At 71.3% G+C, this 57,671-nt stretch carries 49 protein-coding genes, 1 tRNA gene and 1 pseudogene (1 of these 51 running past the window's edge); 15 read left to right on the plus strand and 36 right to left on the minus strand.

Annotated elements, in window-relative coordinates; all coding sequences use genetic code 11:
• The 10 genes from BUE44_RS32015 to BUE44_RS32060 all read right to left on the minus strand — a co-directional run.
• On the minus strand, window positions 1-287 hold a 287-nt coding region (locus BUE44_RS32015), incomplete at its 3' end, for a transposase (protein ID WP_200804594.1).
• A gap of 329 nt (window positions 288-616) precedes the next feature.
• Complete coding sequence (locus BUE44_RS32020; RefSeq protein WP_073502529.1) at window positions 617-1,075, minus strand: hypothetical protein; 459 nt, start codon at window positions 1,073-1,075, stop codon at window positions 617-619.
• Window positions 1,076-1,078: 3 nt separating this feature from the next.
• Window positions 1,079-1,963, minus strand: coding sequence for an ABC transporter permease (locus BUE44_RS32025; RefSeq protein ID WP_073502530.1), 885 nt, complete (start codon window positions 1,961-1,963; stop codon window positions 1,079-1,081).
• Entirely contained in the window at window positions 1,960-2,922 is a 963-nt protein-coding gene (locus tag BUE44_RS32030; protein ID WP_073502531.1) for an ABC transporter ATP-binding protein, read from the minus strand. The genes BUE44_RS32025 and BUE44_RS32030 overlap by 4 nt, the downstream gene beginning before the upstream one ends.
• Before the next feature lie 123 nt (window positions 2,923-3,045).
• The gene (locus tag BUE44_RS32035; protein WP_159450323.1) at window positions 3,046-4,566 is read right to left on the minus strand and encodes a sensor histidine kinase; all 1,521 of its coding nucleotides are present in this window, start codon (window positions 4,564-4,566) and stop codon (window positions 3,046-3,048) included.
• Between the two features lies 1 nt (window position 4,567).
• Window positions 4,568-5,245 carry a response regulator transcription factor gene (locus tag BUE44_RS32040; protein ID WP_073502532.1) on the minus strand — a complete coding sequence of 226 codons (678 nt, stop codon included), beginning with the start codon at window positions 5,243-5,245 and terminating at the stop codon, window positions 4,568-4,570.
• Between the two features lie 151 nt (window positions 5,246-5,396).
• Window positions 5,397-6,617, minus strand: a complete 1,221-nt coding sequence (locus BUE44_RS32045; protein ID WP_073502533.1) for a permease — start codon at window positions 6,615-6,617, stop codon at window positions 5,397-5,399.
• Between the two features lie 121 nt (window positions 6,618-6,738).
• Window positions 6,739-7,539: a FixH family protein gene (locus tag BUE44_RS32050; protein WP_235002677.1), complete on the minus strand. Its 801-nt coding sequence runs from the start codon at window positions 7,537-7,539 to the stop codon at window positions 6,739-6,741.
• A gap of 251 nt (window positions 7,540-7,790) precedes the next feature.
• Entirely contained in the window at window positions 7,791-8,255 is a 465-nt protein-coding gene (locus tag BUE44_RS39015; protein WP_073502535.1) for a hypothetical protein, read from the minus strand.
• 330 nt (window positions 8,256-8,585) lie between these two features.
• Window positions 8,586-9,974 (minus strand): tyrosine-type recombinase/integrase, encoded by a 1,389-nt coding sequence (locus BUE44_RS32060; RefSeq protein WP_235002679.1) that lies wholly within the window; start codon window positions 9,972-9,974, stop codon window positions 8,586-8,588.
• Window positions 9,975-11,027: 1,053 nt separating this feature from the next.
• On the opposite strand from BUE44_RS32060, the gene BUE44_RS32065 reads away from it, so the two are divergent.
• The 4 genes and pseudogenes from BUE44_RS32065 to BUE44_RS32080 all read left to right on the plus strand — a co-directional run bounded on the left by BUE44_RS32065 (window position 11,028) and on the right by BUE44_RS32080 (window position 16,628).
• The gene (locus tag BUE44_RS32065) at window positions 11,028-12,821 is read left to right on the plus strand and encodes a pentapeptide repeat-containing protein (protein ID WP_079190277.1); all 1,794 of its coding nucleotides are present in this window, start codon (window positions 11,028-11,030) and stop codon (window positions 12,819-12,821) included.
• A gap of 233 nt (window positions 12,822-13,054) precedes the next feature.
• The gene (locus BUE44_RS32070; protein ID WP_143172636.1) at window positions 13,055-14,860 is read left to right on the plus strand and encodes a WD40 repeat domain-containing protein; all 1,806 of its coding nucleotides are present in this window, start codon (window positions 13,055-13,057) and stop codon (window positions 14,858-14,860) included.
• 138 nt (window positions 14,861-14,998) lie between these two features.
• Window positions 14,999-15,367, plus strand: a pseudogene (locus BUE44_RS32075) (transposase family protein); the annotation flags it as partial.
• Between the two features lie 34 nt (window positions 15,368-15,401).
• Complete coding sequence (locus tag BUE44_RS32080) at window positions 15,402-16,628, plus strand: tyrosine-type recombinase/integrase (RefSeq protein ID WP_073502538.1); 1,227 nt, start codon at window positions 15,402-15,404, stop codon at window positions 16,626-16,628.
• Between the two features lie 194 nt (window positions 16,629-16,822).
• On the opposite strand, the gene BUE44_RS32085 is transcribed toward BUE44_RS32080, so the two are convergent.
• Both BUE44_RS32085 and BUE44_RS32090 read right to left on the minus strand, forming a co-directional pair.
• A tRNA-Pro gene (locus tag BUE44_RS32085) sits at window positions 16,823-16,896 on the minus strand.
• Window positions 16,897-16,993: 97 nt separating this feature from the next.
• Window positions 16,994-17,572, minus strand: a complete 579-nt coding sequence (locus tag BUE44_RS32090) for a hypothetical protein (protein WP_143172637.1) — start codon at window positions 17,570-17,572, stop codon at window positions 16,994-16,996.
• A 235-nt stretch (window positions 17,573-17,807) separates the two neighbouring features.
• On the opposite strand from BUE44_RS32090, the gene BUE44_RS32095 reads away from it, so the two are divergent.
• Window positions 17,808-20,822 carry a glycoside hydrolase family 2 TIM barrel-domain containing protein gene (locus BUE44_RS32095; protein WP_079190278.1) on the plus strand — a complete coding sequence of 1,005 codons (3,015 nt, stop codon included), beginning with the start codon at window positions 17,808-17,810 and terminating at the stop codon, window positions 20,820-20,822.
• Complete coding sequence (locus BUE44_RS32100) at window positions 20,819-21,436, plus strand: GNAT family N-acetyltransferase (protein WP_073502540.1); 618 nt, start codon at window positions 20,819-20,821, stop codon at window positions 21,434-21,436. The genes BUE44_RS32095 and BUE44_RS32100 overlap by 4 nt, the downstream gene beginning before the upstream one ends.
• Window positions 21,437-21,517: 81 nt before the next feature.
• Here the strand turns inward: BUE44_RS32100 and BUE44_RS32105 are convergent, their stop codons facing one another.
• A complete protein-coding gene (locus BUE44_RS32105) occupies window positions 21,518-22,738 on the minus strand; it encodes an MBL fold metallo-hydrolase (protein ID WP_073502541.1) in 1,221 nt (406 codons plus the stop codon).
• A gap of 408 nt (window positions 22,739-23,146) precedes the next feature.
• On the opposite strand from BUE44_RS32105, the gene BUE44_RS32110 reads away from it, so the two are divergent.
• Genes BUE44_RS32110 through BUE44_RS32135 form a run of 6 tightly spaced genes read left to right on the plus strand, consistent with a single transcriptional unit; the run spans window position 23,147 to window position 30,087 of the window.
• Window positions 23,147-23,908 (plus strand): GntR family transcriptional regulator, encoded by a 762-nt coding sequence (locus BUE44_RS32110; RefSeq protein WP_073502542.1) that lies wholly within the window; start codon window positions 23,147-23,149, stop codon window positions 23,906-23,908.
• Between the two features lie 42 nt (window positions 23,909-23,950).
• Entirely contained in the window at window positions 23,951-24,178 is a 228-nt protein-coding gene (locus BUE44_RS32115; RefSeq protein ID WP_073502543.1) for a 4Fe-4S dicluster domain-containing protein, read from the plus strand.
• An 11-nt stretch (window positions 24,179-24,189) separates the two neighbouring features.
• Window positions 24,190-25,614 (plus strand): ABC transporter substrate-binding protein, encoded by a 1,425-nt coding sequence (locus tag BUE44_RS32120; RefSeq protein ID WP_073502544.1) that lies wholly within the window; start codon window positions 24,190-24,192, stop codon window positions 25,612-25,614.
• Window positions 25,611-26,543, plus strand: coding sequence for an ABC transporter permease (locus tag BUE44_RS32125; protein ID WP_073502545.1), 933 nt, complete (start codon window positions 25,611-25,613; stop codon window positions 26,541-26,543). Before BUE44_RS32120 ends, BUE44_RS32125 begins: the two co-directional genes overlap by 4 nt.
• A gap of 5 nt (window positions 26,544-26,548) precedes the next feature.
• Window positions 26,549-27,340: an ABC transporter ATP-binding protein gene (locus tag BUE44_RS32130; RefSeq protein ID WP_073502546.1), complete on the plus strand. Its 792-nt coding sequence runs from the start codon at window positions 26,549-26,551 to the stop codon at window positions 27,338-27,340.
• A gap of 26 nt (window positions 27,341-27,366) precedes the next feature.
• A complete protein-coding gene (locus BUE44_RS32135; RefSeq protein ID WP_073502547.1) occupies window positions 27,367-30,087 on the plus strand; it encodes a fumarate reductase/succinate dehydrogenase flavoprotein subunit in 2,721 nt (906 codons plus the stop codon).
• 420 nt (window positions 30,088-30,507) lie between these two features.
• On the opposite strand, the gene BUE44_RS32140 is transcribed toward BUE44_RS32135, so the two are convergent.
• A complete protein-coding gene (locus BUE44_RS32140; RefSeq protein WP_073502548.1) occupies window positions 30,508-30,762 on the minus strand; it encodes a DUF5302 domain-containing protein in 255 nt (84 codons plus the stop codon).
• Between the two features lie 102 nt (window positions 30,763-30,864).
• Between BUE44_RS32140 and BUE44_RS32145 the strand changes: the two genes are divergently transcribed.
• Window positions 30,865-31,899, plus strand: a complete 1,035-nt coding sequence (locus BUE44_RS32145; RefSeq protein WP_073502549.1) for a saccharopine dehydrogenase family protein — start codon at window positions 30,865-30,867, stop codon at window positions 31,897-31,899.
• 87 nt (window positions 31,900-31,986) lie between these two features.
• On the opposite strand, the gene BUE44_RS32150 is transcribed toward BUE44_RS32145, so the two are convergent.
• The 5 genes from BUE44_RS32150 to BUE44_RS32170 form a co-directional block, all read right to left on the minus strand.
• On the minus strand, window positions 31,987-32,802 hold the full coding sequence (locus BUE44_RS32150; RefSeq protein WP_073502550.1) for an SAM-dependent methyltransferase: 816 nt from the start codon (window positions 32,800-32,802) through the stop codon (window positions 31,987-31,989).
• Between the two features lie 98 nt (window positions 32,803-32,900).
• A complete protein-coding gene (locus BUE44_RS32155) occupies window positions 32,901-33,719 on the minus strand; it encodes an SAM-dependent methyltransferase (RefSeq protein WP_073502551.1) in 819 nt (272 codons plus the stop codon).
• Window positions 33,716-34,546, minus strand: coding sequence for an SAM-dependent methyltransferase (locus tag BUE44_RS32160; RefSeq protein WP_073502552.1), 831 nt, complete (start codon window positions 34,544-34,546; stop codon window positions 33,716-33,718). Before BUE44_RS32160 ends, BUE44_RS32155 begins: the two co-directional genes overlap by 4 nt.
• 104 nt (window positions 34,547-34,650) lie before the next feature.
• Window positions 34,651-34,932, minus strand: coding sequence for a DUF397 domain-containing protein (locus BUE44_RS32165; RefSeq protein WP_073502553.1), 282 nt, complete (start codon window positions 34,930-34,932; stop codon window positions 34,651-34,653).
• Window positions 34,933-34,935: 3 nt separating this feature from the next.
• Window positions 34,936-35,760 carry a helix-turn-helix domain-containing protein gene (locus tag BUE44_RS32170; protein ID WP_200804596.1) on the minus strand — a complete coding sequence of 275 codons (825 nt, stop codon included), beginning with the start codon at window positions 35,758-35,760 and terminating at the stop codon, window positions 34,936-34,938.
• A 178-nt stretch (window positions 35,761-35,938) separates the two neighbouring features.
• On the opposite strand from BUE44_RS32170, the gene BUE44_RS32175 reads away from it, so the two are divergent.
• Complete coding sequence (locus BUE44_RS32175) at window positions 35,939-36,397, plus strand: ATP-binding protein (RefSeq protein WP_235002682.1); 459 nt, start codon at window positions 35,939-35,941, stop codon at window positions 36,395-36,397.
• A gap of 98 nt (window positions 36,398-36,495) precedes the next feature.
• Here BUE44_RS32175 and BUE44_RS32180 read toward each other — a convergent pair whose 3' ends face one another.
• Entirely contained in the window at window positions 36,496-37,317 is an 822-nt protein-coding gene (locus BUE44_RS32180; RefSeq protein ID WP_073502554.1) for an SGNH/GDSL hydrolase family protein, read from the minus strand.
• A gap of 79 nt (window positions 37,318-37,396) precedes the next feature.
• Window positions 37,397-39,511, minus strand: coding sequence for an alpha-galactosidase (locus BUE44_RS32185; protein WP_073502555.1), 2,115 nt, complete (start codon window positions 39,509-39,511; stop codon window positions 37,397-37,399).
• 196 nt (window positions 39,512-39,707) lie between these two features.
• Between BUE44_RS32185 and BUE44_RS32190 the strand changes: the two genes are divergently transcribed.
• On the plus strand, window positions 39,708-40,544 hold the full coding sequence (locus tag BUE44_RS32190) for a tyrosine-protein phosphatase (RefSeq protein WP_073502556.1): 837 nt from the start codon (window positions 39,708-39,710) through the stop codon (window positions 40,542-40,544).
• A gap of 46 nt (window positions 40,545-40,590) precedes the next feature.
• On the opposite strand, the gene BUE44_RS32195 is transcribed toward BUE44_RS32190, so the two are convergent.
• The 15 genes from BUE44_RS32195 to BUE44_RS32265 all read right to left on the minus strand — a co-directional run.
• Window positions 40,591-42,078, minus strand: a complete 1,488-nt coding sequence (locus tag BUE44_RS32195) for an aspartate aminotransferase family protein (RefSeq protein WP_079190279.1) — start codon at window positions 42,076-42,078, stop codon at window positions 40,591-40,593.
• A complete protein-coding gene (gene dxs / locus BUE44_RS32200) occupies window positions 42,075-44,060 on the minus strand; it encodes a 1-deoxy-D-xylulose-5-phosphate synthase (RefSeq protein ID WP_073502557.1) in 1,986 nt (661 codons plus the stop codon). The genes BUE44_RS32195 and dxs overlap by 4 nt, the downstream gene beginning before the upstream one ends.
• Before the next feature lie 126 nt (window positions 44,061-44,186).
• Window positions 44,187-45,215 carry an adenosyl-hopene transferase HpnH gene (hpnH, locus tag BUE44_RS32205; RefSeq protein WP_073502558.1) on the minus strand — a complete coding sequence of 343 codons (1,029 nt, stop codon included), beginning with the start codon at window positions 45,213-45,215 and terminating at the stop codon, window positions 44,187-44,189.
• Window positions 45,216-45,824 carry a phosphorylase family protein gene (locus BUE44_RS32210; RefSeq protein ID WP_073502559.1) on the minus strand — a complete coding sequence of 203 codons (609 nt, stop codon included), beginning with the start codon at window positions 45,822-45,824 and terminating at the stop codon, window positions 45,216-45,218.
• A gap of 3 nt (window positions 45,825-45,827) precedes the next feature.
• Window positions 45,828-47,846: a squalene--hopene cyclase gene (gene shc, locus BUE44_RS32215; protein WP_073502560.1), complete on the minus strand. Its 2,019-nt coding sequence runs from the start codon at window positions 47,844-47,846 to the stop codon at window positions 45,828-45,830.
• 99 nt (window positions 47,847-47,945) lie between these two features.
• The gene (locus BUE44_RS32220) at window positions 47,946-49,016 is read right to left on the minus strand and encodes a polyprenyl synthetase family protein (protein WP_073502561.1); all 1,071 of its coding nucleotides are present in this window, start codon (window positions 49,014-49,016) and stop codon (window positions 47,946-47,948) included.
• On the minus strand, window positions 49,013-50,422 hold the full coding sequence (hpnE, locus tag BUE44_RS32225) for a hydroxysqualene dehydroxylase HpnE (RefSeq protein ID WP_073502562.1): 1,410 nt from the start codon (window positions 50,420-50,422) through the stop codon (window positions 49,013-49,015). Before hpnE ends, BUE44_RS32220 begins: the two co-directional genes overlap by 4 nt.
• A gap of 160 nt (window positions 50,423-50,582) precedes the next feature.
• On the minus strand, window positions 50,583-51,527 hold the full coding sequence (hpnD, locus tag BUE44_RS32230; protein WP_073502563.1) for a presqualene diphosphate synthase HpnD: 945 nt from the start codon (window positions 51,525-51,527) through the stop codon (window positions 50,583-50,585).
• A complete protein-coding gene (hpnC, locus tag BUE44_RS32235) occupies window positions 51,524-52,411 on the minus strand; it encodes a squalene synthase HpnC (protein WP_073502564.1) in 888 nt (295 codons plus the stop codon). Before hpnC ends, hpnD begins: the two co-directional genes overlap by 4 nt.
• A 299-nt stretch (window positions 52,412-52,710) precedes the next feature.
• Window positions 52,711-53,517: an ABC transporter ATP-binding protein gene (locus tag BUE44_RS32240; RefSeq protein WP_073502565.1), complete on the minus strand. Its 807-nt coding sequence runs from the start codon at window positions 53,515-53,517 to the stop codon at window positions 52,711-52,713.
• Window positions 53,504-54,433, minus strand: a complete 930-nt coding sequence (locus BUE44_RS32245) for an ABC transporter permease (protein WP_073502566.1) — start codon at window positions 54,431-54,433, stop codon at window positions 53,504-53,506. The genes BUE44_RS32240 and BUE44_RS32245 overlap by 14 nt, the downstream gene beginning before the upstream one ends.
• 82 nt (window positions 54,434-54,515) lie before the next feature.
• Entirely contained in the window at window positions 54,516-55,388 is an 873-nt protein-coding gene (locus BUE44_RS32250; protein WP_073502582.1) for a glycosyltransferase family 2 protein, read from the minus strand.
• Between the two features lie 19 nt (window positions 55,389-55,407).
• Window positions 55,408-56,187, minus strand: a complete 780-nt coding sequence (locus BUE44_RS32255) for a CDP-alcohol phosphatidyltransferase family protein (protein ID WP_073502567.1) — start codon at window positions 56,185-56,187, stop codon at window positions 55,408-55,410.
• Window positions 56,165-57,226, minus strand: a complete 1,062-nt coding sequence (locus tag BUE44_RS32260) for an iron-containing alcohol dehydrogenase family protein (protein WP_073502568.1) — start codon at window positions 57,224-57,226, stop codon at window positions 56,165-56,167. Before BUE44_RS32260 ends, BUE44_RS32255 begins: the two co-directional genes overlap by 23 nt.
• Window positions 57,214-57,671, minus strand: partial view of a phosphocholine cytidylyltransferase family protein gene (locus BUE44_RS32265; RefSeq protein ID WP_073502569.1) — the 3' portion only. 295 nt of this gene lie beyond the right edge of the window; 458 of the gene's 753 nt are visible here — the last part of the coding sequence; its start codon lies beyond the right edge, outside the window — the gene reads right to left on this strand; the stop codon is at window positions 57,214-57,216. The genes BUE44_RS32260 and BUE44_RS32265 overlap by 13 nt, the downstream gene beginning before the upstream one ends.

A 57,671-nucleotide genomic window follows, 5' to 3' on the forward strand; every position in this document is an offset into this window, starting at 1 on the left:
GTCAGCACCGTCTTGGCCCGCACACCATTGCGGGAGTTGCCGCTGCCCGCACCGGCCGGGTCGTGTTTTTCGTAGCCGAGGTGGTCGGTGATCTCGCCCTCCAGGGCGGACTCCAGCACCCGCTTGGTCAGCTGCTGCAACAGCCCGCCCTCACCGGTCAACTGCAGCCCACCTGCACGGGCCCGGTCCACCAACTGGCCGATCAACTGCTCGTCCAGCACATCCGCCGGCAACTCGACCGGGCGTACATCCTCAGCCGCCTCGACAGAGGCGATCACGTCGCTCATCAGGTGCTTCCTTGATCAGGAGATACACCGGTCACCGTACAGACCCGGTCGAGGCCCTCAAATTCGCCGACCACCAGCTCGGCCATCTGCCGCCCCACGACTGGTCGGCCTGAGACGGTTCATGATCTCCACTCAGCCCGACAGGCAGACCAGCGGCCCGACCCGACACCCGCGTCCCGGCCGGTCACGGGCCTCTGACCGGTGGGTGCGGTCGAGCGAGGCGCGCAACGCCTGTACGCCCGCCCCAAGGACCGCAGCACACCGCCGCGGTCCTTGAATGCGTCAGCCCTATGAATTCGGTGGTGGGCCGCTGATCCGGACGGCTCTGTCTAGCTATTGGGGTTGAGGGCGCCGTCGAACTCGAAGACGGGGTTGGGGACGTCCTTGCCCGTCTTGTCGGTGATGGTGGCCTGGCCGATGAGCTTGGAGGGGCCGCCGGCGACGTAGCTGGAATCCGCCTTAATCTGGAGCTCGAACTTGCCGGTCTGGACCTTGTTGTGGTCGTCGTGGAAGGTGATCTTGCAGATCCAGTCGGCGCCGGAGCCCACGTCGGCGACCTTCGGACCGCCGCGGTCGCACTTGGCGGAGGGGGCGATGCCCGTCACGGTGATGCCGGGGATGCCGAGAATGTGGGCCCGTTGGACATACAGGTTGGCGAACGTGGGGGCCAGGGCTCGTTCGACACGGACCTTGGTCACGTCAGGGCTTCCTGCGGCGGTGGTGGCGGTGATCGCCGCGGCTGCGGCGGCCAGGCTCAGGCCGACCTTGAGGATGCGGGTGCGGTTCATGGGTCAGCCTCCGGTGATGTCGCGGCGACGCAGGGAGAAGAAGGCGAAGCCCAGGCACACGACTGTCCACGCGGCGCTGACGCCCAGTCCGAAGGTGAGCGGGCCGTAGAAGGGGGGCTCGGTGAGCAGGCCGTGCCAGGAGTCCAGCGGGGTGGTCAGCAGGAACCGGCGGGTGAGGTCGAATCCGCCGATGGTGCCGAGCAGGCCCATGACCAGGCCGAGAACCACGGGCGCCGCGACGCCGGCGGAGGGGTTGCGGGTGACGACGGACAGCAGGATGGCCAGTGTGGTGAAGCCGATCAGCGGCGGCAGGGCGGTGGCCCAACTGGCGATGACGAGTTGCAGCGCGTGCGCGGACGCGAGGGGCTGGCCGCTGAGACCACTCAGGGGCTGGGTCCCGATGAGGAGCATGCTGGCGACGATCGTGGTGGCGGCGAGGACGACGATCTCGGCAATGGTGAACATTATCGCGGTGACGGTCTTGGCCCAGAAGATCTGGCTGCGGCTGACCGAGCGGGTCAGGATCGTCTTCCAGGTGCCGTGCTGGTCCTCGTTGGCGAAGATGTCGCCGGCGACCAGGGACGCCAGCACGGGAAAGATCCACTGCGAGGCGAAGGCGAGCAGGAACAGTGGCATCGCGTAGCCGCTGGTGTGGATCTGCCGGCCGTAGATCGTGTCGCTGGGCGTGGTCTGCTGCCCGTTGAAGATCAGCACGATGGCAATGGGGCCGAGCACGCAGCCCAGCAGGGTGTAGCGGCTGCGGGCCTGCGCGGCGAGCTTGGTGATCTCCCAACGCAGGACGGTGGCCGTGCCCGGTCGGCGGGCCGGCCTCAGTGCTTCGGGGGCCGTCTGCGGGGCGTCGGGCGCGGTGAGGGTGGATGCGTTCACTGGTGTGCTCCGCTGGTGGCCGGGGTGGCGCCGTCGAGTGCGGCCGTGTGGGTCGCGGGTTCGGTGAGCATGAAGAACAGGGCTTCCAGCGGGGTCTCGTCCAAGCTCAGCCCGCGCATGGCTATCCCCGCACCGACGATGTCCGCGACGAGGCTGTCGATGCGGTCCTGCGTGCCGCGCACCGCGAGGCCCTCCTCGGTACGGGTGACGTCCAGGTCCCGGGCGCGGGCGAGTTTCTCCGCGGCGTCGTCATCGGTGGTCGCGATGCGGTGCGCCTGTGCGGGCGCCTGCTCACGCAGCGCGGCGATCGAGCCGTGGTAGACGACCGATCCGGTGCGCATGATGGTGACGTCGTCGCAGATGTGCTCGACCTCGCCCATGTCGTGGCTGCTGAGCAGCACTGTCAGACCACTGGCGGCCAGGCGCTTGACCAGCGCGCGCATATCGCGGATACCCGCGGGGTCGAGGCCGTTGGCAGGTTCGTCCAGTACGAGCAGCCTGGGGTCGCGCAGCAGGGAGGCGGCGACACCGAGTCGCTGGCGCATCCCGAAGGAGTAGCCGCCGACCTTCCGGCGCTGCCGCTCGGTGAGGTCGACGGTGTCGAGGACCTCGTCGATACGGGTGGGCGTGGTTCCGCCGTCCAGACCGGCCAGGAGTTCCAGGTTCTTGCGGCCGGTCAGTCCGGGATAGAACTTCGGGCTCTCGATGAACCCTGCGACGCCCTCCAAGACACCGATGCCATGGGACTCCCAGGAGCGGCCGAACACCTGCAAGGTTCCGCTGTCGGGGCGGATCAGTCCGAACAGCATCCGCAGGAAGGTCGTTTTGCCCGCGCCGTTGGGGCCCAGGATCCCGTAGACCTCGCCCTCGGCGACCTGGACGCTGATCCCGCCCAACGCGGTCACGTTACCGTAGATTTTGGTGAGGTCGGCGGCATCAACCGCCAGCACTTCGCTCATGCGCCCGGACGCTAGAGATCGGACATGAAAGTGCGATGAAGCCCAGCGGCGCGCCAGACGGCCGGGACCGACCCCGTAGCGTCCGACAGAACCGGCGCGACGTGATTGCGGGCAATTCGGGGATCAGGCCGTGGCCATCGGCAGGACGACGGTGACCGTGGTCCCCGTGCCCGGATGGCGACAGGTCGGGTGGGCGGGGTGTCCTGCCCCGTGGTGGTGTGCGGTACCGGAACACATGCGCAGCTCGCCGTGGTGGGCCCGCACGATGGATTCGACCAGGGACAGCCCCAGTCCGCTGCCTGGCGAGGTGCGGGAGGCGTCCGCACGGCTGAAGCGTTCGGTGGCGTGCGGAAGGAATTGCGGCTCCATGCCGGAGCCGTTGTCGTGCACCGTGATCACGGCCAAGTTTTCCTCCTCGCGGGTGATGACGCTGACGGTTCCCGTGCCGTGGCGCATGGCGTTGTCCAGGAGATTGGTGACCACCTGTCCCAGCCGGGCGGTGTCGCCGTGCACGATCAGTCCGCGCGCCGTGTCGGCGAGCACCAGCCTGTCCCGGTGGGAGGCGGAGGCACGGTGGCGGTCGACGAACCCCTCCATGAGCCGGCCGAGATCGATCGCGGGCGCCGTGCGGCTGTCGAAGCTCTCGACGCCGACGCTGAGCAGCATCTCCGCCAGCGTGATGAGGTCGGCGGTGTCCGCGGCCGCGGCCCGCAGTGTGTGCTCCATCTCCTCCGCGGTGCGCGGCCGGCGCAGCGCGAGCTCCAGCTCGGTCGACAGCAAAGTAAGCGGGGTGCGCAGTTCGTGGCTGGCGTCGTTGACGAACCGCCGCTCGCGCTCCACGGCGTCTTCCAGCGCAGAAAGCATGTCGTTGAGGGTTCGCCCGAGGCGTGCGACCTCGTCCTGGGCGGTGTCGGGCACGGCCAGCCGCACCCCGGTGGCGCCGCCGGCGATCCGGGCGGCCTCCACCCGGTAGCGCTCCACCGGCAGTAGGGCGGCACGGGCAAGCCGGTACCCAACCAGCGACGCTATGACGAGCGTGGCGACATCGGCCAAGGCCAGCTGACCGATCAGCTCGCGCAGCGCCTCGTCGCGCTGATCCCGGCGGACCGCGACCACCACGACGGCAGGCCGTCCCGCAGGCGGCCTGGCTCCTGCTCCCAGTGGCACGGCGTACAGGCGCTGTGGTCTGGCGCTGATCGGGAGCAGCGCCCCGCGGTCCCGCCGCTGAGGCCGCCCCAGCGCCGAAGCCAGCTCCCGCGGGCGCAGGAGGGAGGTGTTGACGACGCCGGGGCCGTGGGCCATGACCCGGTTGCTGGAGTCAAGGACCTGGAAGTAGGAGCGGATGGCCGTCGCGTCGGTGACGGTTCCCCGTACCGGTGAGACGTGTGCTGCCACCAGCTGCGCTTCGTCGCTCAGGTCTTCGTTCAGCCGCAGGTCCAGCGCGTACTGCACGCGCAGGTAGACGAACGCGCCGGCGCCGCTGAGGACCAGCAGGATGGCCACGCAGAAGCCGGCCACCAACCGGACCCTCAGCGGGAGACGCCCCCAGGACGGCAGCAACCGTGCCCGGCGGGGCATCCACCGGCGGCGGCGCAGCGCCGCCTCTGGGGTGGTGGGCAGGGCGGTGTCCGGGACCGCGGCCACGTCAGCCACCGTCGGGCTGGAGGCGGTATCCGGCGCCGCGCAGCGTTTCGATGGCGTGCCGTCCGAAGGGCCTGTCGACCTTGGCCCGCAGACTGGCGATGTATACGTCGATGACATTGGATTTGAGATCGGTCTCGCCGTCCCACACCTCGCTGAGGATCTCGTACCGGGTGACGCAGCGGCCGGCCCGGCTGAGCAGCAGGACCAGCACGTCGAATTCTCGTGCCGAGAGGACCACTTCTGTCTCGCCGCGGAAGACCCGACGGCGGCCGGGGTCGAGGACGAGGTCACCGGCGTGCAGGTCGGCGGCGGTCGCGTCGACGGCGCGCCGGTGGAGCGCCCGCAGCCGGGCGAGCAGTTCGTCGAAGGAGAACGGCTTCGGCAGGTAGTCGTCGGCACCGGCATCCAGGCCGGCGACCCGGTCGGGTATGCCGCCACGGGCGGTGAGCATGAGCACCGGCACGCCGCGGCCGCGGTTCCGTATCTCCTGGCAGACGGCGATGCCATCCAGCCCTGGCAGCATCACGTCCAGCACCACGCTGTCATGGTCGCCGCTCAGCGCGGCCTGCAGCCCCTCGGGACCGGTGTGCCGTACGTCCACGATGTGCCCGGCCTCACGCAGACCACGAGCGAGCAGGTCCGCCAGACGCGGCTCGTCTTCCACTACAAGAACGCGCACCGCACCGCCCCCCGTGCGTCCCGATTCTCCTCGGCGAGTTCCAATATCCGTTCCGAATCCTGCAGAGCACGGCCAGGGTCTGCAGGAGCGGCGCGCAGGCACTCCCCGGTGATGTTCATGGACGGCAGCATATGGAGCGTCGGGTCCCGGGTCAGTGGTGGCCGTGACGATTTCCGACATGCCCGCCTGCCGAAGAACGCTGCCCATTCTCATGGGTGTGGCCCGCCTGGTGGTGGCCGGCATCGGGTGAGCCGCCCATCATGCGCAGCATCGCCGTGCCGCCGGTGCGGAAGAACCGCCACAGCAGGACCGCGGCCAGGGCGAGGAAGGCGATGTTCAGCACGGAGGTGTAGTTCCAGGTGACGCCCTGCATGGGGACTTTGGCGGCGGCCAGGTCGGGGATGAGGCCGAGGCCGCCGAAGACCAGCTCGACCACGTAGCCGGCCACGACCATGGCGGCGTAGAACGTGCCGAGCAGGAACAGCGCCATGCGGGCGCCGTAGTACTTCCGGTAGATGTTCAGGATCGGCAGGATCAGCAGGTCGGCGAAGATGAACGCGACCACGCCGCCGAAGCTGATGCCGCCCTTCCACAGCACCACGGCCAGCGGCACGTTCCCGATCGAGCACACGAACGAGGCGATCGCGACCAGCGGGCCCACGAGCGGCCCCCACACCTTGGACGCCAGCGGGTGACCTGAAAAGAAGAAGTGCCGCCAGAACGCGTCCGGGACCCAGGCTGCGATCGCCCCGGCGATGAGCAGGCCGATCACCAGGTCCCGCAGGATCGCGGCCCACTCCATGACGAAGACGTGGGCGGTGGAGGTGAAGCCCTCGCGCGACAGCAGCCTGCGGGCGAAGGAGCCCTGCCGCTGGACGGACATGTCCATCGCGGCGTGGCCCTCCATCGACCCGGCGACGCCGCGTTCAGCCTGCTCGCGGGCCTGGTGCAGCAGGCGCTCGCGCAGCAGCAGCCGGAACAGCACGGCCAGCACGACGATCATGACGGGGCCGCCGACGAACTCCGCGAGCGTGAACTGCCAGCCCATCAGCAGCGCCAGAATCACCCCGAGCTCGACGACCAGGTTGGTCGAGGCGATCTCGAAGGCCATCGCCGCGGTGAAGTTCGCGCCCTTGCGGAACAGCGAACGCGCCAGCGCAACCGCGGCGTAGGAGCACGAGGACGACGCCATGCCCAGGCCGGCCGAGACCGCCAGCGTCTTCGGACGGTCGTCGCCGAGTAGGGAGACGATCGTGGACCTGCGGACCACCGCCTGCACGACGGCGGACAGGGCGAAGCCCAAGATCAGCGCCCAAGTGATCTCCCAAGTCATCGAACCGGTGATCGACAGCGCGTGCAAGATCGCGTGCATGTGTCAAAGCCTCCCCAGCATGACGGGCGGGACACCGCCCCGGCACTCCCAGTACAGGGTGGCGTGGGGGCGCGTCGGGGCGGGGGCGCCGTCCCAGACGGGCGGCGCCCCCGCCTGTGGTTCAGCCGACGTTCATGGTGAGCGCGGCGGTGTGCAGGGTGCCGGCGGTCTGAAACTGCAGGAACAGCCGCCAGTTGCCGGCCTTGGGCAGTTGCGCGTGGAAGGACAGGTCCGGGCCGCCGTGGTCGCCGTCGACCATCGTCGTCGGGTGAAGGTGCGCGAACGCGGCGTCGCCGGCGTGGAAGGCCGTCAGGTGGGCGTAGGTGTCCAGGTACGGTTGCAGGTCGGTGACGGGCTTGCCGCCCTTGGTGATCGTCACGGTCAGCGGGTGCTCCATCCCGGCCCTCAGCTCACCATTGACGGTCACGGTGTACCCGTCGACCGTCGTGGAGCCCGCGGCCGCCGGCAGCGGGGTCTGCGAGGCGCTGCCGGGGACGGTGACGGTGCGCGAGAGGACGAACGCGGTGCCCTTGCCGGGGCCGCTGTCGGGGGTGAAGGAGGCGAACACCCGCCACGCCCCGGGCGTGAGCGCATCCAGGGACGCGGTCCAGGTGCCGTCCTTGGCCATGGTCGGGTGGAAGTGCTGGAAGCCGGTCAGGTCCGAGCGGATGGCGTAGAAGTGCAGCCGCTTGGTCTGGTCGACCGCGTACGCGGTCACCGGAGAGCCGTCCGGACCGGTCACCGAGAACCGGTACGACGCCTTCGTCCCCACGGGAAGCGTGGCGGTACTGCTGGTGAGGCGGTAGCCGTTCTGGGAGTCGGACAGGCCGTTGCCGCCGGCCATCTTGTCCATGCCCGGCATGGACGGGTCTTCGTGCGAGGATCCTGCAGGCGAGGGCATGGCGCCGGTGGTCGAAGGCATCACGCCGTGGTCCATTCCTGGCATGGACGAGGAGTCGTGGGACGAGGAGCCGCAGGCCACCAGGATGAGCGAGAGCGCGGCGGTCAGGCCGGTCGCCGCGAGGATCCGGAGACGCTGGGCTGGACGAGAAGATCGTGCAGAAGCAGACATGGCAGTGAGGTCTTTCCGGGTGGGCGCGCCTTCCCGGCGCGCGAAACTGATCAGGGGAGCCGTGGCCGCCCGACCTCTTGGCCGGTACGACAGAGCCCTGATCAGGTCCGCGCGACGCTCACCTGGAGCAGGAGGCCGCGCCCGCCTGGTGGCGGTGGCCCGCGACGGGTCGCTCTGCCACGTACCAGCACACGGCCGGCAAGCCCCGCCAGCGCCTGGGCCGCGACGATCACCGTCAGCGCCCTGAACGGCAGCACGGGACGCCCATGGGCGGGAGTGGACAGACACGTCACGCCGTGCGCCATCGGCGGCGCCCCAGCTCGTACGGCCTGTCCGCTGCCGGGATGCGTCATCGCTTCATGGCTGCCGAACGCCGCGGAAGGCGGTGCGGTGCCAGGGTCACTTCCCGCGGACATGGGAACGGACATGGATGCGGAGAGGTCGCCGTGGCAGCCGTTGGCGGCGGAGGCCGGGGAACCGTGCATCAGGAACAGGCCTGCCAGGACGACACAGATCGCGAGCACCCGGGCAGTGCCCCGCCTGCCGACCTGCCTGCTGCCCTTCATGGCCCGCGCCTCTTTACTCGTCTCGACCCGGCCCGCGCCCGAGGGCGACGGCGGATGCGACCATACCCCGCCCCGGTAACAGGCGCCCGGGCACATTGCGCAGCCCGGCCTCGCGGAAGCCGCCTTCGCTCAGCCGTTCAGCAGGCGATGTGGTGGGCGAGCCGAGCGTGCGGGTCGTCTACGGCGTTGGGGTGTGGAGATCTAATGCCTCGACTTCTCCCGATATAGCTCGTGTCGCCACGCCATCGCGACGGCAGGCGGACCGTGGCGCCGGCGATCCTTTTCGAGAACTAAGTAATTTCCGTTTTCCCCCTGCCTGCCACCATTCAGCTACTGATCCGCGCCCGAGGGTGCGTCGTAGGCGCTGAGTAGGTTTTCGATGCGTTGGTTGTTGATGGATTGGCGGTCGTAGAGGCATTTGGCGTAGCGGGTGAGGAGGACTTCGACGCTGTTGCCGGCGCGTTGGGCGACTTCGGCGGGGTCGGCGCCGGCTGCGAGCCAGGTCGACAGGGCGGAATGGCGCAGGTCGTAGGGGCGTTTGCCGAGCGGTGTCGCGGCGAGTTCGGGAGGCAGGGCGAGAGCGCGGGCGTCTTTCCAGGCGCGGTGCAAGGTGGTGTAGCCCAGGATGGCGCCGCGTTCGGTGAAGAACAGCCGCCCGTCCGGTGCGGTGCCGAACATCCGGACGCTGCCGCGCCAAATAGCCACCAGATAGGGTGGGAGGGGGACGATGCGGACCTCTCCGGGCGGGCGGCTCTTCAAGCCGCGGTCGTCGTGCATCTCACCCGAGTCGGTCCACCTCTTGCCCGCCTGCGGACGGGTACGGTGCAGAACCAGCCGGCCCCAGCCGCTGACGGGCAAGGTGCAGTCCGCCAGGGTCACCGCGACGGCTTCCTCGGGTCGCAGCCCGGCGTAGTACATGCCCGCGAACAGTCCGACCAGCCGGCGCCCCCTGGCCCGCTTGAACCCGCCGACGTAGGACAGCGCGGCCAGCAGATCCCCGGCCTGCTGGGGATTGACCACCACCCGCGGGTCGACCGCACTGGCCTGCTTCGGTACCCGCCACCGGATCCGGTCCAGCGGGTTGCTGCCCAGCTCCCCCTGCTCGATCGCGTGATACAGGGCGTTCACCAGGATCCGGCGCTTGCGGCTCACCGTGTCCGGCGCCGCGGGACCTCCGTCGCGCTTCAGCGACAGCGCCTCGAGCACACCGCGGGCGACGGCCGGGTCATACAGGTCGATCAGCGGCCGGGACGCCTTCGCTACCCACGCCAGCACCAGCCGGTCCTGCGCCGGTATCTCCCGCGCCTCCGCACCCGGCACCACGAACGCCCACGAGCGCAGCGCACGGTGGAGCACTGTCTCGCCCGGCCGACCGGGAATGTCCCACAGCATGGACCGGGTCACCAGCGTCAACGCCTCGCTCGTGCTGTTCCGCGTGGTCGCCGCCCGCCCTACCCACCGGTCCCAGGCGTAGGCGGTGGCGAACGCGTACCACGTCAGGTCCGACGGACCCCGCAGCCCGTACACACCCTGCCCGGCCGGCAACAGGCTCGCCCGCAGCGCACGCGCCAGCTCCGCACCGAACTCCCCCGCCACCGCGGCAACACCCCGGCCCCGCTCCACCGGAACGTCATGCCGGAACTCCCGCCCCCGCCGGCGACCGATCACCAGACCGCCACCCGGCACCGCCATCCCACCCTGCACCAACTGCTGCACCATGCCAGTCCCCTCACGTCGAGAAGGAAGGACTGCCCACCCACACCCCCGCTCGCCCGGGCGCGCAGAAGCACACACCGGCGCGAAAGCACCAACCACACTCCCCTCACCAGGGCCGCAGACATGCGTCAGCCCAGGTAGACGCTCCACGGGAGGCCAGGGACATCACACCGTGTGATCACCCTTGCATGGGGGCCGCTCCGCCCTGCCTCACATCGACTGCAAAGGCGGGACTTCCAGGACGCCGGCCGGGTATACATGACCCGAGACCACCAGAAGAGAACCAGCTGACGGAAAATCAGATACGACGTCGGAGCGCGTGGCGTATTTGTGGCGCGAAATGCATGACGAAGCATCAGAGAAAGCTGTGGCCTGCGGAAACTCCGGAAAGAGCGCCGGCTCCGAGTCGTTGCTCCTGAAAAACGGGCTCTGTGTGACGCGAAGTTTGTAGGGTTACAACAGGCCTTCGCCGCTTCGCGTCTTAGCACGTAGGACACCGCAATGAGGAGTAGACAGGGGCCTATTTACACTGTTGGCCGAGCGCTCAGCGGCGACGCGCTGCGCTGTGTGGGTGAGGAAGACGAGGGATGCCCCCTTGCCACTTCACCGAGCTGGCGGTATCGCAGGGTGCGGAGAGTCGGCAGTGCGGTGCACTCGCTGTCGGTAGCGGCAGGTCGTCCAGACCCTGGTCCGGCGCCAGCGGCACGCTCCCGCTCCTCACCCGCCTCCACAGTCCAGCGACACCGCACCGTAGGGCTCTACCCAACCAACGCCCCGTTTGCTGGACATCGATGGAATAACGGTTGAGAGGACGTCCCTGCCAGGCCGGTGGCACTGGGCTAGTACCGGAACATGACTTCCACTGCGTCTGCTTCGTGGACTTCTTGCGGCGATGGTGCGGGAACGGCGGATCCCTACGCGGGATGCAGCGGGGTCACGGTCGCCCTTTCTCCTCGGTGCCTGGCCCATGCCGCCGCCACGGAGCAGTCGGCATACCTGGCGTCTCTGTCCCCGGGCGCCAACCTGGACCTTCGGGGGACCACCATCACCGGGGACATGCTGAGGCGGATCCTGAAGCATCTGACCGAGCCCATAACCGGAAACGCGACCATAGGAACGGCCCGGTTCGACATGGCCGCCTTCAGCGAGGCAGCCGCGTTCGACTCGGTCACCTTCACCGGTGACGCCTCGTTCCGATCGGCCACCTTCAGCAGCACCACGCGGTTCCGGTCGACCACCTTCGGCGGGAACGCCGTGTTCGACGCAGCCACCTTCAGCAGCGGCGCCTGGTTCGGGTCGGCCGCCTTCGGCGGGAACGCCGAGTTCCGGTCGGCCACCTTCAGTACGGAGGCCAGGTTCAGCCTGGCCACCTTCAGCGCGGACGCGGTCTTCGAAGCCGCCACTTTCGGCGGGGACGCCGTCTTTGAGGGCACCACCTTCTACGGAGACGCCGTGTTCAAGGCCGCGGCCTTCAGCACGGACGCCTGGTTCGACTTCGCCGTCTTCAACGCGAAGGTGGGGCTCGGCTTGGCCACCTTCACGGGGAATGCCATGTACAGGTCGGCCACCTTCAGCGCGGACGCGGTCTTCGAGACTGCCGCTTTCGACGGGGACGCCCTCTTCGAGGCCGCCACCTTCTACGGAGACGCCGTGTTCACATCGGCCACCTTCGGTGCAGGCACCAGGTTCGAAAGGGCCGCCTTCCGCCGGAACGCCATATTCGGATCGGCGGTCTTCGAGAGCGCTGACGAGCTGGGACCACTGATGTGCGCGGAGACGCTGGACTTCTCCGTAGCGTCGTTCTCCGCTCCGGTCACGGTGCGGGCCGCGGCGAAAAGAGTGGTGTGCCGACGGACGCGATGGAGGGAAAAGGCCACAGTGTGGCTGCGTTATGCCGAGCTAGACCTGAGCGATGCTGTCTTCGATCGCCCTCTGACCGTCGCCGGGCGACCGCGCCCTTTCCCCACCGCCATGGGAATACCGATGGACGACAGTGCATTGGCCGCCGTGCAGGAACGGGCGCGGGTCGCTTCGGTACGCGGCGTCGATGCCGCCCAGTTGGTCTTGGCCGATGTTGACCTGACCGGCTGCTTGTTGGCCGGCACGGTCCATCTCGACCAGCTCCGCCTGGGCGGCGACTGCCTGTTCGCGAGCACGCCGGCCGGTATCCACTGGCGCGGCTGGTGGCCGGTGCGGCAAACCCGCCGCAGCACCGTGGCAGACGAGCAGCACTGGCGCCACACGCAGCCCCGCACTGTGCCCGGATGGATGCCCGCACCCCCCGGAGGCGCGATCGACATCGTCCAGCCCGCGGCACTGGCAACCATGTACCGGGACCTGCGCAAGTCGTACGAGGACAACAGCAACGAGCCGGGGGCAGCGGACTTCTACTACGGCGAAATGGAGATGCGTCGCGCCGATGCCCGTACCGCTCCAGCCGAACACGCCCTGCTGACCGCCTACTGGGCATTGTCCGGCTACGGTCTTCGCGCCACCCGCGCCCTGGGCTGGCTGCTGGTGGCCGTCACCCTCACCATGCTGCTGATGACGACCTGGGGACTACCCCGCAACGACACTCCCACGACAAGCACCGGCACCCTCACGGGCCAACGCATCGCCTTGACCACGGTCAACCCCGACCCGGCCAATCCCAGCGGGCCGGTCACGCACCGCCTGACCAGGCAACGGCTTGAAAAGAGCCTGCGCGTCGTCATCAACTCCGTCATCTTCCGCTCCTCCGGACAAGACCTCACCACCGCCGGCACCTACACCGAAATGCCCGCTCGCCTCACTGAACCCGTCCTCCTCGGACTTGCTGCTCTCGCCGTCCGCAGCCGCATCAAACGCTGACCCCCCGACCCGCGGGACGCGGGACCGGCACCCCCCGCGTCGACCGGAGCGGTAGTGCTGCGAGACCGCCGCATCAGACCGTTGCGGATCGCTCGCGCGAGTGTGGTCAATTCACCGATCGGGGCAGCGCGGGTCAGCGGGCGTCAGCGACGATGTGTCCGGGCGGTCCGGGCAGCGGCGGTGGGGCCGGGCCGATAACGTGTCGGATCAGGACAGGGGTGGAAGGGCGCGTGATGGTGGGGGACGACCGGTTAGGTGTGGTGCTGGTCCACGGCTTCAACTCCGGGCCGCAGACCTGGGGACTGCTGCGGGAGCAGATCGAGCAGGACCGCACGCTGGGCTTCGCGCGGGTGCTGCCCTTCGCGTTCGCCACGGGAGCCGCCCGGTGGAACCCGCTGCGGCCGCTGCAGGTGCTTCCGGAGATCAGCACCGTGGCCGACAGCCTCAAGGAGTACCTGCAGACCGAAGGCGGCCAGTTCACCGATCTGGTCGTGATCACGCACAGCAGGGGCAGGCTGGTCGTCCAGCGGTACCTGGCGCGGATGCTCACTGACGGCCACGGCCGCGAGCTGGCCCGGATCCGCAGGGTGGTGATGCTGGCCTGCCCCAACGACGGATCCCAACTGCTGCTGTCACTGCGCCGTGTCGTCTTCGGCCGCTCCGGCAGGCACCCGCAGGAAAGAGATCTTCGGCCGCTAAGCGACCAGGTCATCGACACCCGCCGGATCATCGTCAACAGCGTGCTGCACGCAGCCGACGTCACCGACCGGACGTGCCCCATCCCGTTCTACGTCTACGCCGGAGAGAGCGACCGCGTCGTGCCGGTGGCCTCGGCCCGGTCCGTCTTCCCCGACGCCGCCGTCCTGCCCGGGGACCACTTCAGCATCCTCGCAACCAGCACCACCGAGCACCGCACCTTCACCACGGTTCGCCGTCATCTGCACGAGACCGCAGTCCTCACCGGCAAGCCCATCGGCGCCGCCGCCCCTCCCGCGCCTCCCTCGGCAGCCGACCGGGGAACTCGACCCGGCCCGCTGGTGCCAGCCCCCGAGCCTGCGGTTCCCAGCGTCCTGAAGGCAGTACAGCGCCTCCTGCGCCCACCGGCCGCCCCTATCTCCGCCAGCAGCAGCGCACCGGCGCACCAGCATCACCGGCCCTACACACTGCTTGCCGAACTGACGGGCCACACACACGCCGTCTCCGGTCTCGCGTTCTCCCCCGACGGCAGCGTGCTGGCCTCCGCCGGCTACGACGCGAGAGTGCGGCTGTGGAACCTGGTCACCCTCCGCCCCGTGGACCCTCTCCTGGACCACTCCGGCTTGGTGGGCGCGGTGGCGATCTCACCCGACGGAAGGCTGCTGGCCACCCGCTGCGGGGGCACAGTGCAGCTGTGGGACCCCTCGACGCATCAGCGGCTTGGCAACCCCTTGCGCGGTCGGATCGCCTGGCATGTCACCGCGCTGGCGTTCTCCCCCGAAGGAGGCCTGGCCATCGCGAGCAGCAAAAAAGTGCGCCTGTGGGACACCGCCGCACGCAAGCCCGTCACCGAGCCCCTCGCCGGCCACACAGGTTCTATCAGCTCGTTGGCGTTCTCCCCCGACGGCCGCCTCCTGGCCACCGCAAGCCGTGATCGCACCGTGCGGCTGTGGGACACCGCCACCGGCCAGCCGGCCGGAGACCCTCTTACCGGCCACACCCGTGCAGTCAATGCGGTGGCGTTCTCCCCCGACGACAGCCTCCTGGCCACCGCAAGCGACGACGAGAAGGTGCGACTGTGGGATCCCGTCACCCGCCAACCCGTGGCGGCCCCCCTCGCCCACACCCGTTCGGTCAACGCGGTGGCGTTCTCCCCCGACGGTAGCCTCCTGGCCACCGCAAGCAATGACAGCACAGTGCGGCTGTGGGACCCGGGCACCTGTCAGCCCGCCGGGGAGCCCCTCACCCACACCGATTGGGTCAAGGCGGTGGCGTTCTCCCCCGACGGCAGCCTCCTGGCCACCGCCTGCGACGACAGCACGGTGCGGCTGTGGCAGACATAGACAGCCGAATGCCCCCTGCCGTCGGACCGTGATCACCAGCGCACCACCCCGGAAGCAGGTGGCCACCGGGGTCGGTTGTCTCCAAGCAGCACTCCACCCGGCGCAACCCCGAGGGTCGTTTGCTCCTAAGCAACGGGGGTGTACCTGCGCGAACACACCACTCTGGCAAAGATCGCTGCCGGGTTCGGGATCGGCGAGTCCACCGCCCACACCCACATCAGCGGGGTCGTTGGCCTGCTCGCCGAACGTGAACCGGGCCTACTGAAGACGCTGCGCGAGCATGAGCCTGACTTCGTCCTTCTCGACGGGACTCTCGCCGAGTGCGACCGGGTCGGCGACGGCCGGGCCGACTACTCCCACAAGCACCGGCGCCACGGCGTGAACGTGCAGGTCCTCACCGATCCCGGCGGCCGGCTGCTGTGGCTCTCGCTCGCCCTGCCGGGCCTCCTCGCCTATTTGATCAAGACTCGGACAGGCCCCTTCATGAAAATCCGAGGCCAGACCGGCCCGACGGTCACCCCTCGGCCGAAGGGCGGCCTGATTGCCCTACCGCCACCAACTCCCCATCGCAGTGGACCTGTCATCTGATATCGAGCACCGCCCCGGCCGGGCGCTCCCCTACAGGGCCCGCGTGCGATGGATAGACCCCCACACCAAACGGCGCACGTCGCTCTCCCAATCCCACTCGACCGAGGACGACGCGAAGGAGTGGCTCGACGCACTCCTGAGCTCAGCTGCCCGCGGAATCGACCCCACAGCCGCCACCCAGACCCTCGCCGAGTACGGCAACACCCACATGACACTGGCCCTACCGGGCCTCGAACCGAAGACCACCGACCCCTACCTGGGCGGATGGCGCCTGCGCGTCGTGCCGGCACTGGGGCACCTTCCGGTGACCATGGTGACCAACGGAGCCGTCGACCGCACCACCTACGCCTGGATAGCCGACGGCGAAGGCCGCTCCACCGTCAAGAACACCCTCGCCGTCCTGGTCCGCGTCATGGAGCAGGCCGTCCGAGATGGGCTGATCACCACCAACCCCGCCCGCATCAAGGGCTGGCAGCGCCAGTACCAGCTGGCCGAGGACGAACTCGACGACCCCCGCTCGCTCGCCCTGCGCGACTGGGCCGCCCTGCAAGAACTCGCCACCGCCCTGGTCGCCCGCTCCCATGAGCAGTACCCCGGCTGGGGCGACGTGGTCACCTTCGCCGCCTGCACCGCCGCCCGCATCGGGGAAGTCTCCGGAGTGAGGGTCAAGGACATCGACACCAGGAACTGGATCTGGACGCTGCGCCGTCAGAACACCCCCTCCCCCGGCGGCCTCGCCGACAAGAACACCAAAGGCAAGACCGCCCGCCGCGTCCCCCTCATCGAGGAGATACGCCCCTTGGTCGCCCAACGCATGCTCGTACTGCGGGACAAGCCCGACGCCCGCCTGTTCACCGGACCACGCGGCGGACGCATCACCACCGCCGTCCTGCGCGACGCCACCCACTGGGACGAAGTCGTCCACTCACTCGGCTACGACCACCTGCGCCGCCACGACCTCCGCCACACCGGCCTGACATGGATGGCCGACGCCGGAGTGCCCCTGCACGTCCTGCGATTGATCGCCGGACACGGCTCCCTGCACACCACCCAGCGCTACCTCCACCCCGACCTGCACACCGTCATGCACGCCGGCCGCACCATCAGTACCCACCTGACCAAGTCGCCCGCACTGCCGCCGCCCTCCCCCGGGCTGTCGGCAACCCTCCGCCGCTTGTAGGAACCGCACAATCCGCTCCCCCACGGCGTGATCATGGTCCCCAGCGAAACAGGCTCTGATCTGCGGCTTTTCCTGAGCCGAGGTCCCCCAGTGGTCCCCCGCTACTGACCCGTCATCAGACGAACATCGTTGCCATAAAAAGCAAGAGGCCCACTGACCTGGCAAAATGCCAGTCAGTGGGCCTCTGTGCACCGTCGGGACGACAGGATTTGAACCTGCGACCCCCTGACCCCCAGTCAGGTGCGCTACCAAGCTGCGCCACGTCCCGGTGCTTGGCCGGTCCCGGGTTGTTGTTCCGGGGAGGCCGTGCACGAGAACAATACCTCACGTCGGGAGGTGTTCGCTCGCACGCCGGGGGTGGGGGGTCACGCCTCGTGGTCGGGGGGTGACGCGGGGGGGATCGAGGCGGGTGCGGGTGGGGTCTGGGTGGGCTTCGGCGGGGTGGGGGTGGGCTTCGGGAGGCGTGGGACGGACTCGCGGCGGGCGTCTTCCGCGCTGTTCTGGGCGCCCAGGGAGCCGAAGTAGAAGCCGGCGACCGTGGCCAGGACGGTCATCAGGGAGGTCACGATGGTCTTGCGGAGGTCGCCGGAGTCGGGGCCCGAGGAGAGCATCGCGACTGCCAGGGCGAAGCCGACCAGGGCGAGGATGAGGACGGCGATGATGCTGCGGGTCAGGCCGCGGACGCCGCGGGGTTCGCGCAGGTCGCGGAGGAAGTCGCGGATCTCGTGGTCGGTGGCCGCGCGGTCGATCAGCTGGTCGGTGAGCTGGCGGCGCCAGGCGGTGGCCCGGCGGACGTCCATGATCAGCGGTACGACGGCCACCGCGGCGGCGACCACGACCACGATCGCGATCAGGATGAAGGCCGAGCCGCCCGTGAGGCCGCTGATCGGCTCGGCGGCGGCGGCCGTCGATGTGACCGCCGTCACGGCGGGTGAGTGAGTCATCGAGCTGTCCCCCCAGTCATTTCGGGCGGGCAGGATCCCAGTGGCCCGACAGGGCGGTCAAGTCCGTTGCCCGGCAGTGGTGTTCGGATTCCGGGGGGCGGTCGGCGGAAATCGATGATCGTTACATCTAGCGGCGGGCCCGCCACCTCAGCAGAATCGGTACCGGGGATCGACCGGGCCGGACCGGAGCGGCGCGTTCGACACCAGCGGATCCGGGAACTGAGGAGCAGCGACGATGCACGAGGCGGAGCCGTCCGCGGCCGTTCCGTACTACGAGGACATGGCCCCCGGCTCGGGAGCGCTCCCGCCGCGGGCGTGGTGGGCGGTGTCCGACGCGCGGCGGGTGGGCCTCGGCGGTGCGTGGCGGTTCCGGCTGTCGGCCACCGCGGAGGCGGAGGACGACTCCTTCGCCCGGCCGGGTTACGACGCCGCCCACTGGGACGTGCTGCCAGTGCCGTCGCACTGGCCGCTGCAGGGGCACGGGCAGCCCGCGTACACCAACGTCCGCTACCCCTTCCCGGTCGACCCGCCGTACGTGCCGACCGAGAACCCGACCGGGGACCACCTGCGCGTCTTCGACCTGCCGGACGACTGGCCGGGCGGGGCGGCGGTGCTGCGCTTCGACGGGGTGGACTCCTGCGCCCGGGTGTGGCTGAACGGGACGGAGCTGGGCACCTTCAAGGGCAGCAGGCTGCCGGTGGAGTTCGAGGTCGGCGAGCTGCTGGAGACGCGCGGGAACGTGCTGGCGGTACGGGTGCACCAGTGGTCGTCGGGCAGCTACCTGGAAGACCAGGACATGTGGTGGCTGCCGGGGATCTTCCGTGAGGTCACGCTGATCGAGCGGCCGGAGGGCGCGGTCACCGACTTCTTCGTGCACTGCGGCTATGACCACACCACCGGCACCGGCACCCTGCGGGTGGACTGCGAGCCGGGCGGCACGGTCACCGTGCCCGAGTTGGGGCTGGACGTCCCGACCGGCGAGTCGGTGACGGTGCCCGTCGAGCCGTGGTCGGCGGAGCTGCCGCGGTTGTACGACGCGGAGCTGGCGACCGAGGGAGAGCGCATCCCGCTGCGGATCGGCTTTCGTACCGTCGCCGTCGAGGACGGGCTCCTCAAGGTCAACGGGCGGCGGATCGCCTTCCGCGGGGTGAACCGGCACGAGTTCGACCCGGACCACGGGCGCGCCCTGCACCAGGAGACGATGCGCGACGACCTGCTGCTGATGAAGCGGCACAACATCAACGCGGTCCGCACCAGCCACTACCCGCCGCACCCGGCGTTCCTGGACCTGTGCGACGAGCTGGGCATGTGGGTGATCGACGAGTGCGACCTGGAGACGCACGGATTCCAGGAGGTCGGCTGGCGCGGCAATCCGGTGGCCGACGAGCGCTGGACGCCGGCGCTGCTCGACCGGGCGGCCCGGATGGTGGAGCGGGACAAGAACCACCCGTCGGTGGTGATGTGGTCGCTGGGCAACGAGTGCGGCACCGGCGCGGGGCTGTCCGCGATGGCGTCCTGGATCCGGGAGCGGGACCCGGCCCGGCCGATCCACTACGAGGGCGACCTCAGCTGCGCCGACACCGACGTCTACTCGCGGATGTACGCCGACCACGCCGAGTCCGAGCTGATCGGCCGCCGCGCCGAAGCGCCGCTGGCCGACGCCGAATTGGACAAGCGGCGGCGCAACATGCCCTTCCTGCTGTGCGAGTACGCGCACGCGATGGGCAACGGGCCCGGCGGGCTTGCCGAATACCAGCGGATCTTCGACACGTACGAGCGCTGCCAGGGCGGTTTCGTCTGGGAGTGGATCGACCACGGGCTGCGGCGCAGGACCGCGGACGGGACGGCGTACTTCGCCTACGGCGGGGACTTCGGCGAGGAGCTGCACGACGGGAACTTCGTCTGCGACGGGCTGCTCTTCCCCGACCGTACGCCGTCGCCCGGCCTGGTCGAGTACAAGAAGGTGATCGAGCCGGTACGGATCGAGGGCGACCCGGTGCGCGGGCAGGTGACGGTGACCAACCGGCATGACTTCGCGGACCTTTCCGGGCTGGCCTTCAGCTGGACCTACGAGGTGGCGGGGGTGGTCGGCGACGCGGGCCGGTTCACGGTGCCGCCCACCGGGCCCGGTCGCAGCGCGGTGCTCGACCTGCCACTGATGCCCCGCCACCCCGCCGACGCCGGCGACCCGACCGGCGAGGCGTGGTGGACGGTACGCGCGGTGCTGGCCGAGGACACCGCGTGGGCGCCCGCCGGGCACGAGGTCGCGTGGACGCAGTTCGCGGCGGCGCCGCGGGCCGTCGACGGCCCGGGAACCGGCGCCCGGGTGCGCCGGGACGGCGGACCGCACTCCCCGCGGCTGGCCGAGGGCGGCATGGTCGTCCTCGGCCCCGGCACCTTCGACGCCGCCACCGGAGCCCTGCGCTACCTCGGCGGCAGCGAGGTGCAGGCCCCGCGCCTGGACGTGTGGCGGGCGCCGACCGACAACGACCGCGGCATGCCCTGGTTTCCCGACAGCCAACTCGACCGCGGATGGCGGGAGTCGGGCCTGCACCGGATGCGGCACCGGGTGGTGCGGGTCGCGGCCGGCGGCGACACGCTGACCGTCACGACCCGGGTCGCCGCGGCCGCCGCCGACCGCGCCCTGCTCACCGTCTGCACCTGGCGGGCCACCGGCGACCGGCTGCGGCTGGACGTCGCGGTGACCCCGGAGGGCGACTGGCTGCTGCCGCTCCCCCGGCTCGGCGTACGGCTCGGCCTGTGCCCCACGCTGGACTCCGTCGAGTGGTACGGCGGCGGGCCCGGCGAGGCGTATCCGGACAGCCGGACCGCGGCCAGGATCGGGCGCTGGCACGCGTCGGTCGACGAGCTGCAGACCCCGTACGTCCGCCCGCAGGAGAACGGCGCCAGGCCCGACGTGCGCTGGGCGGAACTGCGCAGGGCCGACGGCTCGGGGCTGCGGATCGAGGGGTCGCCGGCCTTCTGGCTGACCGCCCGGCCGTGGAGCACCGAGGCGCTCGACGCGGCGGAGCACACCTACGACCTGGCGCGGTCCGAAGTGCTGTGGGTGCATCTGGACCACGCCCTGCACGGCCTGGGCAGCGCGTCCTGCGGCCCCGAGGTGCTGCCCGGCTTCCGGCTGGAAGCCGCGCCCGCCGCCTTCTCCTTCACCTTCGTCCCGCTGGACGCGACCGAGCCCGGTCGGTCCGCCGAGCAGCCCCTTCAGCCCGATGACCTGGAGCAGCAGTGACCCGTACGATCCGCCCCTACCGGCCCGAGGACCTGCCGGCGCTCTACGACATCTGCCTGCGCACCGGGGCCGCCGGCGGCGACGCGAGCGCGGACTACCCCGAGGAGGACCGCGACCTGCTCGGGACGCTCTTCGCCGCGCCTTACGCCGTCCTGGAGCCGGAGTCGGTCTTCGTGGTGGACGACGGGCACGGGCAGGCGGTCGGCTACGTGCTGGGCACCGCCGACACGGCCGGTTTCGTCAAGCGCTTCCGCGACGAGTGGCTGCCCACGGTGGCCGACCGCTGGCCCGCGCCGGACGGCGAACCGGCCACGCCGAGCGAGGTGATGGCCTCGCTGCTGCACACCCCGGAGCGGATGGTGGTGCCTGCGCTGGCCGGCTACCCGGCGCACCTGCACATCGACGTGCTGCCCGACTTCCAGGGCGCGGGCAACGGGCGGGCGCTGATGGACGCCTTCCTCGGCTCGCTGGCCGAGCGCGGGGTGCCGGCCGTGCACCTCGGGATGCTCACCGAGAACGTCGCGGCCCGCGCCTTCTACGACCGGCTCGGCTTCCACGAGATCACGGTGCCGGAAGCGGGCGTGCTGACGTATCTGGGGCGGGCGACCTCGTAGTGACCGGAGGGCCTCGTAACGGCCGGTCCGGGCCGACGTCGTAGCGTTCCCGAACGCCGGCCGTGGGCGTACGGCCGCCGGCTACTCGGGGCGGGCCGCCTCGAAGCCGCCGGCCGCGTGTTCGGTCCCGGCGCCGACCGGGCGCTCGGCCCCGGTACCGGCCGTACGCTCCGGGTGCGCGGGCCAGCCGCCCGCCGGGACGACGGCGACCTCGCGCCACCACCAGTCGTCGGGCTGCGGGTCGGCGGGCTCGAAGGGCGCGCCGACCCGAGGGACGGCGATCTTCGAGCCGGTTCCGCGGGCCGCGGCCACCGTGCCCTCGGCGGGGTCGGCCCAGGCGTGCTGGGCGAGGTTGAAGGTGCCCCAGTGGATGGGCAGCATCACGCCGCGCGGGGTGCCGCCCGACAGGTCGGTGTGCGCCCGCATGCCCTCGGCCGGGGTCATGTGGATGTCGGGCCAGAACTCGCTGTAGGCGCCGACCTGGATCATCGTGGCGTCGAAGGGGCCGTGCTCGGCGCCGATGTCGGCGAAGCCGGGGAAGTAGCCGGTGTCGCCGCTGTGGAAGATCCGGTGGGTGCCGTCGGTGACCGCCCAGGACGCCCACAGGGTCTGCTGCCGGCCGCGCAGGCCGCGCCCGCAGAAGTGCCGGGCGGGGGTGGCGGTCAGGTGCAGGCCGGCGATCTCGGTGGACTCGTTCCAGTCCAGCTCGTGCAGCCGGGCCGCGGGCACTCCCCAGTGCTCCAGGTGCGCGCCGACGCCCAGCGGGACCGCGAACACGACGTCGCTGCGGACGAGTTCGAGGATGCTCGGCATGTCGAGGTGGTCGTAGTGGTCGTGCGAGATCACCACGACGTCGAGTCCGGTCAGCGAGCCGAGCGGGACCGGCGCGGGGTGCATGCGCCGCGGGCCGGCGAAGGGGAAGGGAGAACAGCGCTCGCCCCACACCGGGTCGAACAGCACCCGGCGGCCGCCGATCTCGGCCAGCACGGTGGAGTGGCCCATCCAGGTCAGCCGCAGCCCGGACGCGGGCGGCACCGCGATGTCGGCGAGCGTCGTGGGGTGCACCGGGATCGGCCTGGCCGGCTTCCTCGGCACCCGGGCCTCCTTGCGGAGGGTCGCGGGCAGTGACTTGAAGAATTCGCTTCCAGGGCCGGGGCGGGCGCCGACCGGGTTCACGAAAGCGCCGTCCGCGTAGTTCGGCGACCGAAGGATACGGTCGAGGCGCGCGCCCGTGGGGTCGGCCCCGAACGCCGCGGGGCGCGCTTTCACGAGGCGGGACGGCTGACGGCCGGCGCCGGTCACGTTTCCTCCAGGTACACAGACGTCCTGATCGGCGGAATATCCGCCTGTTCCATTATGCGGGCGCGACCGGATCTTCACGGAGGCGCCCCGCGGCGCCCGCCCGGGCCCCGCGGCACTGCTCGGGCGCGGGCTCTGCGCGGCGCCCACCCGGCTCCCGCGGCGCCGCTCAGGCGGGGGGCCCTGCGCGGTGCGCTGCCTGCCCGCGGCCGGGTCGTGCGGGCGCGGGAAGACCGGGCCTGGTGGCGCATCTGCCCGGGTCGAGGGCAGACGTGCTGGTCACAGCCGTGCCGACCGCGGGTCAGATGGCGCAACACAGTGGCAACACCATCCGGGCGCGCTCGTCGGTATGGTCCGTGCACGGCGGCGACGTCGCCGTGGGAGCGGGACGAGACCGAAGCGGAGAAGTCGATGGCAGCCGACCGCACGCAGCAGCGTCCCGCGGGCGCCGCGCGGCGGCGGCTGCGGGCGGACCAGGCACGGCAGTTGGCGGATCTGCTGCGGCAGCAGGTGCTCGGGCAGGTCTTCGCGGGCGGCGTGCTGCCGCACGAGGACGCGCTCGGGGCGGAGTACGGGGTGTCGCGGAACACCGTGCGGCAGGCGCTGGACCTGCTGCGCGCCGAGCACCTGGTGGAGCGGGTTCCGGGGCTGGGCACGGTCGCCGTGGGGCAGAAGTATCCGCACGGTCTCGACCGGCTGATGGGGCTGGCGGAGACGCTGCACGGGCACGGGCAGGTCAGCAACGAGGTGCGCGCGCTCGGCCCGGTGCGCGCGCCGGCCGCGGTCGCGTCGCGGCTGCGGATCAAGGAGCACGACGACGTGCTCTACATCGAGCGGTTGCGGCGGCTCGACGGCCTCCCGCTGTCGCTCGACCTCACCTACATCCCGATGGACCTGGGCATCGGCCTGCTCGATGCCGATCTGGAGAACAACGACGTCTTCCGGCTGCTGGAGCAGGTCGCGGGCCGGCCGCTCGGCACCGCCGAGATCACGCTGGAGGCGGTCAGCGCCGACCTGCACTCCGCGACCGTGCTCGAAGCGCCGCGCGGCGCCGCCCTGTTGATGCTGGAACGGCTCACCCATCTGTCCGACGGCCGCCCGGTGGACCTGGAGTTCGTCCGCTTCCGCGGCGACCGGATCACCATGCGCGGACTGCTGCACCGCAGCTCCTGACCACCACCTGAGCGCCACCACACCCCCTTCCTGGAGACAGCCATGCCTGTCGTGCCGCAGCGCGCCGACGTGCCCGTGACCATCGACGAGTCCCTGTGCATCGACGGCTGCACGCTGTGCGTCGACATGTGCCCGCTGGACTCCCTGGCGATCAACCCGGAGAGCGGCAAGGCCTTCATGCACGTCGACGAGTGCTGGTACTGCGGCCCGTGCGCGGCCCGCTGTCCGACCGGTGCGGTGACCGTCAACATGCCCTATCTGCTGCGTTGAGAGGTGCTCGGATGCGCAAGATCCTGGTGGCGGCGGGTGCCGCCGCCCTCCTGCTGCCGCTGGCCGGCTGCGGCTCGGACGCGGGTGGCGGGAGCGGCTCGAAGACCGTGACCGTGCACGTCGGGTACCAGTCCAAGACCATCAACACGGTGACTGCGGGAACCCTGTTGCGTTCCCTCGGTTATTTCGAGCAGCAGCTCAAGGCGCTCGGGCAGCGCGACGGGACGACGTACAAGGTCGACTGGCAGGACTACGCGACCGGTGCGCCGATCACCGCGCAGATGGTGGCGGGGAAGATCGACGTCGGGTCGATGGGCGACTTCCCGCTGCTGATCAACGCAGCCCGCGGGGTGCAGCTGCGGCAGCCCACCGAGCTGGTGTCGGTGACCGGCTACAACCTGCGCGGTGGGCTCAACATGGTGGTGACCGCGCCGGATTCGAAGCTGACCGACCTGTCGGGCCTGCGCGGCGGCAAGGTGTCGACCAGCATCGGCTCCGCGGCCGACGGCACGCTCGTACGGGCCCTGCGGCAGCGCGGCATTGACGCGGACCACGATCTGCACAAGCTCAACCAGCAGCCGGCGGTGGGAGCTTCGGCGCTCCAGGCGGGCAGCGTGGACGCGCTGTCGCAGTTCGTCGCCTGGCCTGGGCAGTTGGTCTTCGACGGCAAGGCGAAGGCGCTCTACGACGGGGCGGCGCTGAATCTGCCGACCTTCCACGGGGTGGCCGTGCGCAGGGCCTTCGCCGAGCAGCGGCCCGCGGTGGTGGACGCCTTCCTGGCGGCGCAGGTCGAGGCCACCGACTACCTGCACGCCCATCCGCTGGACGCCGCGCAGAAGGTCGCCACCGCCACCGGCCTGCCGCCCGAGGTGGTCTACCTCTACAACGGCCCCGGCGGCATCGCCACCTTCGACCCGACGATCAAGAAGCAGCTGCTGGACGCGTTCGCCGAGGACGTGCCGGTGCTGGCCTCGGAGAAGCTCGTCGGGAAGATCGACATCAGCCACTTCGCCGACGACAGCTTCATCCGGCGGGCGGTCGGCGCCGACTACGACCGGCAGGCCGCCTCACTGGCCAACCCGGCGCCGGTGACCGGCACCGACCCGCTGTGCGGGGGGAAGGTGGCCGACCCGGCGACGGCGAGCGAGGCGTGGCCGGCCGGGCAGCAGCGGACGGTGCCTTTCACCACCCCGAGCTGCCTGCTGCGGTATCTGCGGCAGCATCCGGGATCCGCGGTACGTGCCGCGTACGTGCCCGACGCGCTGACCGGGACGCGGTGGTTCGCCGACCGCGCGGTGTGGGCGACCGATCCGGCGGCCGGGGCCGCCGACCGCTTCCAGCCGTTCACGACCCAGGAGAACGCCGCGAAGTGGCTGGCCGCCCATCCGGGTTGGCACCTGGTGGACTTCGCGCGGGCCGTCGAGGGCGCGTCGTGACCGGCGAGGCGCGGGCGTACCGCTACCTGCTGCGTACGGTCTCGCTGCTGGCCTTCCTCGGCGCGTGGCAGGCGGTGACCGCGCTGCGGGTCCATCTGTGGGTGCACTTCGAGCAGTTGCCGACGGTGGTGCAGGTCGGCAAGGAGTTCGGGCACCGGCTCGGGACCGGCGCCTACTGGCAGGATCTCGGCGACAGCCTGGACCGCATCCTCACCGGCTTCGGTCTCGCCGCGGTGCTGGGGGTGGCCTTCGGGGTCGCCATCGGGCGCTCACGGCTCGCCGAGGACCTGCTCGGTCCGATCGTCGAACTGCTGCGGCCCATACCGGCGATCGCGCTGGTGCCGGTGGCGATCCTGCTCTTCCCGAGCAACGAGCAGGGCATCGTCTTCATCACCTTCTCGGCCGCCTTCTTCCCGGTCCTGGTCAGCACCCGGCACGCGGTGCGCGCGCTGACCCCGGTGTGGGAGGAGGCCGTGCTGACCATGGGCGGCGGCCGGTGGCGGGTGCTCGCACAGGTCGTGCTGCCCGGCGCGCTGCCGGGCATCTTCGGCGGCCTGTCGGTCGGCATCGGCGTGGCGTGGATCTGCGTGATCTCCGCGGAGATGATCTCCGGTCAGTACGGGGTCGGCTACCGCACCTGGCAGGACTACACGGTGGTCGACTACCCGGGTGTGCTGGTCGGCATGGTCACCATCGGGCTGCTGGGCCATCTCACCTCCTCGGCGGTGGAGTTCGCGGGCCGCCGGGCCACCCGCTGGCTGCCGCGCACCGAACAGGGCGCGGACCGCGGCGCGATACGCCGCCGGGCTCGCACGTCCCCCGCGCCGGTGCGCGGTTCCCTCTCCGCGCCGGAAGGCGTGAGCGAGGACAGGCCGCGGACCGATCCCGTGCCCGTGCCCGTACCCGACTCCGCAACTCCCGGCAGGTGACCGCGATGACGCTCTCCGCCCCCTCCACCCCCTCCCGCGTCCCGCGGCCGCCCGCCGCGGACGGCGCCCGGCTCACGCTTCGCGACGCGGTGCTGGGGCGGCGCGGCGCCCCGGTGCTCGCCGGTGTCGGGCTCGACGTGGTGCCCGGCGAGGTGCTGGCCGTGGTCGGCGCCTCCGGGTGCGGCAAGTCGACGCTGCTGCGCACCCTCGCCGGGCTGCTGCCGCCGCTCGGCGGTGAGGTGGCCGAGGACGGCCGCCCGCTGACCGGGCCGGGCGGTGGGCGGGCGCTGGTCTTCCAGGATGACGGGCTGCTGCCCTGGCGCACCGCCCGCGCGAACGTCGAACTCCCGCTGGCCATCGGCAAGATGCCCAGGTCGCAGCGCAGGGCGCGGGCGGTGGAGTGGCTGGGGCGGGTCGGCCTCACGGGCTGCGAGGACCGGTTGCCGCACCGGCTGTCCGGCGGGCAGCGGCAGCGGGTGCAGCTGGCCAGGGCTCTGGCCGGGCGGCCCAGGGCGCTGCTGATGGACGAGCCGTTCGGGGCGCTGGACGCCCAGACCCGCGCGGGGATGCAGCAGTTGCTCGTCGACGTGCTGCGCTCGACCCGCGCGACGGTCGTCTTCGTGACCCATGACGTGGACGAGGCGCTCTTCCTCGGCGACCGGGTGGCGCTGCTCGGCTCGTCGCCTGCCGCGCCGGTACGGCTGGTCGCGGTGCCGCGGCCGCGCGACCGGGCCGCGCACGACACGGCCGCGACCGCCGCCGTACGCCGTGACCTCCTCGAATCGCTGGCCAGTTGACGCCGCCGACCTCCGAAAGGCCATCGATGGACATCCCCGAGCTGACCGACGCCGAGGAATTCGGCTGCGACGTGCTGGTGATCGGCGGCGGAACGGCCGGGACCATGGCCGCGCTGACCGCCGCGCAGAACGGCGCCGACGTACTGCTGCTGGAGAAGGCGCACGTACGGCACTCGGGCGCGCTGGCGATGGGCATGGACGGGGTCAACAACGCGGTCGTGCCGGGGCGGGCGGAACCGGACGACTACGTCGCCGAGATCACCCGCGCCAACGACGGCATCGTCAACCAGGCGACCGTCCGGCAGACCGCGACCCGCGGCTTCGCCATGGTGCAGCGGCTGGAGCGCTACGGCGTGAAGTTCGAGAAGGACGAGCACGGGCAGTACGCGGTCCGGCAGGTGCACAGGTCCGGCAGCTACGTGCTGCCGATGCCGGAAGGCAAGGACGTCAAGAAGGTCCTCTACCGGGTGCTGCGGCGGCGCGAGAACCGCGAGCGGATCCGGATCGAGAACCGGGTGATGCCGGTGCGCGTACTGACCGCCGGCGGGCGGGCGGTGGGCGCGGCGGGCTTCAACACCCGCACCGGGCGCTTCGTCACCGTACGGGCGGGCTCGGTGATCCTGGCGACCGGTGCGGCGGGCCGTCTCGGCCTGCCCGCCAGCGGCTACCTGTACGGGACGTACGAGAACCCCACCAACGCCGGTGACGGGCACGCGATGGCCTACCACGCCGGCGCCGAACTCAGCGGGATCGAGTGCTTCCAGATCAACCCGCTCATCAAGGACTACAACGGGCCCGCGTGCGCCTACGTCGCAAACCCCTTCGGGGGCTACCAGGTCAACCGGCACGGCGAGCGGTTCGTGGACTCCGACTACTGGTCGGGCCGGATGATGAGCGAGTTCGCGGCCGAGGTCGCCTCGGAGCGCGGCCCGGTCTACCTCAAGCTCAGCCATCTGCCGGAGGAGTCGGTGGCGGCCCTGGAGACCATCCTGCACTCCACCGAGCGGCCCACCCGCGGCACCTTCCACGCCGGGCGCGGCCACGACTACCGCACGCACGACGTGGAGATGCACATCTCCGAGATCGGCCTGTGCGGGGGCCATTCGGCGTCCGGGGTCTGGGTGGACGAGCACGCCCGCACCACCGTGCCCGGGCTCTACGCGGCCGGCGATCTGGCCTGCGTGCCGCACAACTACATGATCGGGGCCTTCGTCTACGGCGAGTTGGCGGGCGCGGACGCGGCCGGCCGGCCGCGCTACGAGGGGCCCTTGCCCGCCGACCAGTTGGCGGCGGCGCACGAGCTGGTCTACCGGCCGCTGCGGCACCCGGAGGGGCCGCCGCAGACCCAGGTCGAGTACAAGCTGCGGCGCTTCGTCAACGACTACGTGGCGCCGCCCAAGAGCGGGGCCAGGCTGTCGCTGGCGGTCGAGTCGTTCGAGCGGATGCGCGGCGAGATCGAGGCGATGGGCGGGCACACCCCGCACGAGCTGATGCGGTGCGCCGAGGTGTCCTTCATCCGGGACTGCGCCGAGATGGCGGCGCGGTCGTCGCTGGCCCGCACCGAGAGCCGCTGGGGGCTCTACCACGAGCGGACCGACCACCCCTCGCGGGACGACGCGGGGTGGCTGCACCACCTCAACCTCCGCAAGGGGGCGGGCGGGTCGATGGAATTCCTCACCCGGCCGGTGGCGCCCTACGTAGTGCCCGTGGAGGGCTTCGCACCGGCCGGCGGTGAGGTGCGGGTCATCGGGGAGGTGCGGCCCGAGCAGGTCGCGACGGCCGGTCGGCGGGAGGTCCCGCCACTCGACCCCGGGGCGGTGGCAGCGCGGCCTTCCGGGTCCGCCTCCGCCTCCGCGGCGGGCGGCTCGCCGCGGATCCTCGCGCTGCTCGAACTCGCCGAGCGGGAACCGGCGCTGGCGGACCTCGCGCCGTATCTCGCCGACGGCGACGCGTCGGTACGGCGTGCCGCCGTCGACCTGCTGACCGAGACGGTCCCCGCAGGCACCGGTCCGGCGCTGGCCGCGGCACTCGCCGACCCGGACGCCGGGGTGCGGGGCACCGCGGGGGCCGGGCTGCTGGAACTGGTGGAGGTCCTGCCGCCCACGCCGGAGCTGGGCGCCGCGCTGGCCGCGGCGATGGGCCACCCCGACCCTGCCGCCAGGGCCGCCGCCGCGGGCACGCTGCGGGAGCTGCGCCTCGGCGAGGCCGCCCTCTTCGCCGACGCGCTCGGCGACGCCGAACCGCGGGTGCGGTTGGAGGCGGTGCGCGGGCTCGTCGCGCTGGACGCGGCCGACGCCCTCGCCGTCGTCGCGGACGACGCGTCGCGCGAGGTGCGGGTGGCCCTTGCCAAGGGGCTCGCGGCCGTACGGGCCGCCGGCGCGGTCGCCCTGCTCGGGCGGCTGGCGGTGGACCCGGACCCGCTGGTGCGGGCCGCGGCTCTGGAGTCCGCCGGGGCCGTCGGCTGCCCGCCGCCGCTCGACGCGGTCGCGGTGAGCGCGGGTGCCGACGCGTCGTGGCGGGTGCGGAAGGGGGCGGCTCTCGCGCTCGCCCCGGTCGGCCGGGAGATCGCTCTCCCGGTCCTGCTGCCGGCCGCGGCCGACCCGCACGCCGATGTGCGGCGGGCCGCCGTCACCGCGCTCGGCCGGCATGCGCCTTTGCCTGACGTCCGTGCCGTTCTCGCCGGGGCGGCCGCCAACGACCCGGACCCCGATGTCCGCGCCTTCGCCAGCCGCGCCCTCACCCCCTGACGGACCGCGGCCCGCCCCCGCTCTCCCCGCCGATCCGCTCTGCCCCGGAGCTGCGCCTGGTGGCCCAGGAGGGCTGCCCCTCGCGGAGACGCCGCTTGCTTTCCCGCCTGTTCGGCGGGGGCGCGCAGTTCCCCGCGCCCCTGAAAGACGCCGCCCCTGCGGAGGGCGCTGCCTACCTACCCGTGCCCCTAAAAGGCGCTGCCCCTGCGGAGACGCTGCTTGCCAACCCGCCTGTTCGGGCGGGGCGCGCAGTTCCCCGCGCCCCTGAAAGGCGCTGCCCTCCGCGGCGGAGTTCGGCGGGAGGGCGCGTCCGAAGGGGCGCGGGACAGGCGTGCTCGGCCGCGGTGGGGGACGCAAGGCACCGGGAGGGTGTCGCCCCGGGCCGGCGGGGAGTCGGGTGCCTGCCCGGGGGGTGCGGCGTCAGCCGCTTTTGCGGCGGAATTCGCGGGGGCCGCCCGCGCGTCCGTGGGCGCCGTGGATCTTGGACTGGTCGGGGCCGGTCCCGGTGCCGCCGGCCCCGCGGCGAGCGCCCTGCTTGCGTTCGAGCGCTTCGCGGAACTTCCGCTTCACCTCGTCCTCGTCCTCGTCCGTGGCGGGAGCCGCGACCTGGGGTTCGTCGGTGGAAGGTTCGGCGGCCGCGGGGGCCGCGGCGGGCTGGTGCTGTTGATCGGTCATGGGACCAGAGTCGCACGCCGCGGGCGCACCGCCCACCCGATATCGCCGACGCGGGCCGCGCGTGTACGGTTCCGGTCAGGCCCTCGGAGAAGGATCACACCCATGACCTGGCTGTTGTACGGCGCCACCGGCTACACCGGCCGGCTGGTCGCGCGCCGCGCTGTCGCCCTCGGGATGCGCCCCGTCCTGGCGGGCCGCAGTGCCGCGAAGGTGGTGCCGTTGGCGGCCGAACTCGGCTTGGAGCACCGGGTTTTCGGCTTGCAGGAGCCGGGCACGATACGCCGTGCGCTGGACGGTGTGGAGAGCGTCGCGCACTGTGCGGGACCCTTCACGCGCACCGCTCTGCCGATGGCGGCGGCCTGCGTGGAGACCGGCACCGGCTATCTGGACATCACCGGTGAGATCGACGTCTTCGAGTCGCTGTACGCGCTGGGCGGACGGGCGGCGGCGGCCGGGGTGACGCTGCTGCCCGGCGCGGGCTTCGACGTCGTCCCGACCGACTGCGTGGCGGCGCTGCTGGCGGCCCGGCTGCCGGACGCGACGCAGTTGGACCTGGCCTTCGTCACCCGCGGTGGGGCGAGCCCCGGCACGGTGCGTACGGCGGTGGAGAGTGCGGCGGACGGCGGGCGGATCAGGTCCGGCGGGGAGATCCGTACCGTGCCGTTCGCGTCGCGGCAGGTGCGGGCGGCCTTCCCCTCGGGGGCGCGGACGGTGGTGTCGGTGCCGTGGGGAGACGTCAGTACGGCGTACCACTCGACGGGTATCCCGGACATCACCACGTATACGGCGGTGCCGGCGCCCGCGCTGGCCGCGACCCGGATGCTGCGGCTGGGCCCGCTGCGGGGCGTGGTCGGCGGGGCGGTGGGGCGGCTGGTGCGGGGGCCGGGCGAGCGGGCGCTGAACGGCACCGGTACGGGCTGCGAGGTCTGGGGGCGCGCCAGGGACGCGGCGGGGAACACGGTCTCGGCGACGCTCACCGGACCCAACCCGTACAAGCTGACGGTGGACGCGGTGCTGCGGATCGTCCAGCGGCTGCCGGAGTTGGCGGCGGGCTTCCAGACGCCGTCGCGCGCGCTGGGCGCGGACTTCGCGTCCACGCTGGACGGTGTGACGGTCACCATGGCGGCGCTGCGCTGACAGCGCCGGAGTCGGTGCCGGTGTGGTCGGGCGACGGCCGAGCAGTCCGAGATGACCGCTCGGCCGCCGTCCTTCCCTTCCCCGGTGTTAGTTGGTCTGTGGTTTGCGGCCGACGCCGCCGTAGACGCCGATCTTCCGCAGCTCCTCCGGCCCGGGCTCCGCTCCGTCCGGGTGCCACAGCGGCACCAGGACCAGGCCGGGGTCGAGCAGGTCGAAGCCGTCGAAGAAGGCCAGGACGTCGTCGTACGACCGCAGGCTGAGGTTCGCGGTGGCCTTGCGGTAGACCGAGACCGCCTCGCCGACGGTGTCGGGGTGGAAGTCGGCCGTGCCGTGCGAGAGCACGAGGTGGCTACCGGCGGGCAGCGCGTCCCTCAGCAGGGCGATGGTGCCGGCCGGGTCCTCGTCGTCGCTGACGAAGTGCAGGACGGAGACGAGCATGACCGCGACCGGCTCGGTGAAGTCGATCAGGCCGCTGACGGCCGGGTGGTCGAGGATGCTCCGGGGGTTGCGCATGTCGGCGAGCCCGAAGGCGGTGTTGCCGGCCCTGAGCAGCCGGGCCCCGGCGTGGGCGGCCACGATCGGATCGTTGTCGATGTACGCGATCCGGGCGTCGGGGTCCACGGACTGGGCTGTCTCATGGGTGTTGGGTGACGTGGGGATTCCGGTGCCGATGTCGATGAACTGCCGGATGCCGCTCCTGGCCAGGTGCCTGACGGCACGCCGCAGGAACTCGCGGTTGGCGACCGCGCTGTCCACGACCTCGGGCGAGGCTTCGATGACCTGCTGGGCCGCCTCGCGGTCGACCCAGTAGTTGTCCCTGCCGCCGAGGTAGTAGTCGTACATCCGGGCCGGGTGCGGCCTGCTGGTGTCTATCCCCCCAGCGAGGAATCCCTGTTCGGTCAACTCCGTCCTCCGGCTCCTTCGACGCGGTGCGGGTGCGGATGCGGTACGGGTAGGGGTACGGGTTCTGGTCCTGGTTCCGGTCCTGGTGTTCGAGGGGCTCAGACCTTGATGCCGATCCCGCCGTAGGTGCCGACGTGGCTCAGCTCCTCCGCGGTCGGCGTCGGGCCGTCCGGGCGCCAGAGCGGGATCTGGACCAGGCCGGGGTCGACCAGGTCGAAGCCGTCGAAGAACGGCAGGACCTGCTCGTACGGCCTGGTGGTGACGGTCGCGGTCGCCTCGCGGTCCTTGTAGACGTCCTTGGCGTCCTCCACGCCCGTCTCCGGGGGGTGGAAGTCGCTGGTGGCGTGGCTGATGACCATCATGCTGCCGGCGGGCAGCACGTCGCGGTAGGCGGCGACCAGCGCCGCCGGGTCCTCGTCGTCGCGGACGAAGTGCAGGACGGCCACCAGCATCAGGCCGATCGGCTGGTCGAAGTCGATCAGCTTGCCGATGGTCGGGTGTCCGAGGATGGTGGCGGGTTCGCGCAGGTCGGCCAGGAAGAAGCCGGTGTTGCCCGCGCCCAGCAGGTGCGCCCCGGCGTGCGTCGCCACGATCGGGTCGTTGTCGATGTACGCCACCCGGACGTCCGGCGACACCTCGTGCGCGACCTGGTGGGTGTTGGGGGCGGTGGGGATGCCGGTGCCGATGTCGATGATCTGCCGGATACCGCTCTGCGCCAGGTGCCGCACCGTCCGGTGCATGAAGCGGCGGTTGGCCCTGGTGGTGGGCACGATGTCCGGGAAGATGTCGACGACCCGCTGGGCCGCTTCCCTGTCGACCTCGTAGTTGTCCCTGCCGCCGAGGAAGAAGTCGTACATCCGGGCCGGGTGCGGCCTGCTGGTGTCGATCTCCCTGACGGAGAAGCCCTGCTCTGTCATGCCGTCCTCCCGTTCTTGACGCCGACGCCGCCGTAGAAACCGACGTGGGAAATCTCCTGCTCGGAGGGCACGGGGCCGTCCGGGCGCCACAGCGGCGGCTGGACCAGGCCGGGGTCGACCAGGTCGAAGCCGTCGAAGAAGCGCAGCACCTCTGCGTGGGACCGCAGGGTCAAGGTGGCGGTCGCCCTCTTGTCCCGGTAGACGTCCCTGGCCTCCCCCGCGTCGCCGTCCAGCTGGTGGAAGTCGCCGGTCGTGTGGCTGAGGATCAGGTAGCTGCCGTCGGGCAGCGCGTCGCGGTAGGCGGCGACCAGCCCCATCGGGTCCTCGTCGTCCGTGACGAAGTGCAGGATGGCCATCAGCATCAGCCCGACCGGCTGGTCGAAGTCGATCATCTCGCTGATGGTCGGGTGCTGCAGGATGCTCTGCGGCTCGCGCACGTCGCCGAGGAAGAAGCCGGTGTTCCCGGCGTTCAGCAGGTGCGCCCCGGCGTAGGTCGCCACGATCGGGTCGTTGTCCACGTAGGCGACACGGGCGTCGGGCGCGATCTTCTGCGCGACCTGGTGGGTGTTGGGGGCGGTGGGGATGCCGGTGCCGATGTCGATGAACTGCCGGACACCGCTCTCCGCCAGGAACCGCACAGCCCTGTGCATGAAACGACGGTTGCCCTGCGCCATGGGCACGATGTCCGGGAAGAGGTCGATCACCTTCTGGGCGGCGTCGCGGTCCACTTCGTAGTTGTCTCTGCCGCCCAGGTAGAAGTCGTACATGCGGGCCGGATGGGGCCTACTGGTGTCTATCTTCCCCGCGGGGAATCCCTGCTCGGTCACGGCCGCCCTCCGGTGCCTCTGCGTCCTGCGTCATGCGTGGTGCGTGGTGCGTGGTGCGTCATCGATCGTGCGTCGTGCATGCGTCGTGCGTGCGTACGCGGTGCTCAGCCGAGCAGGAAGTCCGCCTCGCCGGCCTTGGCGCCCAGGATGAACGTGGTGATCTCGTGGTTGCTGTAGATCAGCGCCGGGCCGTCGGGGTCGGTGGACTGGCGCAGCGCCACCCTGCCGTCGTTGAGTCGCTTGGCCTCGACGCACGAGCCGCCGTTGCCGCCGCTCCACGGTTTCCGCCAGCCCTCGACGCCGAGTTGGTTGGCGGGCATACCGTTGTAGATTCCGTCGTATATGTCCTCGTACCCGCATATGCCGTCATTGCCGACGCGATCCATCGTTCAGATCTCCTTGCGCATGCCATCGAGGATGGCTTTGGTGCTCTGTGCTGGCGCGGCCTGCGCGCACATCCGGTCGAGCGCTTCCAGGAACGTCGACACGTCGTCGCGTTCGTCGAAGTAAGAGCCGCCCACCAGGCTTTCCGCGTAGGCGATGTCCGGGATCTCCTGGAGCTGGAACCGGAAGATGTGGAACGGCCCGTACATGGCCGGATGCGGTCCAGCCGCGAACGGCATGATCTGCAGCCTGACGTTGGGCAGCTCGGTGGCCTCCATCAGGCGTTCCATCTGCTCGCGCATCACCCGCCAGCCGCCGATCGGGCGGCGCAGCACGGTCTCGTCCATCACGATCCACAGCAGCGGCGCGTCGGCCCGCGTGACCAGGGTCTGGCGTTCGGTCCGCAGGGTGAGCAGCCGGTCGATCTCCTCGTCCGCCGCGTGCGGAAGCCCGGCGCGCAGCGTGGCCCTGGCGTAGTCGGCAGTCTGCAGCAGGCCGGGCACGTAGGCCGGTTCGTACGCGCGGATGACCGCGGCCTCGCCTTCGAGGCTGACGAAGGCGCTGAACCAGTCGGGCAGGACGTCGCGGAAGCTGTGCCACCAGCCGGGCCTGTTGGCCTCGCGGGCGAGCGCGAGGAAGCCGCTGATCTCCTCGGGTGCGGTGATTCCGTATGTGACGAGCAGCTTCTCGACATACGGGATCTTCAGCCCGACTTCGGCCTTCTCCATGCGGCGGACGGTGGCATGCGTGACGTCCAGCGCCCGGCCGGCCTCTTCCAGGCTGATTCCGGCCCGCTCCCGCAGATCCTGAAGGCGCTTGCCGAGCACCATGCGCAGGACGGTCGGGGCTCCTCCCGGCCGGGGGTCCATCACGTGGCTCATCCTCCAACTTCCTTGGCTGAGAAGCAGTCTGTCATGTTGTCAGCGCACGCAACAGCATGTAGCAGCGATTCTGTAAATTACAGATCGGACCTTGCCATGTGTTGCGCACGAGCCTCATAGTTACGGAGTGGTTCCTTCACCTGACGCCCTTCGGCGCGAGCGCCGAGACGGTGTCGGCGACCCCGGCCGCCGTGACGTGTTCAGGCTGCCCGCGCTCAGTGCGTCCGTCGCGGACGCCCGCGGGCGGATACGAGCACGTCTGCGGGAATGGGGCGCCGGCGCGGAACTGCGCGATGACGCGAGCCTGGTGGTGACCGAACTGTTCACCAACGCCGTGCGGCACACGGACAGCGAGAAGATCACCTGTGTGCTGCACGACTGCGGCAGCGTCGTACGGGTCGAAGTGACCGATCAGGGCCGGGGAACGGGCGTGCCGGCGCCCGGAGTCGCCGGTGCCGATGAGGAGGGCGGGCGGGGGCTGCTGCTGGTCAGCGTGCTCTCGCTGGCATGGGGGTCGGACCCGGCGGAGGACGGCGCGGGCCGCGTGGTGTGGGCTGAACTGGCCGCACACCGCGCGCCCCACTGAAGCGCCGCCTCCGCCGGGCCCGATGACTTCCGCCCGATCCGTCGCCCGAGTACGCCTGCCGGCCCGCCCGGTGCGCGGCCCCGGCGCGTAACTCCGCCCTAGGGCAAGGGCAGCAGGTCGGGGCGCTTGGGTTCGACGTGGTCGCCCGAGGACTCGCCGCGCAACCGGCGCCCGATCCACGGCACCAGATACTCCCGCGCCCACTGGATGTTGTCCCTGCGCACCTCCGACGGCAGCCGCGGGTCCTGCGGCGGCCAGGGCTGGTCGGGGTCGGCGGGCACGTCGAGGCCGAGCACCTGCGCGGCGCGCAGCGCGACCCGGGTGTGGCCCTCGGGCGACAGGTGCAGCCGGTCGCTGCTCCAGGCCCTGCGGTCCTGGACACAGCGCAGCGACCACAGGTCGAGAACCGGACATCCGTGGCGGTCGGCGATCGCCCGCACGTGCGCGGTGTACGTGGCGATCTTCCCGCGCAGGTGGCGCAGTACGGGCACCCCGCGGGTGTCGAAGCCGGTGCAGACGAGCACCGTGCCGACCGCGCCGGCCAGATCCGCGACGGCTGCCTCGAAGCGCTCCGCGACGGCGTCGGGGTCGCCGCCCGGCCGCAGGATGTCGTTGCCGCCGGCGCAGAAGGTGACCAGGTCCGGGGCCAGTTCGACGGCCCGCGGCACCTGTTCCGCCACGATCTGGTCGAGCAGCCGGCCGCGCACGGCGAGGTTGGCGTAGCGGAAGGTGTGCTCGTCGCGCCGGTCGGCGAGCAGGACCGCGAGCCGGTCGGCCCAGCCGACGAAGTCGCCGCCGGGGCCGGGGTCCCCGACGCCCTCGGTGAAGCTGTCCCCCACCGCGGCGTACGACCCGATCACGCCCCTGTCGAGTTGCCGGTGTCCCCTGCGCCCCTGATTACCCTGCGAATCGTCAGCCACGTCGGGTCATCTTTCTCCTTTCCCTGTGGCTTACGCGACCGTAAGAAGGGGTTGACGCGACGTGATTCATCCCACCGAGTCAAAGTCGGCGCAGATGGAATACGGCGGCGTCCAGGTCGCCGGCCAGCGTGGTGCGCAGGCCGCGCTCCGCCAGGACCGCCCCGCGCTGGACGACGCCGGTGGTCACGTCGCGGTAGGACGCGTCCCGGTCGAGGCCGCGCAGCCGCAGCGGCGGAACGGGTGCGCCGAAGGCCTGCGCGGGCAGCCAGGCCAGCACGACGGTGTCGGCGCCGAGCACGTACTGGACGGCGCTCAGGCCGCCCTCGCCGGGCGGGCGGAGCCGGTAGAGGTCGCCGTGCTGCACGACCGGGCGGACCGTCTTGTACAGCGCCACCCAACTGGCCGCCTCGGCTCGCTCCCCGGCGCTCCAGTGCAGCAGGTCGCCGCCGATGCCCAGCACGCCGGCCATGGCGCTGACGAAGCGGAAGCGCAGCGAGCTGCGGCGGTGGTTGAGCATCGGGCTGGGGCTGTCGGTGACCCAGGCGGCCATCACCCGGGCGGGGTGCAGCTGGCTGAAGCCGTGCTGGATGTGCAACCGGTCGAGCGGGTCGGTGTTGTCGGAGGTCCACACCTGGTCGGTGCGGGCCAGGATGCCCAGGTCGACCCGGCCGCCGCCGCCCGAGCAGGACTCGAAGGCCACCCCGGGGTGCGCGGCCCGCAGCCGGTCGATCAGCTCGTACAGCCCCTCGACGTGTGCGGTCCACAGCCGCTCGGGATAGCGGTCTCCCGGCCACCCGGGGTCGGTGAAGCAGCGGTTGAAGTCCCACTTCACGTAGTCCACGGGCGCGCTGTGCAGCAGGGCGTCGAGCTGCTCCGCGAGGTGCTCGCGTACGTCGGTACGCGCCAGGTTGAGCACCAGCTGGTGGCGGTACTCGGTGGTGCGGCGGCCCGGGCGGTGCTGGACCCAGTCGGGGTGGGCGCGGTAGAGATCGCTGTCGGGGTTGACCATCTCCGGCTCGACCCAGATGCCGAACTGCATGCCGAGCGCGTGCACCTCGTCGGAGAGCGGTTTCAGGCCGTTCGGGAAGCGGTCCCTGTTGGGTGTCCAGTCGCCCAGGCCGGCCCGGTCGCTGGCCCGGTCGCCGAACCAGCCGTCATCCACCACGAAGAGCTCCACGCCCATCGCGGCGGCCCGCCGGGCCAGTTCGCGCTGCTGCCGCTCGCCGACGTCGAAGCCGGTGGCCTCCCAGGAGTTGTAGAGCACCGGGCGGGGCCGCCGCCCCTCGGGCACCACATGGTCCAGCTGGTAGGTGTGCCAGGCCCGGCTGGCGGCGCCGAAGCCGCCGTCGGTCCACAGGCCCGCGAAGACCGGGCTGGTGTAGGTGGCGCCGGGCTCCAGGCGTACCAGCCCCGCGTCGTCGTGGCCGGCGCCGCCGGTGGCCTGGACCCGGCCGTCGGGCAGCGCGGCGACGGCGATCCGCCAGGAGCCCGACCAGGCCAGCGCGCCGGTCCACACCTCGCCGTGCTCCTCCCCCGCGTCGCCCGCGTCCAGCGCGAACCACGGCAGGTGCTGGTGGCCGGTGTGGCCGCGGCGGCTGCCGATCACCCGCTCGCCCGGCGTCAGCGGACCGCGTACCAACCGGCTCTCCGCGCCCCAGCGGCCGTGCAGCTGGGACATCCGCCAGCCGTCGCGGTACGGCAGCGTCCAGGTGGCGGCGTCGGCCCGCAGCAGCTCCAGGGGGCCGCCGCGGCCGCCGGGCACGTGGGTGGCGGTGGTCCAGCGCTCGACGACGTCGCAGCCGGGGCGCAGGCGGTAGTGGAGGGTGAGGTCGAGGTGGTGCAGGGAGTCGTGGAAGTGCAGCCGCAGTTCGTGCCCGGTGGCGGGGTCGACGGCGGTCTCGTACTCCTCGAAGCACCATTCGGTGCCGCGCACCTGGCTGGAGCGCACCGACAGGGCGGGGCGCACGAAGCGCGGGCCGCCCTCGACGGGGTATTCCTCGTGGCCGTCGAGCGCGGACTCGAAGGGGCGCTCCGCGGGCAGCGGGTCGGCGGCCAGTGCCTCGGCGTCGCGGAGCGCCATGCGGCGGCCCCAGTGCAGGTGCAGCAGCTCATCGCGTTCCGTGACGTGCAGGGCGTAGCTGCTGCCCGGCCCGGAGAGCAGCCAGAGCCGGCCGGACCCGCCCGTCTCGATCATCGATACGCCCCCTGTCGCGATCGGGTCCGGACATCATCGGCCCAGCCCCCGCGGAGGGGCAATGGTTGCACCCCGGGCAGTGGTCCAACGGACACATACCGGCCGGTACGTCGTTACTCCGGCTGCCGTATCGTCTGGGGTGGCCCAGCATGAATTGCCCCAGCATGGGCCGTGAGCGAGCAATGGAGGAGCGCCGGTGACGCAGGAAGTGCGGCAGTCGAGCCCGACCGGACCAGAGGCAGAGCCCGAGCTGACCGGTGTGCGCAATTTCCGGGACGTCGGAGGTCTGCCCGCCACCGACGGCCGCCGGGTCAGGCACGGCGTGCTGTTCCGCAGCGGCCACCTCGCGCACGCCACCGCCCAGGACGCCGCCTTCCTTGAAGGGCTCGGCCTGCACACCGTCTTCGACTTCCGCAACACCGACGACATCGCCCTGGAGGGCCCGGACACCGCTCTGGCGGGCACCCGCAACGTGAACATGCCGCTCAACGACCCCGCCGACAGCGCCGACTTCTGGCAGACGGTACGGGACGGCGACGTCGCCTCGCTGCAGGCGGTGCTGGGCGGGGGCCGCGGCGCGCAGCGGATGGTCGCCGCCTACCGCAAGCTGATCCTGGAGCGCACCGCGGAGCACGCCAAGATGCTGGACCTGCTCACCGACCCGGGCGAGCCCGCCGTCCCCGCCCTGCTGCACTGTGCCGCGGGCAAGGACCGGGCCGGGACGTCGATCGCGATCATCCTGCTGGCGCTGGGCGTACGGCGGTCCGCGATCGAGGCGGACTACCTGGAGAGCAACGCCAGGCACCGCCGCTACAAGGTGGTGCGCGGCGACGGCAGCACCGGCACGGCCATCGCCCCCGAGGTGCGGGAGCTGCTCAACCCGCTGTTCGAGGCACGGGTGGAGTATCTGCGGGCGGCCTTCGACACCATCGAGGAGCACTGGGGCAGCGTCGACCGCTATCTCGCCGAGGGCCTCGGGCTGACCCCGGAGCGCCGGGACCGGCTGCGCGAGCGCCTGCTGACCGCGGACTGAACCGCGGCGCGGCCTGCCGCCACAGCGGGCCGCGCCCACGTTCGGGCTAGCGGTTGGCGACCGCCTGCTTGACCAGGGTCTTGCCGAAGTCCCACATCAGCCCGCCGCCACCGTGCGCGTCGTCCATCACCTCGGTGAAGGCGGTCACGAAGCGGTCGACGTCGGCCTCGTCGAAGACCAGCGGCGGGATCAGCTTGATGATCTCCACGTGGTCACCGGAGACCTGGGTGAGGATGTGGTGCCGCTGGAGCAGCGGCACCACGACCATCTGGGCGAACAGGCCCTTGCGCGCGGCTTGGAGCATCGTCCAGCGGCTGCGCAGACCCAGCGACTTGGGGCGGCCGAATTCGATGCCGACCATCAGGCCGCGGCCGCGCACCTCCTTGAGCAGTTCGTACCGGTCGGTGAGCGCGGCCAGCCGGGTGCGCAGCAGGTCGCCCATCACCCGCGCGTTCTCGACCAGCCGCTCGTCCTCGACCACGGCGAGGGTCGCCAGTCCCGCGGTCATCGCCTGCGCGTTGGAGCCGAAGCTCGCCGAGTGCACCAGCACCCGGTCCATGGAGGAGTAGACCTTCTTGAAGATCCAGTCCCGGCCGAGCGTGGCGCCCACCGGGACGTACCCGCCGGAGAGCGTCTTGGCCACCGTGACCAGGTCGGGCTCCACGCCCTCCTCGTGCTGGTAGGCGTAGAAGGCGCCGGTGCGGCCGATGCCGGTCTGCACCTCGTCGCAGATCAGCAGCGCCTTGTGCCGGTGCAGCAGCTCCTGGGCGGCACGCAGGTAGCCGGGCGGCGGGATGTAGACGCCGTGGCCCTGGATGGGCTCGATGATCATCGCGGCCACGTCGCCGCGGCTCAGCTCCCTGGCGAGGGCGTCGAGATCGCCGACCTCGATGGCGGTGTCCGGCAGCAGCGGCGCGAAGCCCTCCTGGAAGCCGGCCTCGCCGTTGACCGACAGCGAGCCGGTGGTCAGGCCGTGGAAGGAGTGCTTGCAGTACAGGACGCGCTGCCTGCCGGTGGCGTAGCGGGCGAATTTCAGCGCCGTCTCGACGGCCTCGGTGCCGCTGTTGCCGAAGAAGACCCGGTCCAGGTGCGGGGTGTGGCTGAGCAGCTTCTCGGCGAGCAGGCCCGGCAGCGGCTGGCAGTCGAAGCGGGTGAGGTCGGCGAGCCCGGCGTCCAGCACGTCGTGCAGCGCCTTGCGTACCACCGGGTGGTGCCGGCCCAGGCCCATCACACCGAAGCCGGCCAGCATGTCGAGGTAGTCGTTGCCCTCGGCGTCCCAGAAGTGCGCGCCCTCGGCCCGCTCGTAGACCTTGTCGAAGCCGATGGTGTGCAGCATGCGGGGCAGCTGGTGGTTGAGGTACCTGCTGTGCAGGTCGTACCGCTCGCCGCCGCGTTCGGCGAGCAGCGTCGCCAGGTCGAAGCCCTTGGGCTGCCCGCCGGGCAGGTCCTGGGCCACGGGCCCGCCCGCCACGGGCTCCCCCGCGGCGGGCTCCGCACCGATCGGCTGCTTACCGGTCGGTTCAGACGATGTCATCGCTCAGCTGCTCCTTGCTTACGGGGGATGCCGCTCCCGGCAGTATGCGGCGCGGGGATCATCGGGGTGCCCTCGGGGTCGGCGGCGCCGCCCGCGCTCCCGGCGTTGATACGCAGCAGGGCCGCGCCGATGCCGCCGGCGACCTCGGCGGGCGTCAGTCCGAGGTCGGCGAGCAGCTCGCCGCGCTTGGCGTGGCCGAGGAACTGCTGGGGGATGCCGAAGTCCCGTACGGGCACGTCCACGCCGGCGTCCCGCAGCGCCTGCGCGACGGCCGAACCGACGCCGCCGACCCGCCCGTTGTCCTCGACCACGGCCACCATGCGGTGCCCGGCGGCGAGTTCGGGCAGCGCGGGGTCGACCGGCTTGACCCAGCGGGGGTCGACCACGGTCACGCCGATCCGGCGCCCGGCGAGCAGTTCCGCGGCCGAGACGCCGCAGCCCGCGAGCGCGCCGACCGCGACCAGCAGCACGTCGTCGCCGTGGCCGTCGGCGGGGCGGCGCAGCACGTCCATGCCGCCGACCCGGTCGATGGCGGGCAGCGCCTCGCCGGCGGTCTCCTTGGGGAAGCGGACCACGGTGGGGGCGTCCTCGACCGCGACGGCCTCGCGCAGCTGGGCGCGCAGCTGGTCGGCGTCGCGCGGGGCGGCGATCCGCAGGCCGGGCACGACCTGGAGGATCGACATGTCCCACATGCCGTTGTGCGAGGCGCCGTCCACACCGGTCACGCCGGCCCGGTCCAGCACGAAGGTGACGCCGCACTTGTGCAGGGCGACGTCCATCAGCACCTGGTCGAAGGCCCGGTTGAGGAAGGTCGCGTAGACCGCGACGACCGGGTGCAGCCCGCCGGTGGCCAGGCCCGCGGCGGAGGTGGCGGCGTGCTGCTCGGCGATGCCGACGTCGAAGACCCGCCGCGGGTAGGCGCGGGCGAAGGGGCCGAGGCCGACCGGCTCCAGCATGGCGGCGGTGATGGCGACCACGTCGGGCCGCTCCGCGCCGATCGCGACCATCTCCTCACCGAAGACCGAGGTCCAGGAGGGCCCGCCGGAGGGGGCCAGCGGCCGGCAGGTGGCCGGGTCCATCGCGCCGACGGTGTGGAAGTGGTCGGCCTCGTCCTGCTCGGCGGCGGGGTAGCCGCGGCCCTTCTCGGTCAGGCAGTGCACCAGCACGGGGCCGTGGAAGCGGCGGGCGCGGCGCAGTGCCGACTCCACGGCCTCGATGTCGTGGCCGTCGATCGGGCCGACGTACTTCAGGCCCAGGTCCTCGAACATGCCCTGCGGCGCGAAGGCGTCCTTGAAGCCCTTCTTGGCGCCGTGCAGCGACTCGTAGAGCGGCTGGCCGATCACCGGGGTCTGCTGGAGCAGCTGCTTGCCCCAGGACAGGAAGCGCTCGTAGCCGTCGGTGGTGCGCAGGGTGGCGAGGTGGTTGGCGAGGCCGCCGATGGTGGGCGCGTAGGAGCGCTCGTTGTCGTTGACGACGATGATCAGCGGCCGGTCCCTGGCGGCGGCGATGTTGTTCAGCGCCTCCCAGGCCATGCCGCCGGTCAGCGCACCGTCGCCGATGACGGCGACGACGTGGTCGTCACGCCCCTGGACCTCGTTGGCCTTGGCCAGGCCGTCGGCCCAGCCCAGCACGGTGGAGGCGTGGCTGTTCTCGATCACGTCGTGCTCGGACTCGGCGCGCGAGGGGTAGCCGGACAGGCCGCCCTTGCTGCGGAGCTTGGAGAAGTCCTGGCGTCCGGTGAGGAGTTTGTGCACGTAGCTCTGGTGACCGGTGTCCCACAGGATCCGGTCGGCGGGCGAGTCGAAGACGCGGTGCAGCGCGATGGTCAGCTCCACCACGCCGAGGTTCGGTCCCAGGTGACCGCCGGTCCTGGCCACTGCCTGGACGAGGAAGTGGCGGATGTCGGCGGCCAGTTCGTCCAGCCGGCCGTCGGGCAGCGCCTTCAGATCGCGCGGGCCCTTGATGTTCTCCAGCATCGACATGCAACAGACCTCGTTCCTGCCGGGTTCGCTCTGGGCCGCCGGCAGCTCACCGGCCGGCGGCAGTGCCGGGTACGAGCCGCCGGCCGCTTGCCCCGGCCGGTGGCTCGTACCCGGTTTACCTGGAGGTCACTTCACGCGGTTGGACGCGACGGTCTCCCGCGCGGCGCGGATGGTCTCCTTGAGCGAGCCCATGGTGGCCAGGACCGCCGTCGGCTCGTAGCCGCAGTGGGCCATGCAGTTCTCGCAGCGGTCGTCCTTGCCGCGGCCGTACTTGTCCCAGTCGGTCTTGTCGATCAGCTCCTGGTACGTCGGCACGTAGCCGTCCGCCATCAGGTAGCAGGGGCGCTGCCAGCCGAAGAGCGAGTAGTTGGGGATCGCCCAGGCGGTGCAGGGGAAGTCGGCCTTGCCCTCCAGGAAGTCCAGGAAGAGCGGGCTGTGGTTGAGCCGCCACTTGCGCCGGTTGCCGCCTTCGAAGGCCTTCTTGAACAGCTCCCTGGTCTGGGTGACGCCCAGGAAGTGGTCCTGGTCGGGGGCCTTCTCGTAGGCGTACGCGGGCGACAGCATCATCTCCTCGACCTTGAGATCGTCATTGAGGTAGTTCATGACCTCGATGATCGTCTGCGGGGTGTCGGTGTTGAAGAAGGTCGAGTTGGTGGTCACCCGGAATCCGCGGCGCTGCGCTTCCTTGATCGCCGCGACCGCCTCGTCGAAGGTGCCTTCCTTGGCCACCGATTCGTCGTGCCGCTCCCGCATGCCGTCAATATGTACGGTGAACGCGAAGTAGGGCGACGGGGTGAATTTTTCGATCTTCTTACGCAGGAGCAGCGCGTTGGTGCAGAGGAAGACGAACTTCTTCTTCGCGACCAGCTGGCGCACGATCTCGTCGATCTGCGGGTGCATGAGCGGCTCGCCGCCGGCGATGGAGACCATGGGGGCCCCGGACTCCAGCACCGCCCCGACCGCTTGCGCCACCGGCATGCGCTGCTTGAGCACTCCTGCCGGATGCTGGATCTTGCCGCAGCCCTCGCACGCGAGGTTGCACGCGAAAAGAGGTTCGAGCTCGACGATGAGCGGGAACTTTTCGCGCCGCCGGACCATTTTCTGTTCGAAGAGGTACGACGCGATACGGACGGTCTGACGAAGCGGCATAGCCATCTAGCTCACCTCCGGGGGAGCAGCGGTAGTGCGGTGCCAATCGAGAAAGGCGGGTACAAGATCTCTGAGCACCCGGAATGCGATGATCCCGGTGCGAAGCGTTCCGACGCGCACGAGTTCGTATTCGGGCGTGTCGACCACGACGCGGGCCGCGGCGATGTGCTGCGCTCCTTCTGCGAGCGCGGCACGCCGCATGGCGGCCGATTCCATGTCGACGGCGATGGCACCTGTCGCCGCCAGTGCGGTGCGCTCGGCACCGCGTACGACATGGTCGGACTCGGCGAGGGGGCCGGTGTGCACGGTGTGCCCGGCGGCTTTCAGCGCGGCGGCCAGCGCCGGGCTGTCGTGCCCCTCGTCGGAGACCACGATGTCACCGGGCCGCATGCCGGGGGCAAGGCCCGCGCAGAAGCCGGTGGTGACGACGGCCGCACCGCGCAGCGCCGGGTCGTGCAGCGCCGTGCGTACGGCCTCCTCCGCAGCCGTGGGCCCCATGCCGGTACGCAGCACGGTGACCGGGTGTGCGGCGCCCCTGGCCGCTCCCCTGCGCAGCGCGAAACGCTCGATGCGCAGGGCGCACACCACCAGCAGCGGTGGTCGGGTGTGACCCACGAACTAAGCCCCCTTTCCTGCGGCTGCGGCCGGGATGTGGCCCGCGGCACCGAAGGGCTCGCTGCGGGCGTAGCGCCCGAGCGCGGTGAGCGGGAAGACCATCCGGTAGAGGTGGTAGTTGATGGAGAAGTCCCGCGGGAAGCCCGTACCGGTGAAGTAGGGCTCGTCCCACGAGCCGTCCGGCAGCTGGGTCTCGGCCAGCCAGCGCACCCCGCGCTCGACGGCTGGGGTGTCCCGGCGGCCGGCCGCGAGCAGCGCCATCAGGGCCCAGGCGGTCTGCGAGGCGGTGGAGTGCCCGCGTCCCGCCCATTCCAGGTCGGAGTAGGAGCGCAGGTCCTCGCCCCAGCCGCCGTCGGCGTTCTGCACCGACTCCAGCCAGCTGACGGCCCGGCGGATCGCCGGGTGGTCGACGGGCAGGCCGGCCGCGGCCAGCGCGGGGACCGCGGAGCCGGTGCCGTAGATGTAGTTGACACCCCAGCGGCCGAACCAGGAGCCGTTCTCCTCCTGTTCGGCCAGCAGCCAGTCGATGCCGCTGCGGGCGTGCGGGTCGTTCTCGACGCCGAGGGCGGCGAGCATCTCCACCACGTGGGCGGTCACGTCGGCCGACGGCGGGTCGATGACCTCGCCGAAGTCGCAGAAAGGCAGCCGGTTGGGGAAGGGACTGGTGTTGTCGGCGTCGAAGGCGCCCCAGGCGCCGTTCCTGGACTGCATGCCGACCGTCCAGCGCACCGCCCGCTCCACTGCGGTGTCCACCCGGGCCTGGTCGGGGTGGGCGACCCGGCGCAGGGCGAGTACGACCTCGGCGGTGTCGTCGATGTCGGGGTAGTTGTCGTTGTGGAATTCGAACGCCCAGCCGCCGGGGGTGAGCTGCGGCCGCTGCACGGACCAGTCGCCGGGTCTGGTGATCTGCTCGTCCAGCATCCAGTCCGCCGCCTTGACGAGTGCGGGGTGGTCGGCGGGCAGGCCCGCGTCGGCCAGCGCGATCGCGGCCAGGCAGGTGTCCCAGACCGGGGACTGGCAGGCCTCGATCATCCGGACGCCGTCCTCGGGCCATACGGCGAAACGATCCAGCGAGTCCAGACCGGCCTTGAGCACCGGGTGGTCGAGGTCGTAGCCGAGCAGGTGCAGGGCGATCACCGAGTAGACCGCGGGCGGCTGGATGCCGCCCCAGCAGCCGTCGGCCTCCTGGCGTTCGATGATCCAGCGGGCGCAGGCGTTCATGGCGCCGCGCCGCACCGGCCGGGGGCTGAACTTGCGGTAGACGTGCAGCACCTGGTCGAGCCGCTGGAAGACGCCGTCCCAGCTGGTGATGGGCGCCCGGCGCTGCTTGGGGTTGGGCCGCTCCGGGTCGAGGTGCAGCTCCTCGATGCCGAAGGGCGCGGGACGCACCGGGCGCAGCGCGCCGACGACGGTCAGCGGCACGATGGTCTGCCGGGCCCAGCAGCCGAACGAGTAGATGTTCAGCGGCATCCACTTGGGCAGATAGATGACCTCCGGCGGCAGTTCCGGCAGGTCGTCCCAGTCCCACCAGCCGAAGAGAGCGAGCCAGATCCGGGTGAAGACCCGGGTGGCCGCGACCCCTCCCTCGCCGCGCGACCACTTGGCGGCCAGCGACATGTGCGCCTCGTCCGGGGAGTCCCCGGCGAGCCGCAGCGCCACGTAGGCCTCGACGGTGGCCGACAGGTCGCCGGGGCCGCCGTGGAAGGTGGGCCAGGCGCCGTCCTCCCGTTGCTGGGAGCGGATCCAACGGGCGGAGGCAGCGGTGGTGCGGGCGTCCTGGATGCCGAGGAACTGACGCAGCAGCAGGTCCTCGGCGTCCATCGTCACATTGGTTTCGAGGTCGCCTTTCCACCATCCGTCGGGGTGCTGCCGTGCCAGAAGGTGGTCTGCGGCGCGCTGCACGGCACGCTGCGCCGCCGCCTCGGTGTCACCGGATGGAACAGGATCCGGGTCCGAGGTGCTGCTGGCCGAGGGTGTCCGGTGTGTCGGCGTACCTGGACTGCCATCGGTCGTCGCTGTCATGGCTTCCCCTTTGCAGTTGAGACTTCTGCGGTGTTGGGGGCGGCCGTCGGCCGTCACATGCGAGGGACCGGCGACGTCAGCGCTCCACGTTGGTGTTCTTTACTTCTCGCGGACCACCACAAAATCCGCAAGACCTACGAGCTTACGATTGATTTCTTCCGGCATATCCATTTTGTCCAGCGCGGCGACGGCGGTCGCGTACTGCCTTCTGGCTTCCTGGGAAGTCCACTCCCGCCCACCGGCTTCTTCGATCAACGCCGCGCGCATGGCGAACTCTTCCTCGTTGAAGGCATCGTTCTCAGGATTCTTCGCATCCGCCGCCAGCAGTTCACCCAGCCGCTCGGAAGCGGGACCGCCGGCGGCCAGCGCGGCCACCACGGGAAGCGACTTCTTGCGCTGCCGCAGGTCGCTCCAGGTCTGCTTGCCGGTGCTCGCCGGGTCGCCCCAGATGCCCAGCAGGTCGTCCACCGCCTGGAAGGCAAGGCCCAGGTGGTAGCCGTACTCCTCCAGCGCGTCGGCGTCCGCGTCGGACGCGCCGCCGAGCACCGCGCCGATGGAGGCGGCGCAGGCCAGCAGCGAGCCGGTCTTGTTGCCCTCCATGTCCAGGCACTCCTGGACCGAGACGCGCTCCAGGTGCTCGAAGGTGATGTCCTGAGCCTGACCGTCGATCAGCTTGCGGGTGGCGGTGGTCAGCCGGCGGGTGGCCCGGCCGGCCTCCGGGGTGCCCTGCTCCAGCAGCACCTCGTTGGCCAGTGCGAAGAGCGCGTCGCCGACCAGGATCGCCTGGGCGGGGCCGTGCACCTTCCACACCGTGTCGCGGTGCCGCCGCTGCTCGTCGCCGTCGATCAGGTCGTCGTGCAGCAGCGAGAAGTTGTGCACCAGCTCCACCGCGACCGCGCCGGGGATACCGGTCTCGGCCGGGGCGCCGGCCGCCTCCGCGGTCAGCAGCGCCAGCGCGGGCCGTACGGCCTTGCCGCCGTCGCCGTCAGCGGGGCGCCCGGTCTGGTCGATCCATCCGAAGTGGTAGGACGCCACGGTGTCCATCGGGGGTGCGAGGCGAGCTACTGCCGCGCGGAGCACTGGGGTGGTCAGGATGCGGCCGTTCTCCAGCAGCGCGATGACGCCGGCAGCGGTCACGTTCTCTCCTCTGGTTGCACCGATAGCACTCATGCCGCCTCCAGGACGCGGTTGTCAACCGGCAGGCCGAGGGCGGACAAAGCTTCGCGAGAGGCGTGCAGACCGCTGCGCACCGCGCTCTCCATGGTCGCGGGCCAGCCCGTCGCGGTCCACGCCCCGGCCAGGAACAGGCCGGGCGCGCGGGTGACGGGACCCGGCCGCAGCGCGCCCACGCCAGGGGTGGGCGCGAAGGTCGCGGTGCGTTCGCGGGTGACGAAGACGTCGCGCACGACGGCACCGCGGGCGGCGGGCAGGACGCGTTCCAGCTCCGGCAGGTACCGGTCGCGCAGGTCGGCGACGGGCAGGTCGATCTCGTGTTCGACGGCGGACTGGGACACGGCCACATACTGGCCGCCACCGGTCAGGCCGGAGCTTTCCGTACGGTCGAAGACCCACTGGACGGGGCTGCCGAGAGCCGCCAGAAACGGCTGCCGGAGCACCTGTCTGTCGTAGATCACATGGACATTGAGGATCGGGGCGGTGCCGATCCGCAACAGCTTTTCCGGATGCTGGACAGCACCTTCCGGCAGCAGGGCGTGCGCCTCGCGCTGGGGGACGGCCAACACCACGATGTCGGCGCCCAGTTGCTCACCGCGGCCCGGTCCGGTCTCCAGGGCGACCTGCCAACCTCCGTCGGCGGACCGCTCGATGCCGGTGGTGCGGGTGCGCAGCAGCGTACGCACCCCCGCTGCGTCCAGCGCCTTGCGGGCGCGGCCGTCGTGCAGGTCGCCGAGCGGGGCCGAGGCCCAGCCGATGTCGGCGGCGCCGGGGTCGGTCAGCAGGCCGGTCTTGAAGACCATCGCGGCCAGGCCCAGCGAGGAGCGCGCGGCCGTGGCATTGAGCGTCGCCACGCCGACCAGGTCCCACAGCGCCTCGATGGTGCGGGGGGACTGCCCGCGGCCGGCCAGCCAGCTGCCGAAGTCGACGTCGTCCAGGGCCGGATCGGCCAGGTCCAGGGCGCGCAGCGCCAGGGCGGCCCGGCCGACCGAGGCCCGCTCGCGCAGCGACAGGTGCGGGTAGCGGGCGAGGGACGCGGCCAGGTGCAACGGGACCGGCAGGGCCGCCCTGCTCAGCCGGCCGGTCCTGCCGGTGTTCGCGTCGACCACGGGCACGTCGAGGCGGTCCTGCACGGTGACCAGGTCGCGGGCGGCGATCCGGTCGAGGAACCACTGGTAGGCGGTGCAGCAGCGCAGGAAGACGTGCTGGCCGTTGTCGACGGTCAGGTCGCCGCGCTTGAAGGAGAAGGCCAGACCGCCCAGCCGCGGACGGGCCTCGGCGAGGGTGACCCGCAGCCCGGCACCTGCCAGTTCGAGCGCGGCGGTGATGCCGGCCAGGCCGCCGCCGACGACCACGGCGGTGCGGTCGGGCGGCTGCGGCGATCCGCCCTGCGACCTCGTCATTCGCCCTCCCCTCGGGCCGGGCGCCGCGGACTGCGGCGCGCCGTCGCGGGAAGTGACGCGGTGCACGGGTACGGGGTTGCCTGATGCCGCGGGTGGCGCATCCGGTGACGGTTCGTCTGCTGTGCCGCGTGCCGTGGACCCGCGCCCTCGCGGGTGGGTCTCACCTGTCCTCCCGGGGGTTGCGGGCGGTGCGGCGCGCGTCCAGGCCTGCCAGTCCGCGGACGGCGACATAGGCCTTCTGGTGCACGGGCAGTGACACCCGGCCGCGCAGGACGGCGTCGGGGTCGGCGGCGATCCGGTCGAGCAGCCGGCGGTAGATGCCGGCCATGGCGGCCACGCAGGCCCCGCTGCGCCGGTCCAGCATCGGCAGCAGCCGGTAGCCGGTGGCGAAGAGGCTGCGGGCCCGGCGCACCTCGAATTCCACCAGTCCGGCGAAATCCGATCCGGGCGGTGCGGTGTCGCTGTGGAATCCGGCGGCGCAGCCGAATTTCGCGAGGTCCTGGGCGGGCAGATAGGTCCGTCCGTTGCCGGCGTCCTCCCGGACGTCGCGCAGGATGTTGGTGAGTTGCAGGGCAAGGCCGAGAGTATCGGCATATTCGGCGGCACGTGCCTGATCGTGCCCATTCGCGGTGCCGAACACGCCCAGCGAGAGCCGTCCGATGGCGCCGGCGACACAGCGGCAGTAAACCGCCAGGTCGTCCCACGTCTCGTACGTCTCGCCTCGAACATCCATCAGAACACCGTCGATGAGTTCGTCCAGGCCTTCGAGCGGAAGGGGGAACACCCGGGCGGCGTCGGCGAGCGCGACCGCGACGGGATCGGTGTCGTCCTCGCGGATCTCGCCGCTCCTGACCCGGGTGAGCAGCTGCCGGGTGGCGTCGAGCCGCACGGCTTTCTCCGCGGGCGGGAGATCACCGTCGCCGATGTCGTCGACGCGCCGGGAGAACGCGTAGAGAGCCGACATCGCCTGCCGTTTGGCGGTGGGCAGCAGACGGATGCCGTACGCGAAGTTGCGGGCCTCGTGGCCGGTCACGGTCTCGCAGTACCTGTATGCGGCAAGGACCGGTCCGGACGTGTGGGCGGAACCGTTCACGGTCCGGCTCACCCCTTTCTTCGCAATGTCGACCCCACTTCGCGCAGCAGGCCGCTCTTGGTGGCTTTCGGCGAACCCGCCAGGACATCGAATTTGGCACGCTCGACCGACGCCAGCGCCGCGCGCCCACCGCCGACGAATCCCGCGAGCAGCAGCCGAAGCCTGCCACGGACGCTACCCACCAGGGGGGTACCTTCATTCAACAGCTCGCGGGCGCGTTCGGCCTCGAACGCGACCAGTGCCTTGACCTTCGGGCCTGCCTGCGGTGCTGCCAGGTCGGCCTCATCCACGGCGTAGCGTTTCATGTCCTCCGCCGGCAGATACACCCGGTCCCTCGCAAGGTCCTCCGCGACGTCCTGCAGGTGCTCGACGATCTGCAGCGCGGTGCACACCGCGTCGGAATGGCGGACCCGCTCGGGCGTCGAGGTACCGGTGATGGACAGCACCAGCCGGCCGACCGGGTTCGCCGACAGCTCGCAGTACGCGAGCAGGTCGTCGTAGGTGCCGTAGCGGGCCACCTGCTGGTCCTGGCGGTTGGCGGCGATCAGCCCGAGGAAGGGGTCGGGGGTCAGCTCGCGGCGGCGGACGGTGGGCTGCAGGGCGAGCAGCAGCGGGTGGCGTGGGGTGCCGTCGAAGACCCGGCGCAGGTCCGCCTCGAAGGCGTCCAGCATCGCGACACGGTCGCCGGCCGCCGCCGGGTCCAGGCCCAGGCGCACCGCGTCGTCGCGGCCGCCGGCGGCCAGGTCGCCGTCACCGATGTCGTCCACCAGCCGGGCGAAACCGTAGACGGCCATCAGGTCCTGTCGCCAGGCGCGCGGCAGGAAGACCGGCGCCACCGGGAAGTTCTCGCGCGCGGCCTTGTCCAGCACGGCCCGGGACGTGTCGTCCCCGGTCACCGCGAGCTGCCCGGCGCACCGGCGGGATACGTGCCCCGGAGCAGGATGGTCCCGTTCGTCATGGCCGCCACATCCCCCGTTCTACACCGCCCGGTCGGATCTTCCCATTTCGGACACGCCGCCGCGCCGGGCGTCGCACACCCGGTATCGATCATCAGAGGGCTCCCAGCACCGGTACAGCTTACGTCGGGCCACTGTCAGGCGTACGCCGGGGGCGCGTAGGAGGCACGCGCGACGACCGCGGCCCCCGCCGGATGCTCCGGCGGGGGCCGCGGTCGTGTCCGACGCGGTGGCGGCGGCTACTTGGTGTGCTTCTCGTAGGCCTTGATGACCTCGTCGGTCGGGCCGTCCATCAGCAGCTCGCCCTTCTCCAGCCACACCACCCGGTCGCAGGTGTCGCGGATGGAGTTGTTGTTGTGGCTGACCAGGAAGACCGTGCCGGCCTCCTTGCGCAGCTCCCGGATGCGTTCCTCGGAGCGGCGCTGGAAGGCCCGGTCACCGGTGGCCAGGGCCTCGTCGATCATCAGCACGTCGTGGTTCTTGGCCGCCGCGATGGAGAACCGCAGCCGGGCCGCCATACCCGAGGAGTAGGTGCGCATCGGCAGCGAGATGAAGTCGCCCTTCTCGTTGATCCCGGAGAAGTCGACGATGCCCTGATACCGCCCGCGCACCTCCTCCCGCGACATGCCCATCGCCAGGCCGCCGAGGATCACGTTGGTCGCGCCGGTCAGGTCGTTCATCAGCGCCGCGTTCACGCCCAGCAGCGACGGCTGGCCATCGGTGTAGACCCGGCCGCGCTCCGGCGGCAGCAGGCCCGCGATGGCCCGCAGCAGGGTGGACTTGCCCGAGCCGTTGGAGCCGATGATGCCGATCGCCTCGCCGCGGTAGGCGGTGAAGGTCACGCCCTTGACGGCGTGCACCCGGCGTACGTTCGGCGAGCCGCGGCGCAGCAGCAGGCGGCCGAGGGCCGCGGTGGCGCTGCCCTTGCCGGTGCCTGCGCCGTAGACCTTGTAGACGATGTGCACATCGTCCACGATCACGGTCGGGACGCGGGCGTCGGCCTTCTGCGCGGGCGTTTCCAGGGACTGCTGCTCAGCCACGGCCATACTGCTCCTCCGCCTTCCAGAAGTAGATGTAGCCGCCGACGCCCACCAGCAGCGCCCAGGCCAGCGCGCTGATCCACACGTGCGGCGGGAGCTGCGAGGAGGTGACGCTGTCGATGAGTGCGAAACGGGCGAGGTCGATGTAGACCGCGGCGGGGTTGATGTCCAGCAGGACCCGGACGAAGTGCGGGGCCTTCGAGGTCAGGTTCTCGATGCTGTACATGACGCCCGAGGTGTACATCCAGGTGCGGAGCATGAACGGCATGAGCTGCGCGAGGTCGGTCATCTTGCTGCCGAGCCTGGCCACGATCATCGCCAGGCCGGTGTTGAAGACCCACTGGGTGAGCAGCGCCGGGATGAGCAGCAGCCAGGACGCGTCCGGCACCTCGCCGGTCATCAGCACGATGGCGATCAGCACGAACATCGACATCATCAGCTGCTGGAGCTGCATCAGCGTGAAGGCGATGGGCATCGAGGCGCGCGGGAAGTGCAGTGCCCGGATCAGCCCCAGGTTGCCGGCCACCGCCCGCACGCCGCTCATCACCGAGGACTGGGTGAAGGTGAAGATGAAGATGCCGGTGACCAGGAAGGCGATGAAGTTGTCGACGCCTTTCCTGGTGCCGATCAGCACACCGAAGATCAGGTAGTAGACGGCCGCGTTCAGCAGCGGTGTCATGACCTGCCAGAGCTGGCCGAGGCGGGCCTGGGTGTACTGCGCCGCAGTACGTGCCTTGGCGAACTCGTTGATGAAATGTCGGCGGCCCCACAGCTGCCGGGTGTATTCCGCCAGGCCCGGGCGGGCGCCGCTGACGCTCAGCCCGTACTTGGCGGCGAGCTGGGAGGGACTGAGGCCGTCGTCGGCCGCGGGCGCCGGCGGGGCACCGACGGCGACCGCACCATTGTGCGTTGTCTCGCTCACAGTTGACACTTTCGTCCTCAAGGTGCGCGCCGGGTGCAGGGGAATTCCCGGGCTGCGCCTGATGCTCTCAGGTCCGAGCTTGTCAGATGATCGGGGGTCGGCCCAGCCGGGTCAACCGCCAGACCGTCCGCCATTTCATCGGCCGCCGCTCACCGCAGTCGGTGGCCCAGCCCTCGCGGAAGCCGCCGAGCCAGGCGCGCAGCGCCGGGCGGGACGGCCGCCGCAGGAGCGTGAGGGCGAACCAGACTCCGAGGTAGACCGGGACCAGCAGCCATGGCAGATTGCGCCGGGCCAGCCACACCCGGTTACGGGCCACCATCCGGTGGTAGACCACGTGCCGGGCGGGCGAGGTCGCCGGGTGGTGCAGTACGAGGTCGGAACGGTAGTCGATCATCCAACCGGCGTCGAGCGCGCGCCAGGCCAGATCCGTCTCCTCGTGGGCGTAGAAGAACTCCGCGGGCAGCGGACCGACCTGCTGGATCACCGCGCTGCGGACCGCGCACGCGCCGCCGAGGAAGGTCGTGACGCGGGAGTTGCGCATCGGGTCGGCGGCGCGCAGCCGGGGGACGTGGCGGCGCTGGGTGACCCCGGTGTCGGGGTCGGCGATCCGGAAGCTGATGATGCCGAGCTGGGGGTCGGCGGCGAAGGCCGCCCTGACCAGCTCGGCGGTGTCGTCGCCGGGCAGCAGCCCGTCGTCGTCCAGGAAGAGCACCGCGTCGACGTCGGCGGCCGCCGGGCCGAACAGGTCGATGCCGACGTTGCGGCCGCCGGGGATGCCCAGGTTCTCCGGCAGTTCCGCGGTGCGGACTCCGTCGGGCAGCTCGGGCAGCGGAGAGCCGTTGCCGACCACGGCGACCTCGACCCGGGGACCCTGCTGCTTGGCGACCGAGTCCAGCAGGTCCTGCAGTTCCAGCGGCCGGTTGCCCATGGTGATGATGACCGCGCCGAGTTTCAGCGGTTCGCTCATGCCCGCCTCACTTCAACCGGCTGGACGCGAGCACCGACACGAGATGCAGCAGCGTCTGCACGAGGGCGATCGCGGCCAGGACGGCCACGCCGAGCCGGGTGAAGAACAGGTCGCCGCGGATCTGGTCGGCGAAGGCCAGCAGCAGGATGAGCAGTGAGGCCTCGACGCCCAGCACGAGGCGGTGGAACTGCAGCGCGGCGGCGGCCTTGCGGGCCAGCGCGAGACCCGAGGACCGCGGCTCGGACGCCGCCTCCTTGACCGGCGGCAGGCCGCCCTGGTGGCGGGCCACCCCGACCAGGTCCGTCTCGGCCTTGATCAGGATCGCGCCGAGCGCGGCGAGGGTGCCCAGGAAGGCCCACAGCCAGTCGATCCGGCCGCTGCCCCACAGGTCGGCGGCGCGCATGCCGAAGCCGACCAGCACCGCGGCGTCGCACAGGTAGGCGCCGACCCGGTCGAGGTAGACGCCGCTCAGCGAGAACTGCTGCTTCCAGCGGGCGATCTCGCCGTCGACGCAGTCGAGCAGCAGGTACAGCTGCACCATCAGTACGCCGAGCACGGCGCCGGTGATCCCCGGCACGAGCAGCGCCGGGGCGGCGAGCACGCCGAAGACGGTCATCAGGTACGTGAGCTGGTTGGGCGTGATCCGGGTCGGAGCCAGATGCCGGTCTATGCGCAGCGACAGCTCGCGCATGTAGAGCCGCCCGGCCCAGTGCTCGCCGCTGCGCCGGTCCTTGACACCCGGGGGGTGAACGACCGGGCGCAGTTCAGCTACTGATGGTTTTGGCATAGTCGGCGTATGCGTCCCTGATGTCGGTGGCGGACAGGTCGAGGTGTTCCAGGATCGTGAAGCGGCCCGGGCGGGTCTGCGGGGCGTACTCCACCGCGGCGGCGAACTCCGCTTCGGTGAAACCCATCTCCGAGGGCAGCACGGGCAGCCCGTGCCGGCGCAGCGTCTCGGCGACCAGGCCCGACTCCTCGTGGGCGCCACGCAGGTGCATGGCGAAGGCGGCACCGAGGCCGACCTGCTCGCCGTGCGCGGCGGCCCGCCTGGGGAAGAGCAGGTCGAAGGCGTGGCTGATCTCGTGGCAGGCACCCGAGGACGGCCGGGTGTCGCCGCTGATCGACATGGCGATCCCCGACAGCACCAGGCCCTCGGCGAGCGTGCCGAGGAAGCCGTCGTCGCCGACGCCGCCGGGGTGCCGCAGGACGGCCTCGCCGGCGCTGCGGGCCATGGCGGCGGCCAGTCCGTCGATCGGTTCACCGGTCTCGCGGTGCGACAGCTCCCAGTCGGCGATGGCCGACAGGTTGGACACCGCGTCGCCGATCCCGGCCCGTACGAAGCGGGCCGGGGCCGCCCTTATCACGTCGAGGTCGATGACCACGGCGATCGGGGTGGGGACGCCGTAGGAACCGCGGCCGTTGTCGTTGTCCAGGGTGGAGACCGGGGAGCAGATGCCGTCGTGCGAGAGGTTGGTGGCGACCGCGACCATCGGCAGGCCGACCCGGGCGGCGGCGTATTTGGTGACGTCGATGATCTTGCCGCCGCCGAGGCCGACGACGGCGTCGTAGCGCTTGCCCCGGATGGAGTCGGCGAGGCTGACGGCCGCGTCGATGGTGCCGCCGCGGACCTCGAACCAGTCGGCTCCGGGCAGCTCGGACGCGAGCGTCTCGCGCAGCCGGGCTCCCGAGCCGTCGCTGACGGCCAGCGCGAGCTTGCCCGAGGTGGAGATCCGCTGGTCGGCGAGCAGCCGGGACAGGTCGGCGAGCGCCCCTGCCCTGATGTCCACGACGACCGGCGAGGGGATCAGCCGGGTCAGTACTGGCACGCGATCTCCCGGCCCTTGGCGAGGTCGTCGTTGTTGTCGATCTCGACCCAGGCGACGTCCCCGATGGGGGCGACGTCCACGGTCAGGCCGCGGTCCACCATCTCCTGGTAGCCGTCCTCGTAGTAGAGGTCGGGGTCGCGCTCGAAGGTGGCCTTCAGGGCGTCGGCGAGGTCGGCGGCCGCCTCGGCCTCGATGAGGGTCACCCCGATGTACTCGCCGGTGGCGTCGGCCGGGTCCATCAGCTTGGTGATCCGCCGCACGCCCTTGCCGGGCTCCGTGACGACCTTCATCTCCTCGTCGGCGAGCCGCTTGACGGTGTCCAGCGCCAGGATCACCCGCCGGCCCTCACCGCGGGCGGCGAGCAGGGTCTGCTCGACCGAGACGGGGTGGACGGTGTCGCCGTTGGCCAGGATCACTCCCTGGTGCAGCACGTCGCGGGCGCACC

The organism is Actinacidiphila paucisporea (assembly GCF_900142575.1).
GTDB lineage: Bacteria > Actinomycetota > Actinomycetes > Streptomycetales > Streptomycetaceae > Actinacidiphila > Actinacidiphila paucisporea.

Excerpts from the sequence above, each read along its gene's own strand:
- BUE44_RS32095 (WP_079190278.1), top strand. The coding sequence starts at position 17,808 with ATGCACGAGGCGGAGCCGTCCGCGGCCGTTCCGTACTACGAGGACATG.
- shc (WP_073502560.1), bottom strand. The coding sequence starts at position 47,846 with ATGACAGCGACGACCGATGGCAGTCCAGGTACGCCGACACACCGGACA.
- BUE44_RS32155 (WP_073502551.1), bottom strand. The coding sequence starts at position 33,719 with ATGACAGAGCAGGGCTTCTCCGTCAGGGAGATCGACACCAGCAGGCCG.
- hpnH (WP_073502558.1), bottom strand. The coding sequence starts at position 45,215 with ATGGCTATGCCGCTTCGTCAGACCGTCCGTATCGCGTCGTACCTCTTC.
- BUE44_RS32140 (WP_073502548.1), bottom strand. The coding sequence starts at position 30,762 with ATGACCGATCAACAGCACCAGCCCGCCGCGGCCCCCGCGGCCGCCGAA.
- BUE44_RS32110 (WP_073502542.1), top strand. The coding sequence starts at position 23,147 with ATGGCAGCCGACCGCACGCAGCAGCGTCCCGCGGGCGCCGCGCGGCGG.
- BUE44_RS32135 (WP_073502547.1), top strand. The coding sequence starts at position 27,367 with ATGGACATCCCCGAGCTGACCGACGCCGAGGAATTCGGCTGCGACGTG.
- BUE44_RS32060 (WP_235002679.1), bottom strand. The coding sequence starts at position 9,974 with ATGGTGCAGCAGTTGGTGCAGGGTGGGATGGCGGTGCCGGGTGGCGGT.
- hpnE (WP_073502562.1), bottom strand. The coding sequence starts at position 50,422 with ATGACGAGGTCGCAGGGCGGATCGCCGCAGCCGCCCGACCGCACCGCC.
- BUE44_RS32255 (WP_073502567.1), bottom strand. The coding sequence starts at position 56,187 with ATGCCAAAACCATCAGTAGCTGAACTGCGCCCGGTCGTTCACCCCCCG.
- BUE44_RS32170 (WP_200804596.1), bottom strand. The coding sequence starts at position 35,760 with ATGGTGCTCGGCAAGCGCCTTCAGGATCTGCGGGAGCGGGCCGGAATC.
- BUE44_RS32120 (WP_073502544.1), top strand. The coding sequence starts at position 24,190 with ATGCGCAAGATCCTGGTGGCGGCGGGTGCCGCCGCCCTCCTGCTGCCG.
- BUE44_RS39015 (WP_073502535.1), bottom strand. The coding sequence starts at position 8,255 with ATGAAGGGCAGCAGGCAGGTCGGCAGGCGGGGCACTGCCCGGGTGCTC.
- BUE44_RS32165 (WP_073502553.1), bottom strand. The coding sequence starts at position 34,932 with ATGGATCGCGTCGGCAATGACGGCATATGCGGGTACGAGGACATATAC.
- BUE44_RS32220 (WP_073502561.1), bottom strand. The coding sequence starts at position 49,016 with ATGAGTGCTATCGGTGCAACCAGAGGAGAGAACGTGACCGCTGCCGGC.
- BUE44_RS32145 (WP_073502549.1), top strand. The coding sequence starts at position 30,865 with ATGACCTGGCTGTTGTACGGCGCCACCGGCTACACCGGCCGGCTGGTC.
- BUE44_RS32195 (WP_079190279.1), bottom strand. The coding sequence starts at position 42,078 with ATGACATCGTCTGAACCGACCGGTAAGCAGCCGATCGGTGCGGAGCCC.
- BUE44_RS32240 (WP_073502565.1), bottom strand. The coding sequence starts at position 53,517 with ATGGCCGTGGCTGAGCAGCAGTCCCTGGAAACGCCCGCGCAGAAGGCC.
- BUE44_RS32020 (WP_073502529.1), bottom strand. The coding sequence starts at position 1,075 with ATGAACCGCACCCGCATCCTCAAGGTCGGCCTGAGCCTGGCCGCCGCA.
- BUE44_RS32050 (WP_235002677.1), bottom strand. The coding sequence starts at position 7,539 with ATGCCTTCGACCACCGGCGCCATGCCCTCGCCTGCAGGATCCTCGCAC.
- BUE44_RS32185 (WP_073502555.1), bottom strand. The coding sequence starts at position 39,511 with ATGATCGAGACGGGCGGGTCCGGCCGGCTCTGGCTGCTCTCCGGGCCG.
- BUE44_RS32115 (WP_073502543.1), top strand. The coding sequence starts at position 23,951 with ATGCCTGTCGTGCCGCAGCGCGCCGACGTGCCCGTGACCATCGACGAG.
- BUE44_RS32065 (WP_079190277.1), top strand. The coding sequence starts at position 11,028 with ATGCTGAGGCGGATCCTGAAGCATCTGACCGAGCCCATAACCGGAAAC.
- BUE44_RS32130 (WP_073502546.1), top strand. The coding sequence starts at position 26,549 with ATGACGCTCTCCGCCCCCTCCACCCCCTCCCGCGTCCCGCGGCCGCCC.
- BUE44_RS32030 (WP_073502531.1), bottom strand. The coding sequence starts at position 2,922 with ATGAGCGAAGTGCTGGCGGTTGATGCCGCCGACCTCACCAAAATCTAC.
- BUE44_RS32045 (WP_073502533.1), bottom strand. The coding sequence starts at position 6,617 with ATGCACGCGATCTTGCACGCGCTGTCGATCACCGGTTCGATGACTTGG.
- BUE44_RS32070 (WP_143172636.1), top strand. The coding sequence starts at position 13,055 with ATGGTGGGGGACGACCGGTTAGGTGTGGTGCTGGTCCACGGCTTCAAC.
- BUE44_RS32090 (WP_143172637.1), bottom strand. The coding sequence starts at position 17,572 with ATGACTCACTCACCCGCCGTGACGGCGGTCACATCGACGGCCGCCGCC.
- dxs (WP_073502557.1), bottom strand. The coding sequence starts at position 44,060 with ATGTCGATGCTGGAGAACATCAAGGGCCCGCGCGATCTGAAGGCGCTG.